This is a genomic window from Parvularcula marina (genome assembly GCF_003399445.1).
Lineage (GTDB): Bacteria > Pseudomonadota > Alphaproteobacteria > Caulobacterales > Parvularculaceae > Parvularcula > Parvularcula marina.
Window position 1 is genome coordinate 2736861 of sequence record NZ_QUQO01000001.1, and the last position, 57671, is coordinate 2794531.

A 57671-nucleotide genomic window follows, 5' to 3' on the forward strand; every position below is an offset into this window, starting at 1 on the left:
TTCCTCAGGTGCGATCACAGATCTTGCGCGCGGCTCCGTGCCGTTGACGGCCTCCGGTCTCATTCAGGTGACGGGGACTATCTATGCGCCGGACGGAATTGTCCTTGCGGCGCCTGAGATCAGCATTTTCGATGGCGGTGCCCTCTGGGCAGGCAGCCAGCTTTATGATTCAGGCTCCGGCGATTTCGGCAATGCCGCTTTTGAGGCGACCGTCCAGACAGCGGGCGGCATCTCGGTCGGCACGGCGCTGGTCGAGAATAATGGCGCCATCGAGATCGTTGCGTCCACAGAAGAAGAGTTCACCGGCAATCTTGGCTCGCTTGTCGCAGGTGAGCGGCCCGTGGCGGAATCCGTTATCTCCATCGATGGCGCGATCTGGGGCGACGGCATCAATGTGACGGCAACAGCGAAAGCCAGCTCGACCTTTGATCAGAGTGCGAACCTCCTGCCGGGCGTCAATCTTGCCGATTACCCCTTTGCCGCTGGCGTCGTTGAAGCAACCGCCATTGCCGATATCGTCATCGGCGCGAATGCCGACCTTCAGTCAACGGCGGATGTCGATCTTTCAGCCTCTACCGAAGCTGAAGCCACACTGATGACGGCGAACAGCAATTCGGATCTGCCATTCTCGATCGGCGTCAGTGTCGCAGACCTCGTCGCCAGTGCAGAAGTTGTGATCCAGGCCGGCGCCTCCGTGATGGCGGCGGATAAGCTTTCCGTTTCGGCAAAGAACAAGACCAAGCTTGATAATAATGCATCCTCGGCGGGCTCGACCATTCCGATCACGGCCGCCTTCAGCTTTGCCAATGTCGATGCGGCTGCCGTCATCGAGTCCGGCGCGAATATTGATGCGGACACGGTCAATGTCACCGCGCTGAACCAGAACTCCTTCAAGACCTCTGCCGAGGCGGAGACGGGCGATGACGGGACCGCCGCCATCGCGTTCGCCTTTGCGGATACCGAAAGCGACACGCTAGCTTTCGTCGGCGCTGACATTGGCAGCAATGGCAGCCCGATTTCCGCTGTCACGGTTGAAGCAAGCTCCATCACGACAGAGAACCGTATCTCCGCTTCTTCGACCCAGATGAGCGCGCCGAGCGCCATGGGCACGGATATGGATGCGGGCTCGGAAGCCGCGCTCAGCCAAGAAATTGCTGACATGTCCGACATGGCGGCGGGCATGAGTGATAGTGCAGGCAACCAGCTCGAAGGCGTCGGCGGCACGAACCTCAAGATCGGCGCGACGACCACGATCAATTTCTCCTCGCAAAGCTCGCGCGCCGTCATCGAGGGGGGCACCTACGCTTCCGCCGCGAATGGTACGGATGTCGGGACCATCACGACAGATCCCGCCAATGCGCCCATGATCTATGCGGATGATGTCGCGATCTATTCAGAGACGCTCGACAATCTGATCCGCAACTTTGCGATCTCCGATGGCAGTGCCGAGGTTGATAGTGGCGGCAGCTCGGTTGTCATTACGGCGGCGATTGCGCTCGGTTTCTATGATTATACGACTGAGGCGGAAGTCGGCGAGGATACGCAGATCACGGCCCAGCGGGTCGGGGTCGGCGCGTTCAGTGCCAAGAAATTCGGCTTTACCCTGATCGATAGCCTGACGCCGGGCAGTTCTATCGATGGCATCTACACCTATCTTGAAGATCTGAGCAGCCGCCTCAGCGCGAGCGATTTCGGCCTCGCCGAAGACCTCTTCACCAGCTACGCGGCGGCCTCATCATCGGCGTCTGGCGGGAATAGCGATACGGCGATTGCCGGGAATATCTCCTATCAGGAAATCCATCAGGATACGCGCGCCTGGGTCGACAGCGGGGCACGGATCACCGCGACGGGTTCCGCGGCGGGGCAGGCCTTCACGACCGACCTTTCCTCCATCGATGACGGAATGGGCGGGGAGACAGCGCGCAGTTTTGACTGGTGGCTGCCGTCCTCGGGCGAAGACCAGCCGGGCGTGGTCATCACCGCAAAATCCATGACCGAAGGCGTCCATGTGGCGGGCGCGATCAATTTCTTCGGCGCGTCTCTCTCCTCTGATGGCAATGCGATTGGCGGCTCGGTCAATATCGTTCAGCAAGAAACAAGCACCATTGCCGGTGTCGCTGATGGGGCGGTCATCACGACTGACCGTGCTCTGACGATCAAGGCGGAGACGAATAATTTCCTGATCGGTATCACGCCGACATCGGGCGAAGGCAGTGGCGTCACGGGCGTTGGTCTCGTCAGTGTCATTAATATCGAGAACACGACCATTGCGTCGGTCAGCAATCTGGCCCGCGTTGAAGCGCTCGCTGTCAATATCGACTCGAACCAGTTCATGACGGCTTGGAGTGTTGCGGCCGCCAAAGCGAGTGCGGAGGGAACCGCCATCGGCCTTGCCGGGGCGGTCAATATCATCGCGACGGACACGCAAGCCTTCATCGGTGACAACAGCGCCTATGATAAGGATCCAGGCACGCCGACCGGGCCGACGGGACCTTATCCTGGCAATAACAATCTGCCCAATAATCAGGTGATTGCCCAAAACCTGCGCGTCCGTGCCCGGACGAGTGGCGAGTCCGGCACGCTAGCCGTGGCCGGCAGCCAGTCGAGCCGAAATATGCCGATGGGCGGCGATGCCGGCATGATGGATATCAGCCGGAACACCATGTCCTCCGGCGATACGATGGATCTCATCGACAATATGGAGGATACGGAGGACCGCTCGCAGAGCAGTGTGGACAGCTCCGATCCGAATGAGCGGGATGTAACCGGTGTCCTTGATGATGCGACCGGTGATCTGACCGACCAGAGCGGCGATTCCCCGCTCAGCTCTGGCGGCGGCGGCTCACAGCAGCCAAGATTCGGTTTCGCGATTTCCGGCTCTGCATCGGTCAGCCTCAATGAGCTGATCACCAAAGCCTATGTTGACGGCGCCAATGTGACAGGCACGACGGGCGCCTCGCCGACCGGCCTCTTGGTCGAGGCGGTGACGGATACGGACCAGATCAGCCTCTCTGGCGCGGCAGCGCTCTCCTCATCATCGGGCAGTTCAGCATCCGGCGCGATTTCGGGTGCGGTGGCCTATCAGGTCAGTGAGAACCAGAACGACGCAGGCATTTATAACGCAACTGTTCTCGACATGAATGATGTCGATGTCCGTGCCCTGACGGGGGGGCTCAAAGTCGGCGCGGCTCTCGGGCTCTCGGCAGAGACTGGCAGCTCCCAGAACTCAGCGGCCGTTGCGGGTTCCTTCTCGATTGCGAGGGTTGCGGATTCGGCTGATGCGCGGATCAGGGGCTCGGTCTTCACCCTGACTAATTCGGCAGCCCAGACCGACATGGTCAATGTCGATGCCTATAACCGCAACACGATCGGGATCGGCGCGGGCAGTGTCGCCTATGGCGGGCGGGCATCTGCTGCGGGCGGGCTCACCTATGCCGAGATCGACAACCGGGATGGCGATGCGGCGGATGGCTCGGGCCTTGCTGCCTTTGCCGGCATTCTGGATACGGAAATTACCGACTATGATGATGTCTCTGTGGCGGCGATCAATGCGGCCCAGACAATCGGTGTCGGGGTGGTGGGGTCGGCCACGACCCAGAATTTTGCCATCGCAGGCGCAATCGTCATTAACCGGATTGATGCGGATGCGCTGGCGCGGATCGGCGAGGGCTCGGTCATCACGGTCGATGACGATTTGACCGTGGCCGCGGGTGGCGGCGAGATTGCGGCCTTTGATGCGATCATCGCCGGCGAGCGCATCGGCGGGCGCGAGGCCAATGAATATGATGTCGGCGTCAATGACCTTGTCTTTGACAGCAATGGCGACACGCCGGACAGCTTCGGCACGGGCGCGCGGGCCTTTGCGTTGGCAGGAGCGGTCTCTGTCGGCAAGACCTCCGCAGGCTTTGCCATCGCCATCAACGATATCGACAGTGACCGGACGGCTATTATCGATGGCGATACGACCTCGGTCACGGCGGGCGGCAATGTCGACGTCATTGCGGACAATGAGAGCGAGATCCTTGCCCTTTCCATCGCGACAGCAGCGGGCACGGATTCGGGGGCCTTCACCGGCTCGTTGACCGTCAACTTCATCGAAGATGAGACCATCGCCCGCATCGGGGACACGATCGATTCCGGCATGATGCAGACGACCGTCTCGGGCTCGACCGTCGATGTCATCGCGCGCGGCAATGCCCAGATCAATGCGCTATCAGGCGGTATCTCCATCTCGGCCGGAAATGCGGCGATTGGTGCTTCGATCTCGGTCAATGAGATCGGCGGCTCGATCGATGCCGGGATCATCGACACCGAGATCAATGACGCGAGCAGCCTCAATGTTATTGCGACGACATCGGATGAATCAGACCCCGGCGCCCCGGGCGCGGAGATCAACTCCATCGCCATTGCAGGTGGGGTCTCTTCGGGCGGGCTCGCGCTGTCGGGCTCGGCCACGGCCAATCTCATCGAAACCAATGTGATGGCGCGGATCGAGAATTCGACCACGGACAATGAGACGGGCCTCTTCGCCAATGTGGCGGCGGACCGCTATGCGCGGATCCAGTCGATTGCCGGGGCGCTCGGCGCATCAGGCGGTTCAGGGGTTGGCATCGGGGTCGGGGTCAACCGGATCAAGGGGACGGTTTCCTCCCGCGTCACTGGCGGCAGCCTCACGCTCAATACACTGACAGTCACGTCCGTTGCGCGCGATGTCATCCGCACCATCGGTGTTGGTCTCGGCGGCGGCGGCTCCATCGGGGCGGCAGGCTCGGTCGTCGTCAATCTGATGAGCACCGATGTCACAAGCGCGATCGGCGGCGGTGCTATTGTCATTACCCGGAATAATGTCGGCGTGAATGCGCTCGCTGACAGCGAGATCGAAGCCCTTGCCGGGGCGGCGGCCTTTGGCGGCTCGGGCGGTGTCGGCGTTGCCAGCGCGGTCAACATCATCGATGGCGAGACCACTGCCAAAATCACGGGCGCCTCAACGCAGGTGACGGCCAAGGCACTCGATCCCGCAGAGACACTGACAGTGCGTGACGGCACGCTTCTGAACCCCCTGACCTTCAACCAGGTCACCATCCCCGTCATCGATGTGACGATCCGTGCCAAGAGCGGTGCGGCCTTTGATGAAAATACCAAGCAGGTTCGCGGGCTTTCAGTGAACGCAACCGCGCTGCGTGAGACAGATGTGATCGCCACTGCCATCTCAATTGGCGGCTATGTCGGGGCCGCGCTCAATGCCGGGGTCAATGTCATCTCCGGCACGACAAGGGCGCAGATCACCGACGCGACGATCAACCCGATCGCGCAGGGCGATGCGACGGCACGCGCGGGCGATGTTGATGTGAAGGCCAGCACCCATGTCTATGGCGGTGCCTATTCCATCGGGGTCGCGGGCTCGGGTGGCGTCGGGGTGGCAGGCGCGGGGATCGGTGACAGCTATGAGACTGAGACCTTTGCCCTCATCGATGGCGCGACGGTCACGGCGGATGATGTCCTGATCAATTCGGTCAGTTCGTATACCACCGCGAATGTGATCGCGGCGGCAGGCGCCGGCATTGGCGGGGTTGCCGCTGGCGGGATCGTGACGATCTTTGATGCCACAACCGTGGGGCAGTTGATCGGCGGCACAACGACGTCGAACTCATTGGGCGTGAATGCCGAGATGGACGCCTTTGTCGGCGGCTTCGGTCTCGTGCTGGCCGGCGGGGGGCTGGCGGCTGCGGGCACCTTCAACGTCCTCGTCAATGAGAGTGACACAGAGGCACTGATCGGCAGACGGAACACCGCGACCGAACCGGCTGAGGTAACAACCGTTAATTCGGACGATGTCGATGTCACGGCGGACACAACGACGATTGTCGATACGACCGGGGCGTCGGGCGCCGTCGGCGGCGGGATCGGCATTGCGGGCACGGCTTCCGTCATCGTCAGTGAAACAAACACGCGCGCGCGGATCGAGAATGCGGCCGTCACGGGCGGTGCGGGCTCCAGCACGAATGTTCAGGCAACCGATAATTTCTCGACATCCGCTTCCACGGCCTCGGCCAGCTTCGGCGGCGTCGGGGCAGGGGGCGCCAGCGTCAATGTCGTCGTCGCCAAGTCCAAGACCAACGCGAGCGTCGATAATTCAACGATCACCACCGGCGCACTGACGGTCGATGCCGATGGCGTCACCGATATCGACACCAATACCTACGCGCTGGCCGTCGGCGGCTCTGCGGGGATCAGCGGCGCGATCTCGGTCATCAAGCTGGGCGGTAATCTCGATGCTGATGCTTCCAGTGAGATCAGCGGCACGCTGACGACGGCGGAAATGACCGCCAATGAAAGCTCGGATACCGGCGACAATAACGTACTCGACGCAAGCGAGCAGGCGATGTTGTCGAGCAATGGCTCTTATGATGTTGATGGCGAGACCCTTAATTCGGACACGCATCTTGTTGCCGCCAATGTGACAGGCTCGACCGTCAATGCGACGACCTTGTCGGTAACCTCTGACGCCATGACCGGCACCCATGCCATGCTGGGCGGGGCCGCTGCAGGTGGGCTCGCCGGGATTGGTGCGGCCATCGGCTTTACGACCATCGATACCGGCGTTTCGGCGGGGATTGATTCAGGCTCGACCATCAATGCGGGTGGAGCGGTCACCGTGACGGCGGAGTCGGGCGATAATGGCCGGGATGCAGCCGAGATCGACGCCATTGTCGGCGCCGCGGGACTCGGTGTCGGGCTAGGCGCGGCGGTGGCTAATGTCGAAGTCACCTCGGATGTGCTAGCTAATGTCAGTGGACGCATTAATGGCGCGAATGGCGGCGCGCTAACGGTCACGGCGCGCGATACCACCCATGCCGATGCGGATGCCTCCGGTGTCTCGCTGGGCCTGCTCGGCGCGGCAGGCGTCGTTGTGGCGCGGGCGGAGAAAATTGGCTCGGCCACAGCCACGATCGGTCATGCAACCAATGACATCACGGGCATGCTCGGCGCCAATGTCGGGGCTGAAGCTGCGGGTGGGGCCAGTGCAAATGCGCAAGGAGCGTCCGGCGGCATCGGTATCAGTGTTCAGGGGACGATCGCCACGGCAAGCGAAAGCACGGCAGTTACGGCCAGCGTCCGTGACGCGGCTACAATCGCGCTGATGGGCGCTCTTAATGTCAGTGCAAGCTCAAAGCCTGATGTCTATGCCAATGCCCGGGGCGTGTCGGTCGCGGGCGGCGCAGGGGTTGGCGTTTCGCTGGCCACAGCGCGGATTGGCTCTGCCGCCACCCCGTCCCTCGTTCAGGCCAGCATCGGCAACAACGTCAATCTGATGAATGTCCTTGGCGGCGTGAATGTGGATTCTTCCATGACACGCAGCGGACGCTCGGCAGAAGCCTATGCGACAGGCTCCGCAGGCGGATTGTTGCTCGGCGCGCAGGCCAGCAAGGCCAAAGTTGAGACCAATGCCAATGTCTATGCGCTGGTCGGCGATGGCGTGACCTTGCCGATTGGCGGGCTCTCCGTCATTGCGGGTAAATCAACCAGTCAGATTGCGGACAGCTCGGGCAAGTCTGGCGGCTTTGTCTCCGTCGGAGCGGCGGATAGTGAGGCCATTTCGCGCGGTGAGACCATTGCGCGTGTCGGCTCGGACTTTATCTACACTGACTTTGTGACCGGCAATGGCAATGACTATGCAATGCCGACCTTCAAGGTCAATTCAGGCACCAGCGAAGTCAATGAAGCGGTCTCGGAGTCAGGCAGCGGCGGGGTTATCGCGGGTGCGGCGACGACCTCAACCATCACGTCGACAGCGACGACCAAGACGCAAATCGGCCAGCCCGGCGGCAATGCGGGTTCAGATCGCATCAAGGCGCGCAATGTCGACATCCAGTCGCTTCATCTGTCGAACTTCCGTGAACTGGCGGATGCCTCATCCGCAGGCCTTGCGGGCAAGAGCGGTGCGTCGACCAATGTGAATATCGCGAACTCTTCCGTCATCGACATTGCCGATGGCTTCAAGATTTCCGGCGGCACGATCCGTATTCTTGCCAATTCGGAGACAACCCGCACGGGCGATCCGGTCAGCGTGAAGGGCGGGGCGGGCGGCCTTGGTGCCTTTGCCTCTGCGGATGGCAATGTGCGGATCAGCCAGCTCAGCGATGTCAGTATCGGAGATAATGCTGATATCAAGACGCTCGATATCTTCAATTTCAGTGCAGACAATAGCGATATCAAGATCGATGCAAGAAGCTCCATGAACGTCGATGACATCGTCGTTCAGCGCGCCTCGGGCGGTCTTGCCGTGCCGACCTCATCGATGGAGTTCGATGCGACGATCACGGACAGTGTCAGTATTGGTGATGGCGCCAGCCTCGATGCCGACGGCGGTATCTATATCGGCGTCTCGCCGAGCGCTGACATTAATGCGCGGGCGGCCTCGAAATCTTCTGCCGGGATCGGCGTCACCGATGCGCGCGCAACAGCGGGCAATATCCAGAACGACATCGTCATCAACCAGTCCATCACGGTCGGACAGAACGCAAAACTCAGTGCCGAGAGAGATGTGCGCCTCAATACGGGCGGCAACGGCTTTGGCGGCACCCCGGCGTCGATCGAAGTCGATATCACGAGTGACTCTTATAACTCTGCGCTGATCCCAGCCTCGACGTCGGCCTCTGCGGTGCTGAACTTCACGAACAATGCGGGTATCACCATCGATACCGGTGCCATTGTCGAGAGTATCCGTGATGTGATTATCACCGCCAGCCGCGGGGACATTGATCTATTTGCCGAGGCGGTTGCGACCTTCAAGATCAATCTTCTCCTTGGTGTCATTACGCAAACGGATCGGTCCGGCACGGTCGTTGATAATGGTGAAGGCACGGTCACGATCAACGGGACGGTGGAGGCAGGCTTCCTTGCCGAGCGTCGCTTTGACATTGACGTTAATGGCAATGTCACGGTCACGAATGAGGAAGAAGACCGCCCGCATGTCAGTACACGCAATGGCTTCAACCCGCTTGACGAAGTGAATGCCCGCATTGCAGCCCTGCAGGCTATGATCGATGCCGGAGACACAAGCGCGGCAGGTGAACTGGCAATTCTCCAGGAACTCGCCCGCTTCCTGCAAGGGGACACGGGCGGCTCGGTCGATCCGGATACATCGACCGGGACGGTGACGACGTCGATCCCGACCTTCGATGGCGATCCGAATGATCCCAATGTCAATCTAACGCGTCCGGATGATGTCAATGGCGCGATCGAGATCAGCGGCGTGACGGCGGCCTCTGGGAATGTCGAGATCTTTGCAGATGCCCTTAACGGCAATGGCGCCCTGACCGCTAATGGCGGGCCGATCATCGCGATCACGAACCAGTCCGGCCGTGATCTGATCGTTGGCGATCTTGATATCTTCGATGCTTCGATCGGGGAGGTGCGTCTGACAGGCATGGCGCAGTCCTTCGGCAATCTCTCGGTAACGGAGAACCGCAAGGGCGAACGCTCGGTCATCATCATCGATAACAGCCCGGCGAGTTTTGCTGTGGACAATACGTCCGACCTTTATATCACTGGCGATATCATCAATCTCTTCGGGCTCGTCGATATCGATGTGAAGAATGGCGATCTTCTGCAGACGGCGGTTGTCGGGGCAGGGGATTTGCGCATCGATGTGCCCAATGGCGGCTATTTTGCGATTCTGCCCGATGGCCTCATCCCGCTTGGGCCAGATCCACGCGCGCGGTTCGAGCAATACATCATTCTCGAAAACCTGCTCTTCCTGCGAGACAATACGGCCGCGTTCGATAATTTCGGCGACCCGAATTATGACCCGAATGTAGACAGCCTCGTGCGGCTGATCGCACAGATCCCCTTCCTGCTTGGAGAGGATACGACAGACGGCCTGCCGAACATCCGTGATGAGAATGATTTTGCGGCTTTCATGACGCATTATCTGGCCAATCCCTTGGGACTCACCGGAGATACGGCGCTCACAGATCTTCTGGCTTCTGGTCAGATCAACACGGATGGAGTCGATGACCGTCTGGGTAACCGTGGCGCGCCAATTGATACATTTCTCAATGGCACGACCTTCGAAGATGTGCCGACAGTGCTTGCGCTTTATTACTGGGAGACTTTTGGCGGATATCATGGTGACCTGCTCAACGGCGCACCATTCCGGACCGGGTTTGACGGAGATGTCGCGCTGACGACAGCTCCTCTGCAGCTCGACATGAACAGGTCCTTCCTGTTCGGAGACAATACGGTCATCAACAAGACGCGGGCACAGGTGGACGCCATTCTCGCCCGTCGTGGTGAATTCTCGACAGATCCGCGCTTCTCGAACCGTCTGCAGGATCTTGGAGGCGTCATCGATGTGGCCGGCGTGGTCGGGATTTCGGCGCAGTCGATCGATATCGGCGGCACGGTCGTCAGTGGCCGGAGCGGCAACCGGAACCTGCAGCTAACGGCGCAGGATGCGCAGACCCTGCAATTCTGGATCGACAACCCCGCCTCGCGGCCGCAGCCGGCAAATGGCGATCCGTCCCTGCCGCCAAACCTGATCGATATCTCCTCACTGATCGACACGATCGGCGGCGATCCACGCGAGAAGATCACGGCTGTTTATGATCTCAACAGCCAGCAGATCATTGTCGAGAATGTGAATGCCTCCGGCGGTGGTCACATCATCCTCAACGGCCAGATCCTGTCGACGACTGGCGATGGGCAATTGCTCGTCCGCAATGGCCGCGGTCAGGTGGTGATCGACAACCAGACCGGCTTTGATATTCAGATCAATGATATTGATGCCGGACGCGATACGCGCGGCATCATTCAGATTACGGACACGGCGAAAATCCAGCCCAATGGCAATGCGCTGACGACTTTCTATGTGCAGGAAGCCGGCAAGGATATCGAGGTCTACCAGACCGATCAGGTCGGGGCCGATTATACAACGCTGAGCCTGAGCCAGTCAGTTGCAGGCAATTTCAGCACCTATACGCCCAAAGAGGGCATAGCCTTCGAATATTTCGAAGAGCGTTTCCTGATGCGGGAGCTGACCAGTGTCGATGATCCGAATGACGATGAATTCGGCTTCCAGATTTTCGGCAGCGGTAACTGGGTATGGGCCGACAGCGATCCGCGCTTTGGTCAGCGGGTCACAACAGTTGCCTCGGATGCGCCATACTTCCAGCAAGCGCTGTCGGGAGAGATCGGCAATTCCTGGCGGATCAATTTCTATGAGAACGGGAACGCACGGTTCAGCCTGCTGGTCCCGCAGAGCTATCGCCTGCGCCGGACGCAGACGATCCGGGCAGATAATCCTGTCACGATTGGCTTCCAGGGCAGCGCGACGGGGTCCATCTCTGTTACCTCCGCGTCTGATATCTCGATTGCAGGGACACTGAACAACCCCACCGGCACAGTCCTCGTCAACTCGACCAACGGCTCCGTGCTTCAGGCAGGCAATGGCCGTATCCTAGCGACCATGGCCGATCTTCGCGCGACGGGCGCGATCGGCGATATTGCTGACCGCCTCGATCTCTTTATTTCGTCAGGCGGCGATGTTTCGGCGACGGGCGGTAGCGACATCGGCCTCCAGCTCTTTGGCGAAGACGAGATCGATATCGTCAATGTGAGTACCTCTGCTGGTGATATTGATGTCACGGCCAATTCGACGGCGCTGAATATCAGCTCGGTCATTTCGACCGGCGGAAATGTCTCTCTCGTCAATACAGGCCATCTATTCCAGCCGAACCCGGCCGGCACCGCCGTTTCAGGGCAGGACATCTCGCTGACGTCGCTCGGGGGACGGATCTTTGGTCTTGGCGATACACCCTTCCGGATCGATTCAAGCATTGGGGCGCCGGACGCAACGAATGCAGCTGTCACGCTCAGTGCCAATGGCGACATCATCGCCGAAGAAACGGTCGGCACGCTGCGCCTGTCAGAGGTGCGCTCGACGACCGGCGGCGTCACGCTGATCTCGCTGGATGGCGACATCACTAATGCCTTCAACTCGGCGGAGGTCGATGAGAATCAGGTCGAGCGGATCAATGCCGCGATCGATGCGCTCCTTCTGCGGACGGATGATGGTTCCGACAACATTCTCGGCTTTGAGAACCGGGTCGCCAACCAGTATGGCGTTCTTGCTCGCATCCGTGAGCGCGCCTCTGTAGATGGGGCAGGGATGGTGTCACTGTCGGCGGTGCAGGCCCAGCAATTTGCCGCACAATATGCGGCCAGTATCGGCGATCCGCTGCCCGGCGATCCTGTGGCCTATGCCGCAGCCAATTTCGCGGCGATCACAGCCTTCGTGCAGGCACAATATGATGAGGCCTTCACCTTCCTGACGACCGGTATCACTCAGCTCACTGATGTTGATGGTTCCATGCTCGATGCCTCGGGCGATATCCTGTTGACGGTCACGGGCACACGGCTTGTCGATGTGCTTGATGTCAACGGCATGGTCATCGGTCAGCAGACCCAAGTCACAACCCTGACGGATGTGACGCTGGCGCAGGCTCTCTCCGGTACGCTATTCCCCGATGGCATGCTGCAATCGGTGACGGCGGATGTCGTTGATGGCTCGGGCCTCAACATGCTTCTCATCGCTGGGGTCACTTTCACACAGTCAGAGCTTGATAACCAGATCCCGGCCTCGGCAGTTGCCGATGCGCTGGCGGGCATCAACCCCGGCGATACGCTGATCAGTACGCCGAGCACACAAGTCTTCAATCTCGACTCGACGATCTTTGCCGATACGGTCTCGCTGATCACCGGCGGTTCGGTTGGCGGTTCCTTCACGCCAATCGTCATCGAGTTCACGACCGGCACCAATCCCAACCTGGATCCCTTTACGCGGGCGCTGCTGGCCACCGCTTCGCCGGGTGATATCACGGTCGAGTTCGATGAGGGCGCCAATCTCACGCGCTTCATCATTTCGCCGGCCAACCCGCTGTTTGTGGACACGTCACGCGTTGATACGAATGCGGACGGAGATGTCTTTGTCGGCAGTAACACCTTCCTGACCATCGGCAGCATCATTGCCGGCATGAATGGTGACGCCCGAATCTACGGGCGCGACGGCATTCAGGCGGCAGCGGATGTGCCGGGCGGCACGCCCTCCATCACTGCCAATGACCTTCTGATCGAGTCAGCTGATGGCGCAATCGGCGCGGCAGACCGGCCGCTCGAGATTGCGCTTTCCGGCGCGCTCAGCCGGGCGGGTTCCAATCTTGGTGTCTATCTGCGGGAGCTGAATGGCGACTTTAATATCGGCAACATCTTCTCCAATGGCGATATTCATCTTTATGCGCCCTTTGGTGGCATCCTGTCCTCAATCGACAATGAGAATGTCCATATCGAAGGCCAGAACATTCGGTTTGAATCTTCCGAAGAAATCGGTGAGCTGGGCCGGGCCATCGGCATCCGTTCCAATAACGGCACGGTCATCGCGATTGCCGATGGCGGCGCGGTCAATCTGCGTTCACCGCTGACCGAGCTGATGCTCGACCGTGTTACCGCGACCGGCGATGTCGATATCGTCTCGGCGGGGGACCTCACCATTCTGGATACGGTTTCCGCTGGCGGCGCGCTTCTTCTAGGCGCAACGACGGGCGATGTCGTCGGCACGGCGGGCTCTGTGGTCGAAAGCACTGCAGGCTCGGGCAATATCGAAGGGGAGAATGTCCTCTTTGATGTCGCTAGCCTGCTCTCGATCTTCGGTGATCTGACGGTTACGGCAACAACTGGCCAGATCACGCTGGGCGAGGTCACGACAGTGGGTACGCTCAGCGGGTCCTCGGTCACCAGCACCCAGCTTCAGAATGATGTCACCGCGGGCAGCGACACGGTCTTCACGGCAGGCACACTGTTCAGCGTTGATCCGGCGGTGAATGTCTCCTCTGGTGGGCTCTTCTCTGCATCCGGCGAGGAAATCCTCCTCGAAGATGATGTCATGCTGATGGCGCAAGACCAGCTCGACCTCTCGGCCAGCAATGGCGATGTCACGCTTGGCAACAATGTTGTTGTACAGAGCAAAGCCGGTTCGAGCACCATCACAGGCAACAATCTGATTTTTGCGATGAACAGCCTCGTCGATATCTTTGGCGACCTCGTTCTCAGTGCGACGGCTGGGCAGACTGTGCTTGGTCAGGCGAGTGTCGGCGGCACGCTGACTTCGAACTCGTCAACAGACACGCTCTTCACCAATCTCGTGATGGTCGGCGGGGATGCGAGCTTCACGGCAGGCGGTAATTTCACCATGCAGCCGGGTACGTCGCTCATCTCTGATACAGGCATGATTGATGTCGAGGCGATGGCGATCATGATGGGGCAGGGCAGTCAGATGACAGCCGCTGGCCCGATTTCGCTCCAGTCTCTCACCGGTGATGTGATTATCAGTCAACTGACCAGCATGTTCGACGGTGAAGGTGCGATCGACATTATGTCCGCTGGCTCAATCCTGCCAGTCTTCCCTGGCGAGACGAATCTCACGGCAACAGCGCCGGGGGCATTGGTCCGGCTGATGGCCGAGGGCGATATTGGCTCGATTGATGAGGATCGTCCGATCGTTATCGATGTCACGTCCATCGAGGCGGTCAGCAATAATGGCGACATCTATTTCGTCGGCCTCAGCGATCTCAACGCCCCGCTGATCAGCGCCGCCAATGGCGCGATCAAACTCCGCATCAATGGCTCGCTCACCTTCGGCGAAATCATCGGCGAACCGGATATCGAGATCATGGGCTCCCTGACCGGGGACCGCATGGTCTTCCGCAATGGTGTGCTGGTTGCCTCCGAAGGGATCAATATCGGCCTTCTCGAGGTCGGTGAGTCGCTCACCCTTCGCGGCACGGATATCATGGCGAATATCCTGCACACGGAGGCGACGAGCGATCCGCTCAACCTCATCCTCACCGGGTTCGATCCGGATACGGAGGCAAGCACGGTCCTCCTCGACATCGATGCACCGTTGGGGCTCCTCAGCCCGACCTATTACGCGAGGAATTCGGTCATCACGACGACCGCCAACCGCGTGATGATCGAAGATGGTCTGGTGACAGGTGACCTTATCTTGAGAACGCCGAGCGTCGATCTTGTGCTCGATAACGCAAGCCAGGTGCCGCGCAACATGTTCGACATCCAGCTTTATAATATCCAACCACGCTTCTTCCTGATGCAGGATGGATTCTCGACGGTGACGGATGAATTTATCCTGTTCTACCTGCCGGGCTTCCTTGATACCCAGCAGACGCCGCTGGCCTTCGATGCGATCTCGATCCGCCGGAACCAGCAATTGGCACCGGGCAGTGCCCTCTGGGGCGACTCCTACCGCATGGTGATCCGCTATCGTGACGACACGCGGACGGAGCAGGAAAAGGCAGAAGAAGCCAAGCGCAGCAAGCCTGTGACGACACCGGATGATGGGTATACGGTGAATGTCTCGGCTGAATTCAACATGGTCGAGTAGGGGGCAGACATGGCTAAGAAAATGAACACCGGCCTTCGTGCTTCGACTTCCCGCCTTGTGATTTCGGCGGGGCTGTCGGCGATCTCCCTTGTCGGCATTGCTGGCGCGCAGGATCTGCCGCCCGGCTCTGATCCTGCACGGATTAATGAAGAGCTGCGCCGCCGGCAGGAACAGCTCCGCGAGACCCAGCCCGTCACCGAACGTGGCGAGGTCACCAACGCGCAGAGCTTTGAGTTTGATCCCCTGAAGGACACAGGCGTCAGCTTTGTTCTGAATGAGGTCCAGTTTGAAAGCTCCGCCTTCCTTACGCAGGCCCAGCTTGACGGAATTGCGGCGGAGTATACCGGCCGCGAGGTCACCTTCACCGATCTCAATGAGATGGTCGCCAAGGTGAATGCCCTTTATGACGCAGGCGGATATCTGACGGCACGGGCCGTCCTTGCGCCCCAACGGATCGAAGGCGGTGTCGTCAAGGTGACGCTGGTTGAGGGCGTTGTTGAGGATATGAGCGTCACCGGCAACACCTATTACGGTGCGGAATATGTCGCCGGCCGACTATTCGTCCCCAGCGGTACGGTGGTCGATCTGCCGGAGTTGGAGAAAGAACTCCTGCGGTTCAACCGGCTGAACAACGCCAAGGTCATGGCGGATATCAAGCCGGGCGGCGCGTTTGGCACGACCGACATCACCCTGATCATGCAGGAGCCTGACCGCAACCAACTCGATCTCTTTGTCGACAATAACGGCTTTGAGAGTACAGGCGAATTCGAGGGCGGGGCGATTGGTCGCCGTTATCGTCTGTTCAGGGATGATGACCAGCTAAGCGGCTTTATTGTCGGTGCGGGCGGTTCGGTCTCGGGCAGCGTTTCCTACAGCATGCCGTTGGGCAAGCGCGGGATGCGCGGCGGTCTCTCTTATGTCCGTGGCCAGACCGAAGTCATCAACGGGCCGTTCAAGGATCTCTCGGTTGAGGGCACGTCCGACACGATTGCGGCGACGGCTTCCATGCCGCTTCTCTTCCGTCAGGGCCGGTTCGTCGGGGCGGATCTGACGATCAGCCGTACGGCAGCAGAGACGACCGTTGACGGTATCCAGACGAGTGACACAGAGATCATCCAGGCTGAGGCGGGGCTGAGCGCCGACTTCGTGACGGAGAAGAATGTCATCGTACTGCGCACTTCCGGCCTGATGGCCAGCGCCGAAGAACAGCTTTTTGACGACACGCGCGACATTTCACTCCTGCGTGGCGCGGCCCTTTTCTCGCGTAGCATCACGCCTAAGACGCGCGGCTCGGTCGATCTGCAATGGCAATATGCGTTTGAGGATGACCTGCCGGGCACGCTTGAATTCCAGCTTGGCGGCGCAAACTCGATTCGGGCGTTTGATCCGGGCACGGTTGCAGGCGATTCAGGCTATTTCGCGAAGGTCCAGCTCGACCGCGAAGTCCATCGCGGTGAGCAATATGCGCTCGACATCTTCGGCTTCTACGATATGGGCGAGGTTCAGTCGCTATTCCCGACCGTCAATCTCAGCGCGGCGGGTCTAGGTGCACGGCTGTCGCGCGGCCAGCGGATCAATCTGTCGGGTTCTGTCGGCGTGCCGATCGAAGATGGCGATTTGCCTGAGCAATCGGATGTCCGAGCCTTCGTCACTCTGTCTGTCAAAGCTTATTGATAGCTCTAAGGCCGGGCGACTAGCCTTACGCGTTGCTCGCAACTGACAAGTGTTCTCGCTCGTCTTCATTTGATTGCGTCAAAAGATTAGAGAGAACCTGCCGCATGTGGTGGGTAATCCGTGTGCGGTCGAGCCCCGGGTTCCGGATGATCCGGATGGCAAGCCCAGTGAAGAGGGCGAACATGACCTCGACCCGCCCATGCGCGTCTTCAAGGTCCAGCCGCTCTTTCAGGGTATTGGCAAAATTGTCGCGCAATTCCTTGTCGACTTCCTGAACGATGGTCATGACCTTGGAGCTGCGGGCCGCCTCGGCAAGGATTTCGAGCATCAGGACGGAGTGGAAGGTGTCGGTATTGCTCTGCACCCCTTCCTCGACACAAGACATCAGATTGCTGATCAATTCACTGGGGGAGCATTCGCGGAACTGGTCGAAAAAGGCGCGTGCGTCGATTTCTTCCCGCCGCACGATGTCGGAGATGATCGCTTCTTTGCTCTCGAAATAGTGATAGATGTGTCCGGGGCTCATGCCGGCGGCCTTGGCGATGCGCGACATGCTGGCGCCATGAAACCCCTCCTCGACGAAACAGCGTGCCGCGGCCTGCAGCACCTGATCCTGCCGTGTCACCGGCTCGGCCGTCATCAAACTCGATTTGCCCATGATCCTCCGGGGTTTTCCTCAGTTATTTCCCAATTCCCGCTTTTCATCAAATTTGTGCACTGCAGCACATTGACAATCTTCAGGGAATGTTTAGATCGAACGTTCATTCTAACTGATATACGTTACCAGCCTCCAACTGCAAGCAGGAATTTTTTCATGACAGTCGATCACTCAACAGCACGGACTTCCGCGGTTTCGCGCCGGTTTGCTCCTCTCTTCCTGCTGTTCGCGCCTGTCGCGCTGGCCCTGACGGGCTGCGGCGCAGAGAGTGAGGAGGTCGGCGCTCATGGCGCGGCGGCGCCTGCAATGCAGGTGGCTACCGAAGCGGCCGAAGGCGAGAATATCGAGCTGACCGCCTCGCTACAGGGGCGGACCCGTCCTTTTGCCGTCTCGGAAGTTCGTCCACAGGTTTCAGGCCTCATTCAGAAGCGTCTCTTTGAAGAAGGCGAAGCGGTCGAGGAGGGCACGCCCCTTTATCAGATCGAGGACAGCGAATACCGCGCTGCGGTCGAAAGTGCTTCGGCCTCGCTGGCTCGCGCACGTGCCAATGCAAATGTTGCAGTTCAAAACGCCGAACGCCTCAAGGGACTTGTCGCCATCAAGGCGGTCAGCGACCAGCAATATGATGAGGCAGAAGCCGCGGCCGCACAGGCGCGGGCCGATGTCGCCATGGCAAACGCTGCGCTGACTCAAGCCAAGATCAATCTTGACCGCACGACTATCCGTGCCCCGATCAGCGGCAAGATTGGCCGCTCTTCAGTGACCCCCGGTGCGCTCGTCACTCAGAACCAGGCATCGACGCTTGCCACGATCCGCCAGCTTGATCCGCTCTATGTCGATCTGACGGCTGCCGCGACAGATGTCCTGCGCTGGAAGCGGGCAATGGCGAGCGATCTGACGAGTGCCGAGACCAAGGTGCCGGTGACTGTCACGCTTGAAGATGGCAGCACCTATGAGCATCAGGGCCAGCTGGCCTTCTCTGAGGTCAGTGTCGATGAGACTTCCGGTACGGTCGTCCTTCGCGCCATTGTGCCGAACCCTGACGGCTATTTGCTGCCAGGCATGTTCGTTCGAGCTAGCCTGCCTGTCGGTCAGCTTGAAGACGCTATCCTTGTCTCGCAAGCTGCTGTCATGCGTACCCCGACCGCTGAGCCTTATGTACTGGTGGTAGGGGAGAACGGCACCGCCGAGCAACGCATGCTGACCATCGCGCAGGCGCGGGCAGGCGACTGGGTCGTCACGGGCGGCCTCTCTGAGGGCAGCCAGGTCATCACATCCGGTCTTCAGATGCTGCGCCCCGGCGCGCCCGTCGCAGCGATGGAAAAGACACAAGACAATTCGTCCAGCAACGTTGCGAACGCTGCCGGCAACGCGGCGCTCTAGGCCCGCAACGAGGTTCACATGGCGAAGTATTTTATCGACCGGCCCGTCTTCGCATGGGTCGTAGCCATCATTCTCATGCTTGCGGGTGTCATGGCGCTACGCGTCCTGCCGGTTTCGCAGTACCCGGAGATTGCGCCGCCCAGCGTGACGGTCAGCGCGATCTATCCGGGGGCTTCTGCCAAAGCGGTGGAAGATTCCGTGACGCAGGTTCTGGAACGTCAGATGACCGGGCTCGACGGGCTCAAATATTTCTCATCAAGTTCCAGCTCTTCGGGCGCCAGCACCGTGACACTGACCTTCGAGGCCGGGACCGATCCCGACATCGCGCAGGTTCAGGTCCAGAACAAGCTTTCGCAGGCAACGCCGCTTCTGCCTGAACAGGTCCAGCGTCAGGGCGTGACGGTCAGTAAATCTGGCCAGAACTTTCTGCTTGTTGTCGGACTGGTCTCGCCCAACGGCACACACAACCAGACCGACCTTGCCGATTATGCGCAGTCCGTCATGATCGACCCTGTCAGCCGCGTAGACGGTGTCGGTAATGTGCAGATTTTCGGTGCGCAATACGCCATGCGGATCTGGATCAACCCTGACAAGCTCACGCAGTACAGCCTGACACCAAACGACGTGGTCAACGCGATCCGTGAGCAGAACACTCAAGTCTCCTCTGGCTCACTTGGCGGACTGCCAAATGCCGGTAACCAGGAGATTTCAGCGACCATCACGCTACAGTCGCTTCTGACTGATCCGTCCGAATTCGAGAACATTTTCCTCAAGACGACGCCGGATGGCGCGGCTGTTACCGTCGCCGATGTCGCACGGGTTGAGATGGGGGCGGAGAATTATGAATTCGTCTCTCGCTGGAACGGCAGTCCCTCCATGGGCTTTGCAATCCAGCTTGCCTCCGGCGCCAACGCGCTCGACACGGCAGAGGCAGTCCGTCACCGGGTCAATGAACTGGCAGCGACAACGCTGCCGGACGATGTTGAGGTCATCTACCCTTATGACGTGACGCCCTTCGTCGACAAATCCATTCACGAAGTGCAAAAAACGCTGATCGAGGCGATCTTCCTCGTCTTCATCGTGATGCTGGTTTTCCTGCAGAATTTACGGGCGACACTCGTACCCATGATCGCTGTGCCGGTCGTTCTCCTCGGGACCTTCGCTGTCCTTGCCGCCTTTGGCTATTCCATCAATGTGCTGACCATGTTCGCCATGGTGCTCGCCATTGGCCTGCTGGTCGATGACGCCATCGTCGTGGTCGAGAACGTCGAGCGGGTGATGAAAGAGGAGGGGCTTTCCCCACGTGAGGCCACGCGCAAGTCGATGGATCAGATCACCGGCGCCCTGATTGGTATTGCGACTGTCCTCTCCGCGGTCTTTGTGCCGATGGCGTTTTTTCCGGGCTCGACAGGCATTATCTACCGTCAGTTCTCGGTGACCATCGTCTCGGCAATGATTCTCTCCGTGGTCGTCGCGCTGGTCCTCTCGCCGGCACTCTGCGCCACCATGCTGAAATCAGCCACTCACGAAGCAAAGGGCCTGACGGGCCGGGCAAGCGCTGCCTTCAATCGCGGTTTTGCAAGAATGACCGACAGCTATGAGCGGATGGTTTCCCGGATACTCCGTCGTCGCCGGGTTTTCTTCGGCGTCTTTGTTGCACTGCTTCTTGGCGCCGGGCTGCTTTCAACTCGCATCCCGACCTCCTTCCTGCCGAATGAGGATCAGGGCATCGCTCTCGCGCTTGTTCAATTGCCGCCGCTGGCCAGCGTGTCGCGTACAGAAGAGATGATGGCCGATGTCCGCGACCACATCTTGACCGAAGAAGAGGCGTCAGTGCGCGGTATCTTCACCATTTCTGGCTTCTCCTTTGCCGGACAGGGTCAGAATATGGGTCTTGCCTTCATTCCGATGAAGGACTGGTCAGAGCGCGACAAGCCGGGCCTTGATGTCCAAAGCGTTGCTAACCGTTCAATGGGTGTTTTCTCTCAGTTTACGGACGGCATGGCGTTCACCATCGTGCCGCCGCCCATCCCGGAACTTGGGACATCGAGCGGTTTCGACCTCTTCCTCCAGGATCGTGGCGGGCTCGGTCATGAAGCGCTGATCAATGCGCGCAACCAGCTTCTCGGCACCGCTGGGCAAAGCCCGCTTCTGATGGGGGTGCGCCCGAACGGTCAGGACGATAACCCGCAATTCAACATCTCGATCGACTCGCAAAAGGCGCAAGCCCTTGGCCTCAGCATCGCCGATGTGAACAGCACGCTGTCAACCGCGCTGGGCGGACTTTACGTCAATGACTTCATTGACCGTGGCCGGATCAAACGCGTTTTCGTGCAGGCGGATGCGCCCTTCCGCATGATGCCCGAAGATATCGAGCAGATCCGTGTCAGGAATGCGCAAGGTGAGATGATCCCGCTGAGCGCGATCGCGACGATGGAGTGGGATTACGGCTCGCCGCAATTGCAACGCTATAATGGTGTCCCGGCCATCCAGCTTCAGGGGGCTGCCGCCCCCGGCTACAGCTCAGGCGATGCCATGGCGGAAATGGAACGCCTAATCGGGCAACTTCCTGAAGGGATCGGCTTTGAATGGACGGGTCTGAGTGAACAGGAGCAATCCTCCGGGGCACAGGCGCCTCTGCTTTATGCGCTCTCTGTGCTGATCGTCTTTCTTTGCCTTGCGGCACTTTATGAAAGCTGGACGGTGCCGGTCTCCGTGCTGCTTGTAATGCCGCTCGGCATTATCGGGGCGCTGGTCTCGGCCTATTTCCGCGGGCTCTCAAATGACATCTTCTTCCAGGTGGGTATGCTGACGACCATTGGTCTTGCGTCAAAGAACGCGATCCTGATTGTCGAATTTGCCAAGTCGCTGGAAGAGCAGGGCAAAGAGCTTATCGAGGCGACCAAGGAAGCAGTCCGCATGCGGCTACGGCCGATCCTGATGACATCGCTCGCCTTTGGTTTTGGCGTCATCCCGCTGGCCTTATCAAGCGGGGCAGGGGCGGCAGCGCGGATTGCCATTGGCTCTGCCGTTCTTGGCGGGGTGATCGCCGCGACGATTTTCGGTATCTTCTTTGCTCCACTCTTTTACGTCATGATACGGAAGATCACAGGCGCACGGCCTCTCAAACGGCCGGGCGAAGCTGACCTCAACCCGTCCATGCAACCGGCGGAATAGATCATCATGAAACATATTTTTGTCATGACGGCCGCAACGGCCTTCGCACTGACCGGCTGTGTCAGTATGGCGCCAGATTATGAGCGTCCCGATGCACCGATCGCCTCCTCCCTGCCGGCACAAACTTCAAATGTCGGCGTGGCGGCAGCAGGGCTCGGCTGGCGGCAATTTATTGCCGATCCGGCGCTCGAGGGGCTGATCGATACAGCGCTTACGAATAATCGTGACCTTCGAGTCGCGATCCTCAATGTGCAGGCGGCGCAAGCACAGTACGGCATCACCCGCTCCCAGCGCTTCCCCTCTATCGATGCGCAAGGCACGGTGACCGACCGTGGACTGTTTGAGGATGATGGGGCGAGCCAGAACCCCGCCCTTCAGGCGCAGAGCGTTGATCAGGCGACGGCGCAACTGGCCGTCACAGCCTATGAGCTTGATCTCTTCGGCCGGGTGACGAGCCTCAACCGGGCCGCGCAGCAGCACTACTTTGCGGCGGAAGAGAACGCCCGTGCGGCCCAGCTTTCGCTGATCGGCGCGGTGTCGAATGGCTGGCTTGGCCTTGTGACAAACACCCAGCTTCTCGCGCTGGCGCAGGAAACCGCGAGCAGTCAGGAAGAATCTCTCAACCTCACACGCGCGCGGTTAGAGGCAGGCATTGCAAGCGATCTTGATTATCAGCGTGCGGTCACAAGCGTTGAGCAAGCGCGGGCCGATACGGCCCGCTATGAGGCGGCTGTCCGCCAGAGCCTCAATGCGCTGGAGCTTCTCGTCGGTGGCCCCTTGCCGGAAGGGATCGCTGAGGCTGCGGCGGAAAGTGAGATGTCCGTCCGGCTCGATCTTTATGCCGATCAGTCATCTGACATTCTTCTCTCGCGGCCGGATGTTCAGGCAGCGGAGAATACGCTTCGGGCAGCGAATGCGGAGATCGGGGCGGCACGCGCGGCTTTCTTCCCGCAGATCAGCCTGACGGGCAGCGCAGGCTATGCCAGCACCGAGCTCGACAATCTCTTCTCCAGCGCTAATGGCGTTTGGAGTTATGGCCCGCAGGTCTCCCTGCCGATTTTCTCCGGCGGCCAAAACCGCGCCAATCTACGGCTCGCAAAAACGCAGCGCGAGATCGCTCTTGCCCAATATGAGGGCGCCATCCAGAGCGCCTTCCGCGAGACAGCCGATGCGCTGGCAGTCGCGGACACGATTGATGATCAGATTGCCGCGCTTGACCGGCTGGTTGCGGCGAGCGAGCGGGCGCAGTTCCTTTCGGAACAGCGCCTCAAAGACGGGGTTGATAATTACCTCTCCGTACTCGACGCACAGCGCGCGGTCTATCAAGCGCAGCAGGCCCTTATCTCGGCCCGGCTCGAACGCTCGCGAAATGCGGTTGCGCTCTATCTCGCTCTTGGTGGCGGGCAGGCGGGTTCAATCTAGGCTGACTGGTGACCCCGACTGGATTCGAACCAGTGGCCTACAGATTAGGAATACGCTGTCGGTGCCTAACTTGAGCTAATTCACCCCGCAGAAGCTTGAAATCATTTACTTCTGAGGGCCTCCGATATAACTCGAGTTACCGTTACAAAGGTTTCTCGGTTTCTCAAGGGGGTTTCTCGTGGCGGTCAAACGGATAACAGAAGCAGTGGCGCGGCAGGCTCAGTTGGGCCAGCCACAGGCGGTGTGGGACACGGAGCTGAAGGGATTCGGGCTCGTTGTTCGGAAGACCGGCAAGGTCTCGCTCCTTATTCAGAAAAACATCGGTGGCCGGAAGACCCGCCTTTCGCTGGGTCATTGGCCCACGTTGAAGATCGAAGAGGCTCGTCGGCTGGCTCGCGTCAAGCTGGCTGAGATTGAGTCCGGAGTGGTGGTCAAAGAAGAGCGGCAGGGAATGACGCTCCGCGAGGCCGCCGAGACACATATACAGGACATGATCAAGGACGCCCGTAGCAGCTACAAGGGGCTCTTGCCGGAGCTAGAGCGGTACATGGCCGACTGGCTGGACCGCCCGTTGTCGAGGATCTCGGCCGAGGAGGTGAAGCACCGTCACGGCCAGATGAAGGACAAGAAGGCGACAGCGAACCGCGTGTTCCGAATCTTCCGGGCCGTTTGGAACACCGCGCGCCCGATAGACGATCTGCCCGAATGCCCAACACGCGCGCTGCGCTGGTACTACGTGCCCGGAAAGACGTCGCGCATCGAAGACCTCGCCGATTGGCACAAGATGGTGGACGGCGTGCGTAATCTCGTTGTTCGCGACTGGCTTCTATTCACGTTGGGCTCGGGGCTCCGGGTCTCTGATGCCTTGTCCGTGAAGCTTTCGGAGGTGGACTGGGAGGAGGCTGTGCTGACACGCCCTCGGCCCAAGGGGGGCGAGCGCCGAGCTTTTCGCATCCCCATGAGCACGCAGTTGATGGAGATTTTGGAACGTCGGCGACAATGGGGCGGAGTCTGGGCGTTCCCGTCGTCTCGCAATGACGGTCACCTGACAAACCCCAAGAGATCGATGATCGCTGCGGGACTGCCCACGCAAACGCATGACATGCGGCGTACCTACTCGTCTGTGGCGCTGACACTTGGGGTGCCGCAGCCGATAATCTCCATTCTCATGAACCACGCGCCGCAGGGCATGACTGCGAGGTATCAGAACCTCACTCCAGAGGAGTTGCGTCCTTGGCAACAGAAGATCAGTGACGCTTTGTTCACGAGAGGCTGAATGGTGTTTGTTACAGCGAACGCTTGCGTTATAATTTGGACACGCATTGCGGTCAGGCCTTCGAAGACACCCACGCACAAGTGAACATCGGCCTGAAGAGCTGCCAGGGGCCTCCGGCGGGAGGCAGGCGGGTTAAGTCGGATACCCGCGTTCCCGAAAGGTGAGATGCAGCGCCGCCTCTATTTGCCCGATATGGGCAGGAGGCGGAGTGTGAGTCTAGAAGACCAAATCCGACAGATGGCCGTGGAAGCCATCGAACAAATCATCCCTGAAACGGTCGCGGTTCGTCAGGAATACCTGACGCCCAAACAAGCAGCCGATTATCTCGGCGTTGCTCAGCAGACTATGTATAACTGGCGCTCCCGTCGCGAGGGGCCGCCCGCTCTTCGAATGGGCGAGCGCTATCTTCGCTATAAGCGTAGCGATCTAGACCAGTGGGTCGCGGGGGGTGGGCGATGAGCAGTCCCCGTCGAGCGAGCCACGACCCGACGGAGACAAGTTCGCATACGGAGGTCCTCACGGACAAGGCGAAGGTAGCTCCGCGCGATTCCGAAGTAAATGAAGCTTGGTCCTTCCTGAGCCGTCTGCGGGCGGGCGGCCCATGGCTGCTCTGCCGCAAAGAACGAAGTGGTGGACTCAAGGGACATCTCATAAAGAGTCGAGAAAAGCTCGCAGAATGGCTGACCGCATGTCCCCACGACGACTGGTACGTCACAATCGGCGAACTCCATCGGGAAATCCACAAGAAGCCCAACAAAGAGGACATGGCTGGTGCTCGCTGGCTCTGGGTCGACATCGATCCGGTGGGCGAAGAGACGGTCGAAGACATCGTTGCCCGTCTCCTGTCGATGAAGCCGGACATCGTGGTCCGGTCGGGGCGAGGTGCATGGGGGCTATGGGAACTCGACGCTCTCGGCACGAAAGAAGAGGTCGAGGCGGCCAACCGTGTCCTTATAGGCAAGGCGGGTGGAGATGCTTGCCACAATATCGACCGCCTTATGCGTCTGCCCGGCTCAATAAACTCGAAGAACGGCCAACGCGCATCTTGGGAAGCGGTTCGCGATCCCGCTCCGCGAAGTCTCGCTGACTTTCCGAAGCTAGAGGAAGCGAGGTCAGTGGCGCCTGTGGCTGTGGAGACAGACTATCTAAATGTCGATCCCTCCGACATTCACGATCTGGACATCCCACCTAAGGCAAAGGAGGCGGCACTACAGGCACCGCAAGGTTCCCGCAACGAAGCGGCCAGAACATTCCTCACTTCCTGCGCGGCGGTGGGCGTGCCGGACGAGCTCGTCCTAGGCATCGCTTTGTCGGGCCTCCCTGTCACCGACTTCTTCGTCCGTGATAAGAACAACGGGCAGCGTTCGGACCCGGTGGCTTTCGCTGCGAAGCAACTGGCGAAGGCAAAGGAATGGGTCAAAGCGCGGCGCGCCGATGAGCCAAGCTGGCACGAGACATCTAAGGAGGGGCGACCCTTCGCCAGCTACCGCAACGCCCGCGAGGCTCTTGGCCACCTCGATCTCGACATTTGGCACGATGCCTTCAGCGCCGTAGATATGGTGGAGGGGCTCCCAGTGCAGACCTACAACGGACCTGTAGGCGACACGGCGCTCGCCGTCTTGCGCGACATGGTGATCGTCCGGCACGGCTTCGATCCGAAGAAGGAGCACCTGCGAGATGCGTTTGCCTCGCTCGCCATCGAGCATCGGCGAGACCCGATTGTCGACTATCTGGAAGAGCTGACCTGGGATGGGCAGGAGCGGCTCGCAACGTGGATGGTCCGCGCATATGGTGCGCCGGACACGCCCTATGTGCGGGCGGTAGGTCGTCTAATGCTCCGGGCCATGTGCCGGAGGGCGCGAGAACCGGGGGTCAAGTATGACCACATGGTGATCCTCGAAGGGCCGCAAGGCGTTGGCAAATCATTGTCGCTGTCGATACTAGCTAGCGAGCGATTTTCCGATGCGAGCCTATTTACTCGAGACGCCGGGCGAGATCGCGCAGAACTCCTACAAGGAAACTGGATCAACGAGGTTGCCGAGTTGGAAGGTCTAACCAAGCGAGACATGACCGACGTGAAGGCGTTCATTACCCAGACAGTCGACGAATACCGTCCCGCCTATGGCTACCACAAGAAACGCTTCCCGAGGCGCGGCATACTTGTAGGCACCACGAACGAGCAGGACTGGAATCGCGACCCGACTGGCGCAAGACGGTTCCTTCCGGTGTGGTGCGAGAAGGTCGATGTGGAATGGCTGCGTGCGAATCGCGACCAGCTCTTCGCCGAGGCGGATGCCGCAGGGGATGGCCCACTGGTCTTGCCAGCAGACGTGATCGGTGACGCACAGACGGAGCAGGCCGCAAGGGCCGAGGCCCATGCGTGGGACGACGTTCTCGAACGCATGGCGCCGGAGGCACGGTTCGCGGGTACCGACCGGGTCAGCTCTGAGTATGTAATGCGGAAGATTTTGGCGCTTTCTGCGACCGACATGGCAAGGCGCGAGACACCCCGCACCTTAAGGCGACGGATGAATGAGCTGGGTTGGGATGGGCCGAAGACGGTTGTCCTAGAGGATAGCGAACGCGCGAAGGGTTATACACGGCCCACGCCGCCAAACGTACAGCAAGAAATACCGTTCTAGTAACCCCATCGTAACTGCTCGGTAACCGGAGGATTACGTCTTAAGTTCCCGCAAACACTACAGGTAACCGTAGTAACCCTAGGAACAGGGAAAATCTCGGAAGGAGGAGTGGGGCGAGGCTGGCGCTGCTGTGGGCGGAATTCCAGAACAATGATTTTAAGCGGTTACTCCGGTTACCGGTTACCTTCTCACGATCTCGTTTTGCTCGGGTATGAAATCCGAAGACGAGTTATCGTTGCGGAGATTCGGCGGATTGCTCCCGGCAAAAAGGCCAGCAGCTTTTTAGGCTCCTGTCCGATATCGGAACTCTCCGCCATTGCAGTCACTTGCGAGGCCGACATTGCGACGGGAAACCGAGGCGAAACCTGAGACTCCGAAATCAGCGGATGATGTGGTTGTGCGGAACGAAGGCGGCCACACGCGGCGCGTCGGCGCGCGCGGCGTCTCTGTGGTCGAGGACATGGCGAGGAATGGCTGTTCAGAAACCAGCATTGCCAAGAAGCTTCGCGTCGCAACGAGCACCTTCCGTGAGATAAAGAGACGTCAACCGGAAGTCTTGGAAGCGCTGGAGCGTGGCTATAGCGCGATGGAGGACGAGCTTGTCGACCTCCTCATGAGACGCGCGCGCGACCCGAGTCACAAGGGCGGCGTGACCGCAGCCATCTTTCTGCTCAAGGCGCGACGTGGCTACGAGGGAACGAAGACGCCAGCTCACATCACCATCAACAACGACAATCGTCAGCAGACGATGTTGCTGCCATCAGCGGATGAGATGGATGTCTACCTAAGCCGCGCGAGGGAGATGGCATGAAGACCTCTCACCCCTTTCGGGACAAGGTCGTCCGGCTGCGGTGGATCACCCTGTACCTCCGCCGCCAGGCGAAACGTCGAGAAGCAAAGAAGAAGGAGCAGGTCTAAATGGCTCAGATGTCACCCTTCCAGCTCTCGGTATTAAAGACGCCAGAGACCGCCAATCTGGCTCTCTTGGGCGCGAGGGGCGGAGGAAAGACTACAGCCGCCGTCCTGTTGGCGCTGCGTCACGTGCAGCAGTACGGCGAGGACGCAAGTGTTCTAATTGTCCGCCGCACCTTCCGCTCTCTTTCTCAGTTCGAGGATGAGATGTTGTCCCTCTTGGGTGCTGTGAGTGGCGGAGCGCACAGCTTCAACCGAGCCGAGCACATTGCACGATTCAATGGAGCGACCATCGAGCTGTCCGCCATAGAGGATCAGCGCGGATATGACCGCCTTCAGGGCAAGAGCTACACCCTCATCATCGTCGACGAGGTCACTCAGTACCCGTCTGAGAGACTGCTGCGCCTGCTGCGGTCCAACCTGCGCGGGCCCGGCCACGTGCCCACGCGCGTGGTCTACTGTGGCAACCCCGGCGGCCCCCTTCATGGGCGAATCTACGAACGCCATGTCAGGGGACGCCGAAGCCATGTCCCATACGAACTCGAGCTGGCTGACAGCGACGAGACGGAGACATGGATCACGATCAATTCTGGTCCGGCTGACAACCCCTTCATCGACACGCAGGCATACATTCGTCGTCTGCGCGAGGCCTGCCACGGCGACCCAGTGAGACTGCAACAATGGCTCTTCGGATCTTGGGAGCAGGGCTCCGGCCTAATGTGGCCCATGTTTGACTCATCCGTCCACGTTATATCATGGGACGCTCCCGTGGACCCGGACCAGTTCGTGCCCCGTGTGGGCATTGACTTCGGCCTCTCCGCGCCGTCCTGCGCCCATCTCGGCATCCGCGCCAAGCGTGACCTGACCTTCCCCGATGGGAGGAGGCTGCCCCGTGACAGCGTCATCGTCGTTGACGAGGTGTCCGACGTCATCTGGCAGGACGACAACCTCAACACCTCCTCGGAGTGGGGCCCTGATCGTCTAGCAGAGAGGGTCGCCTCGATGTGTGCCAATCATGGTGTTCATCGTCCCTCTGGCGTGGTCGACAATTACAGGGGCATTCAGGGTGACGATGTCATCAACGTCATGCGCCAGACAGGGCAGTTCTGGAACTTGACTCTGCCCAAGAAGGGCCGCCGCGCGGAGCGCTGGGCGCTCATGGGCTCGATGTTGACCGCCGCCACCGAGCAGAACCCAAGTCGTCCGCATCTCTTCGTCAGCGAGCGCTGCAAATTTCTCATTCACGCCATAGGCAACTCGGTCCGGGATGAGAAGGACCCGGACGACGTGGCCGACACGCCTCATTGCCCGGATCACCCGTTAGATTCGTGCACGTACATGCTGGCCGAGCAACGCGTGCAACGTGTCACATCCAGCCGACTGGTCGGCGTCTACTGAGGAAAACTGATATGACAACCATCGACGATGTATTGCGAAACCGTCCACGAGCGAGACAACCGTATCCGGACCCGGCACGACAGGCTGCCATGCGCGCCCGACGCTTGGACCCCCCGCCCATCGACTTCAATGTGCGAGGCGAGAGCATGGCCGCTATGTCCGCCCGCCACGGACTTGAGACTCTCTTGGGCGCGTGGCGTCAGATCAGCGAGTTGGCTTGCAATCCGCACACGCCGCTGCGAGAACTTGGCGAGCGAGGCTGGAACGCCATGCAGCGGGGCCTCGCCGCGACTGATCGGGCACGGAACACCGTGGAGGCGAACATCAAGGCACTGGACAAGACCATCGCTGAGAAGACCATGCCTCCCATTTCAGATGCAATGGCCGGGGAGCTTCGTTCTCTGGTCCGACAGGACCCCTCGCGTGCATTCGACCTCGTGCGGGAAGACGTGCGCTTCTCATCAGCGCTATTGCGCGCACCGGCGGCGCTGTCCGGCCTAAGGCCCGACCAGCACGACAAGGTGCGAGAAATGGCAGAGCTTACTCACGCTCCCCGCGAGGTCGCCTTGCGCGGGGAGGCGACCGCCGCTCGCGAGGTGCTGGACAAGGCGGGGGAGCGGGCCATGGGTGTCGTCGCGGCCAAGCTGAGCGAGTGGCAGGAGGCCACGCCCGACATGGGGGCGCTCGATGGGTGACCGCGGACCGAGCCGCCCGCCTGTGACACGCGGAGAAGGGCCGGATCGTGGCTTTCGAACATCTACAGTCACCGAGTTGCGCGAACGTGAGCAGCGCGAGGCGGTCAAGGCATTACAAGAGAAGTATTTGAGCGATGGGTCGTTTCAACACCGAAATTCCTGATGTGCTCATCGCTCAGGCAATGCACCATCTCAGCCACGAGCAGCTCGCGGTGATCCGGGGCTTGGCGCGGGCGCAAATCGAGACGGGACGGCGGTTCTCGCAGCCTTCGATCCGAGCGTTCTGCGACGAGCACGGGATTCCGGGAGACCCTGTGCTACGCGCACTTGGCTGGGGGCCGGGAGACCACGACATGGTCCTTGGTCGCATCACCAGTGTCGTGGAGGACATGGCCTGCACCTCCGGGGCGGCACTGTGCGCGTTGGCGAAGTGTTCGGACTGCTGACGACGTAGAACTCTCGCTGACGCGACCACGCTCGATGGGTGGCGCGTGCCTCTTCTCTTGCTCATACCAGACTCATACGCCGACCCTGCCGCAGAGCGCTAACGTCCGTTTACCGATCTTTTGGGTTTACTTCTGGCTCGGGTTCGCCCTATGAAAGGTTCATGTTTTGTTCTGTTTCAATCCCATTCCTCGTCAGCGCGTGCGCCGTGCTCGACTATCACGGGCCAGAAATGGAGACCCAGTATGCCCACAACGTCCAAGTCGAAGACCTCCGCCCGCCGGGCGAGGCAGGAAGAGCCGTCCTTGCGGCTCTGCGTGAGCGAGAATCCGAAGAAGCCCGGCTCCGCTGCCCATGCGCGCTTCGCAGCCATGATGACCGCCGCGACCGATGGCGTCGTCTCAATCGAGGCGGCCCTGTCTGCGGGCTACACCCGCGCCGACCTCGCCCATGACAGGGGCAAAGGATTCATCGCACTCAAAACGCGAATCAGTGAGTGAGTTTTTTATGATGGGATTGGTACGTACCCTCAAAGAATCGCATTGCATCCGAGAATCGCTTAAACGCATCCTTCTTACCCTTAAGGATGCAGTTAGATGGGCGAACTTGCCGCTTCCATGGATCAAATCATAATCCCGCGGCAGGAATTGTCAGATTGGGGTACCGCATGGCTGGGCACTGTTAACGCGACTAATGGGAAAACTAAGTCGGCAAGCGCGTTTGATCGCCAACAATCAGTAAACTTCGCAAGTTTTATTGACATGGAGGTCGGAAAAGCGCTCGCTAAATTCCTTGGTGGAATCAACGTGGTTACGCCTCATCCTTACGCTTTGCTTCCACCCGAACCTGACTGTGTCGAAGTAGGGCCCGCGCGCATAATCGGGGGCATCCGGCCGCAGAACTTTGATGTTGCGTATCGACCCGATGGGCCGCGTATCGTTTTCGATAGCAAGTCGCTCAATGATCAAAAGTCCATCGGTAAGAACTGGCAGAACATGGTCAACGACCTCGGCACAGAAGCCGCAACTGTTCACACAAGATTCCCGTACGCGATTGTTGCGTTTATGGTGGTTCTACCCAAGCCGGCAGTAGCAAAGAAACAAGAAGCAGACCTGGTTCGCACTCTAGAACGACTGGGAAATCGCAAAGATGTGCTCGATCAAGCTCATCTTGCTGAGGCACTTTCGCTGATACTTTGGGATCCCCAAACTGGTGATGTTTGTCCGGATTCGCCTCCGCAGAACTCTTCACTGAGACTCGAAAACTTCTCTAGAGCTTTGGCACCCCACTACATTGATAGATACAAAGGGCTTCCGCCCCACGAGTAGAATATGCAAAGACCAATATTTAAGAATAAACCTGTTGCAGATGAGAAAAAACTTCGGGGGGGATACTACACTCCTGTTGAGTTGGCGGAGTACCTAACTGCTTGGGCAATTAGAACAGGTGCTGAATCTATCCTTGAGCCGTCGTGTGGCGACGGAAATTTTTTGGTCGCTGCACTGAGTAGACTCAATCAATTGTACGGCGCGGAACCCAAGCAGTCGCCACATTTGGTTGCTGTAGAAGTTCTTGAATCGGAAATTGAAAGAGCGCAGTCCCGCTGTTCTGCTCAAGTTTTCCCTGGTCTGACGACTGAATGGATATGTGACGACTTTTTCGCTTCGTACGGGGATCAACTAAAGCACTCCTCTTTTGATGTGATCATCGGCAATCCGCCGTTTATTCGGTTTCAATACTTTGACCCAGAGGTGCGCGATATTGCATTCAACCATCTCAGGGACGCATCCTATCGTCCAACAAAATTGGCGAATGCCTGGGCGGCCTTCGTTCAACTGTCGGTCGAGCTGCTGAAACCCGGTGGACGTTTGGCGATGGTAGTGCCAGCAGAACTGCTTCAAGTGGGTTACGCCTCCGAATTACGCGACCGACTTTCTAGGGGCTTCGAAGACATCGGGCTGATCGGGTTTCGGCAGCTAGTTTTTCCACAGATCCAACAGGAAGTAGTTTTATTGCTTGCCGAGGGAAAAACAGAGAGGCCGAATAATTCTGCCAGAATACACACAGTGGAATACATCAACGGGCAAGATCTTCCGAGTAAACACGACTTCTTGGATGCTGTGCAGCATGCGCCAGAAAAATACACACGCTCCGGCATGAAATGGACGTCCTTGTTTCTAGATGACAGAGAATTTGATGCACTGAGTGCAGCACAAAGTCACAATGGACTTGTCTCCTTAGGAGATCTAGCGCGTGTCGAAGTGGGTGTTGTCACGGGCCGAAATAGTTTCTTCGTGCTCGATCAAGAATCTGTGAAATCAGCAAAAGCAGCCAGGTTTGTAACGAAAGTGGTTGGTAGAACGAACGCCTTGAGATCGATTGAGTTTTCCGCAGATGACTTCGGTCAGTATGCGGCACGTTCGCCAGCATATTTATTGGACTTGAGCAGGGTTACAGACAAGAAGTTCACGAAGGGGCTTCAAGAATACATTCAGGCTGGTGAAGATGCAGGAGTAAACACTGGTTACAAGTGCCGGATTAGAAAGCGTTGGTATGATGTGCCGTCCATCTATGTTCCAGATGGATTTATGTTTCGTCAAATACATCAGTTCCCTCTGTTGGTATCGAATGAAGCTGGTGCCACATCGACTGACACGATTCACAGGGTGCGAATAAAAGGCGATACTGACATTAAGCAGCTAGCATTTCGCGCATTCAATTCCCTCACCTTTGCTTGGTCAGAGGTGTGTGGCCGTAGCTATGGCGGCGGAGTTCTGGAACTTGAACCTCGTGAGGCGCAGGAACTTCCCATCCCCGATGTCGAGATAGATCAACAGGATGTACGAAAGCTCGACAATATGTTGCGAAATGCGCGCATCACCGAGGCGTTGGATTTCGCCGATGAAGTCCTTCTGCGCAGAGGGTTGGGCTTTGGCGTTGCCGACGTCAAGCTGCTAAGAAGCAGTTGGGAGACGCTCCGTGATCGTCGTATCGGTCGGAGATGAGCGATGGCGACCCCGGCGCGATTCGAACGCGCGACCTCCGGATTAGGAATCCGATGCTCTATCCTGCTGAGCTACGGGGTCTCAGTTGATGAATAGCCTGTCGCGTGCGAAGAGACAAACCTAGGGCAGGCTATCGGGGAGGGAGTCGTGGACCATGAATTCAACTATACCGTCGATACGAGAGCTGAGTACCGTCCCTATCTCCCGCAAACCTACAAGGAACCTTTCAGAGTCGCTCAAGGCGAGGCGTTTGCCTTCCTGATCGACGAGCCAGTCCGCTTATCGAATGGCAACGAGTTTGTATATTCGTACTCAATGAAGCGCGAGCGTCGCCGGGCGTTCTCGACTTGGCACCGGACCTGGCCCTTTCGTCGTCAGAAACATCTATCCAAGGTAGGGAAAGCAACCGGCGATCCTCTTCGAGAAGTTCGAAATCAGTTCGCTCGAACGGTCGACGATGATAACGAAGAGATGATCACTCGGCGTGTTCCGGAATATCCTCAGATCGACATGGTGGTATTTGTCGATGACGCGTATGACTGCGAGCAGGCCTTTCATAGCTCAATTCGATCATTTCAGTACCTGGGCGGCGCTGGATATGAGTTCTTTGACACCAACGGCGATGAGCTTCTGCGCTTCTGCAAGATTTGGATGAAGAACCGTCAGCGTGCGAAGCGCATTGCGCGCAAGGGCGAGGAGCTGGCTGCTCGTCGAAGTTTCTCGTGAGTTTCCCGTGCCTACCAGCGTGTCGCTGAACTCGCTGTATATGCTGGCTTTTTGCCCTCGCGACCTACAGATTAGGAATCTGTTGCTCTATCCTGCTGAGCTACGGGGCCGTCATGCCCGCAATAGCGGCTTCTGAAGGGGCGGACAACCAACCGGTTGCCGCCACCTGAAAGGCGTTCTTAGAAGAACCGCTCCGGCACGAAGATGACATCGCCATCCTGCACGGCGGCCTCCAGATCACCGACCGAGCGTTCCTGCCCGCCGCGATAGAGCTTGAGGCCGCGTTCTGAGCCTGCATTGCTCGGGCCACCGCCAAATGCCAGCGCCTGACGCAGGGTCATTTTCTCGGTGATCGCATAGCTGCCCGGTGACTGGACCTGCCCATAGATAAAGAAACGCCGCGGGGCGGGGACATGGATCACATCACCCGGCTGCACGACCGGATCGGCGACGCCGGACGCGACGTCAGACATGCTCAGCGTCCGGACGGCTTCACCGGGGCGGCGCAGGACAACGATTTCGTGCCCGGCGCGGACGCCGCCTGCCTTGGCAAGAAGACGCGACAATGGCTCTGGCCCGATGATCGGTTGCAGGCCCGGCTTTTCGACCGCGCCAAGAACGGTTGCCGCCTTGCTCTGATAGGAGAGCACTTCGACATTGACGATCGGGTCTTTCAGATACCCGCCGGCCTTCATCTTCTGGGCAACGCGCTCGGCAAATTGCAGTGGCGACTGGCCATCGGCCTCGACCGCGCCAATCAGCGGCAGGGTCACCGTGCCGCGCTCGGTCACGCGAAGGGCAAGCGGCTCTTCGGTCTGGCCATAGATCATGACCTCGATCTGGTCATTCGGGCCCAGCTCATAGCCTTGGGTCTGCGCCTGCGCGGCGCTGCCGAGGAATAGGGCGAGGGCGGAAAGAAGGAACGTTCTCATCTGGTCACTCCGAGTGAGACGAAAATCTGGGTCGAATCATAGGTGCCGCGCGGGCCATCGGTCTCGCGCTCAAGATGCTCCACGCCAGCGGTGACTTTAAGCTGTTTGCGCAGGCGGTAATGGATGGCGCCGCGTACGGCATCGGTCTCATCATAGGACCGGACGAGCGGGCGGAAATTGAGGTTGGAGTAGAAATCCCGTTCGATTCGGCGGGCGGAGATCTCGGCGCCGATGATCGGAGTTACCTCGAAATTGGCGGCGACCGCGATTCGGTCACGCAGGAAGAAATCGGCGCTCACATCGCTCGAATAGCCAATACCGCGATTATAGGCGGAGCTGACTGAGAGGCGGCTCGACGGGTTGAGCTCTGCCGCAAGATGGCCGGTCGCGCCCGCAAAATCCGGGGTGAGGGGGCCATTACCCGGCTCGGCGTCACTATGGCCGAGTGCTGCGTCGAGTTTTAGCGAATTGCCGAAACGCCGCTTTGCGGTGGCTTCGATCACGACGATGTCGACCGTCGGTGCGCCAAGATTCGGGTAGTCGATATCGGTATCGCTATAGGAGAGGCCATATGTGCTGGTCTCATTCGGGCTATATTCGAGCTTTCCGCCGAATCGGAATGCTTCGAGGTCGTCGGTCCGCTGGGCGCCGTTCGAATTCGAGCTCTCGATATAGTCAGCACCGCCTTCGGCGTACCAGTTGGACCGCAGATAACAGCCAGCAGTCCCGGTATACGTCTCGGTCTCACGGGTATTGTCGACCACGGCATCTAGATCGGCGAGGTCCGTCTGACGGCGCTCGACCCGGGCGGAAAGAATGCCGCCGCAGCGTGAGGTGAGGCCCCAGTCGAGCCCGGCGGTCAGGTCGATCTTCTCATTATCGAGAAAAGTATTGTCCCGATGCCAGACATAACCGGCAGTACCTTCGAGAAAGACCCGTTGAAGCCCTGATTTATAAGACAGATCCAGACTCGCCTCGGCGGAGGTGATCAGGTCATCCTCACTGCCGCCCGGCGGCGGGGCGACGCCTTCTTCGAGGCGCAAACGGTTGGTGTCATAGACACTGCCCAGAGACAGCGAGATGTCCGCGCCATTCACCTCATCCGCATTCTGGGCGGCAAGGGTGCCCGTGGCGCTCAGCGCCATCGCGGCTGTGGTGCAAAGGGCAAGTCTTTTCATGAGCTTCTGGCCTTCCTTGAGAGAGAGTGCTCCGCAAGGCACATGCCAGAAAACGGCTGGTTTCGCCAATCGGTCTTGTTGAAGGCCGCGTTGCGCCGCCGCCGCTAGGAGACGGGCACGCATGACATCCTACTCCGCCCCTCGCCGCAACAGGACGGTGGGGATGGTCCGAAGGATGATCGACATATCAAGCGCGATCGAGCGGCGCTTGGCATAGACCGTATCGATAGCGACGCGCCGGCGATAGGTCGTGTTGTTCCGCCCGCTGACTTGCCACAGGCCGGAAATGCCCGGCGTGCATTGCAGGTAGAATTTGGCGCGTGACCCGTAACGGGAAAGTTCATGCGCCGTGATCGGGCGCGGGCCGATGAGGCTCATATCGCCGCGGAAGACGTTGATCAGCTGCGGCAGCTCATCAAGGCTCCATAATCTCAGCGTGCGGCCGATCTTGGTGATTCGCACATCGTTCTTGAGCTTCTGGCGCTCGGCCCATTCGCGGCGCGCTTCCGGATCAGCAGCCAGATGCTTGCGCAGGGCTTCCTGCGAATCAACGCGCATGGAGCGGAATTTGAGGCATTTGAAGCTCTTGCCGTCACGGCCGACGCGCTCATGGGCGAACATGGCCGGGCCGCCATCGCGGCGAACGAGCAGGGCAAGGGTGATAAAGAGAGGGGCAATGAAAAGAAGCAACGTACCCGAAACAAGGATGTCGCCAAGCCGCTTGATTTGGTCAGAGAACGTCGTCTGACGCTCGATCTGGAAGTCATCTACAGTCTCGACCGGAGCAAAATCCAAATCGAGTACGGGACCAGGTTCAAAGGCCCGGTCCTTTAACGCCGCACGCATACTAAATTCTCCCCCCAGCCTAACCGAAACGCAACTGACACGCCGGACTGGCCGACGCTCTCCCAGATAATTCGTTACCATGGGGTGTTCCCCTCAGCAAGCTTACTCTTCTGATTTATCTAGCAATTGTCGGGCCAAGAGTGCCGCCGAATGTGGGAAATTCACCCCAAATAGGTGCATTACAAGGGGAACCTGCCTTGCCAGAGGAAGTGCTATGCAGCCGCCTCGTCATTGCCCGATTTTCGGTGCAGTGCCCTTTTGTAGACGAAACGGCCAAGCGACGCCGGGATGAGGCGTGCTGGTGTTCTGACGGCCAGATTCTTCATGGCATCAAAACGAGACATCAGCCCTTCATCTATGATCTGCTCGAAGAAGGTTATCTCCTTCTTTACATAGGCAAACCCGCGCCGCCGCTCGATCATGGCCGGGCCACCGCGGAAATCCATCTGTACACTATCAATCGCCTCGATCGGCCACCCGCGTTTGGAGAATCGCAAGGACAACCACCAGTCCTCGAAGGGCAGTCTCGTATCGGGATAATCTTCGCGCTCCTGCGTCAGGGCAGAGGCGCGGATGATCGTGCAGCTATGGTTTATCGGTGTCCGCCAGCGTGAATAATCGCGCAGATCGATTCCCGCCGGCAGATAACGTGAGCCGACAGGGTTCTCCGGCGTGCCTTCAAAGATCGAGACCTGGCCGCTGGCCATGCCCACTTCGGGACGTTGCTCCATGAATTCAATCTGCTCGGCGAGCCGGTAGGGCCGCGAGATGTCATCGGCGTCATGCCGGATAACGTAGGTCACATCTTCGGGAATCGCCTGCAGTCCGACATTGAGCGCAAGGCTGAGGCCGCCATTCTCAGACAGCGGCATCACGGTAAACGGGCAGGGTGACTTATCCTTATAGGTGTCGAGGACACCGTTCAGCTCCGGTCCGACGGGGCCGTCGATCACGATCATCGCACCATCAGGAGTGCGCGTCTGATTAATCAGAATGCTTTTCAGCGCGTCATCAAGCGCGGCGGCGTCGTCTCCGCGATAGACAGTCATCAGCACCCAGGCCGTGACGGGCGTATTCTCCCCGTTCTTATTCATTGGTGACTTTCATCATAGCAGGGTGTGACCCGGAAATCCGGTCTATTTGGATGGAGCTGAGTGAATGTCCACAAACCATAGGTCACATCACAAAATTACGGGTGTTCGGAAAGGCGATCATCGGAAGTGAAAGCATCAGGAACAGGACTGCCAGCAGCAAGAAGCGTTCCCAGCGGCCAAATCGGCCGAAACTTTCGACGAGGTCGGGGATCATCAGGATCAGAAAGATCATTGCGGTCCGCTCTGCGGGCGCATCAGCGAAAAAGGCAATCATGCCCGGCGTAATGAAAAGAGCCGAGAAACAGGCCGGGCTCGCATTGGCGGCCCGGACGACATTGCCTTTCTCCGCATAAAGAAAATATACGAAGAAGACGATGAAGAGCGCAAGATAGACCAGCGACATGTCTAGTCCGGTGGTCGCGTTCGATTTCGACAGCGCGCTCACTGCCCCGCTGGAGATCAGGCCAAGGCCAAGCACGGCCGAAATTGTGACACCGAAGAAAATCAGGAACACCAGCGGTGCGTCCTTGAAGAATTTGGTCCGCAGAAAGATCGCAGGAGCCGTCAGAGCCGCGCTGTTGTGACTGAAGATCCCGAGCAGGAAAGATAAGGACGGCAGAACAACCCGCCCCGGCGCGGCATGGTAGGCGAGCATGATGAAGCCGATACCGATATGCTGGCGGTAGAAATTCTGGAACCCCATCAGGACGGGGAATGACATCAGAATGATCGCAAAGGCCGCATATTGAAGGTTGGATTTACCGAACCGCATCCTCAAGGAGATCGCGGCAAGTAAGATCCAGCCTGCATCCATCAAGAGAAAGGCGAGACGTTCATCCTTGGTCAGAAGATAGGCGCCGTGAGAGAGGGTGAAATAGACCATCTCGCGCAACGCAAAGAAGCCGGAGAAATCGCGCTTCATCCATTCGGCGAATTTCGCGACATCAGTGTCAAAGCCTGAATAGCGCGAGACGACGATATAAGCGGCAAAGACCGGGATCGCGACCAGCCAGAAAAGCCGCCTGCCGGGGAATGCCACCGGCAGGAACAGGACGCATAGGGCAATGAGATAGACCTCAAACTCGCCCATGATGCTCCGTTCCCGTCTCTTTGCTCACTTGGTGGTGAAAGGCTCAGCTGGCCCGGCCAAGGAAGCCCTTGGGCAGGATCCCCCGGGTCAGAAGGCCGTGAGTGTAGACCTCGTGGCGGCGCTCATCGACATCGAAAAGGACGACGCCTTCGAGTTTTGCGCGGTCCTCACCCAAATGGTGCAGGGCGCTGACGATCGCATCGCGCGGGGTCAGCTCCCAGCGCACCGACAGAAGGATGTCGTCTGCAGCCTTGTAGATCGGTCCGGTCCGGCGGCCCGACAGAAGCGGCGGCGCCTTGACGATGACATTGTCATATTCGCCGGCGAGCTTTTCCATCAGCGCGGCGACGCCCTCGGCGGCGGTGGCTGCATCGATCATCACCTCACGGAGGTTTGCGATGATGTGGAGCGGTGAGGCCAGATCCTTGATCGTAATCGAGGGCAGAGCGGCCTTACCTTCGAGGTAATCACCGAGCGACGGGCCTTCATGTTTCAGTTCGGACGGGCGCGGCACGGTCGGGTGCAGCACATCCGCATCGACCAGCACCGTCTTGCGGCCATCCTCGGCAAGCGCGCGGCCAGCTGAGAGCGAAAGCGCTGTTGCGCCTTCTGAGGGCAGGGTGGAGGTGATCGCAACGACCCGGCGGTTGCCGTCGGTCGGGCGTTTCAGGAGGGCCGCGACATCGCGGATCGCTGCACTATGCGGCGAACGCGGATTATCGATGACCCGGCGGGACATAACGAGGACTGCCGTCTCGCGATTCTTGTTCAGCTCGCGCAAGGACGGCACGGTTGCCAGCACCGGCACGCCGAGATGGCGGCTGATAGCCATATCAGAGCGGAATCCGCTCCCGGTCAGGATCTCAATAGCGAGCGCGACGCCATAACCTGCTGCGAGTCCAAATGGGATCATGAAAGCGAGCAGGACGAGCTTTGAGGTCGAGGCTGGCGCGGTAGGTGGCACAGCGGCGGAGAGGATCCGTGCATCGGGCGCCAGACCGTCATTACCCGGCGCGCTCTGGCCAAGGCGTGAGAGGGTGGCGAGATAAATCTCCTGCCGGGTCTGCACATTGCGCTCAAGCTCGCGCAGCTGGATGCGCTTCTCGCTTTGCTCTTCGAACGTACCCTGAATACCGGCAAGCTGTTCCTCAAGTGTCGAGACGCGAGCTTGGGCAACATCAACATCATTCTGGAGTTGCTGAATGAAGCGGCCTATCTGCTGGTTGATACTGCTGCGCAATTCGCGCTGTTCTGCCGCCATTTCGATGACGTCCGGGTGGTTCGGGCCGAGCCGTTCGCGAAGCTGAGCGGCCTCACGGTTCAGATCCGTCTGGCGCTGACGCAATTGGGAGATCAGGGGCGAGGCAAGAACATCGGACAGGGTCTCTAGGCTGGCACCGGACTGGCGAAGCTGGCGCGCCTGATTGACCTTGGCAGTGGCTGCGGTCAGCGAGCTACGGGCTGCGGCCAGCTCACGGTTGAGATCGGCAAGCTGAAGCCCGGTCAGCGACTGGTTGCCTGCGACATCCGTCAGATCATTCTCGACCTGGAATGTGTTCAGCGCTTCTTCGGCCTCACGCACATCTTCAGCGAGTTCGGCAACCCGGACGGCCAGCTGTTCGGACGTGCTTTGCTCAAGGGACTGACGATATTCGGATTGAACAGCGAGATAGGCGTCAGCCAGCTCATTGGCGATATTCGCGGACAGCTCGGCGTTCGGTGTGCGAGCGATAATAGTGATGACGCCTGAGCCTTCCTGGAAACGGATCCGGGTACGGCGCTGCAGACGGTCGATCATCTCGTCCATGTCGCCGCCTTCTTTGACGAGCGACAGCTCCTCGGCAACGCGTTGCAGGACCGGACGCGACTGCAGGATCTCAACCTGATTGCGCATCATCATTTCGGTTTCCGCGCGGCCTCTTGCGGCGCTTTCCGCGGCGAGCAGGCCACTTGTCTGCGGCTCAACGATGATCGTTGTGTCAGCGCGATAGACCGTGCTGCGGGTCAGAACGTAACCGGCGCCGATCACGAGAACAGCGGCGGCAACAGCCAGCATCAACGGGAAGCGTGCAGCAGCAATGACGATCAAATCCCGTAATGATACAGAATCGACACCTTTCGGATCTGATGGGTACAGGCCTGCACCCTGATCATAATGGGAACCGGGAACGCTCATAGTCTCTCTCCGAAAGGGCATACTGCGCAGATACGCTCATGCCCCATCCTCTCTCCTGAAAGGCTGAACTGCATTTGTCGTGGAATTTCAAGTGCAAGCTGCGGGCCGCACCGAAGCGGCGCTTTATCATGCCCGCAAAAAAATAAATCCCGTCCCGGTGATTGCGAGGGAATGGTTCTTGCGAGATAGCGCGCGAGAGAATGTGCGTGGCCGTCGCGGTTTTGGCGGCCTGGGGGATGAGTTGAGAGTAGAGACGATGCCGAAGACGGTCAGTTTCCGTCACTTCCTGCGCGATATATTCAAGGTCTCGGTCATTACCTTTTTCACCCGGGCGCTTGGCTTCGCGCGCGAATTTTTCGTCGCGGCGTTCATTGGAGTCGGTCCGGTTGCGGATGCTTTTGCGCTCGCGCTGCGCGCGCAGATCCTGTTCCGCCAGAGCCTTGTCGAGCGTGCGCTGCCCATCGCATTCGTGCCGCGCCACAGTGAGGCAGAGGCGATAAGCGAGGAGGCAGCTGAAGCCTTCCGGCAAAAATCCGTGGACGCCATGGCGGCGCTCGCCATGCTGACCAGCGTCTTCCTCCTCGTCGGCACACCGCTGATCGTGCATCTGCTGGCGCCGGGCTTCATCGGCGAGCCGGCCCGCGTCTACCGCGCCTATTTCCTCGTCGCCGCCGTTACCGCCGCGATCCAGTTCTACATGCTGGGGGGAATGCTTCTCGCTTTCCTTCAGGCGAAGAAGAAGTTCATCGATTCGAACCTGACCCTGATGGTCATGAATGTCGTCATCGTCCTCGCGGTCCTTCTGACGGCAGTTGAAGATTGCTGGGTGCCGCTCGGCTTTATCGATACGACGGGCATTCTGGCGCTCGGGCTTTTTGGGGCAGGGCTGATCCAGCTCACCGTTGCGATCCTTCTGACCCGCCGGGCAGGGCTATTTCCCAAGCCCCAGATCAAGGGCCTCGGGCTCATCCCGGCCTTCAGGCTCCTTGGCACCATCGCGCCGGTCTCTCTTGTTTCTTTCTCCCTGACCGGGCCGATCCTTCTTGCCACCCGATTTGTCTCGGATGTGGAAGGCGCGGTCGCCATTCTTTTTTATGCGGAGCGTTTCGTGCTCATCGCGCCTTATTTTGTGGGCTTTGCCATCGCCAATGTGCTCTTGCCCAATCTCTCAGGGCTGATTGCGCAAGGCGCGATCGCCGAAGCGCGGCGGCTCCTGATCCGTACCCTGTTCATGGCGGGCGGCCTCGGCCTTGTCCTCTGGGCCGGTCTCATCGTTGCGGGGCACCCCGCGCTCAGCCTTGTCTTCTCGCGCACCCAGCTTGGGCAGGACGGGGTCGATGCTGTCTGGCACGCGCTCCTGTGGCTCTCGCCGCTGGTGCCGATCCGCTTCTGCCTCCAGCCGGTCATGCAGTTCGTCTTTGCCCGGAAGGCCATGCGCGTAGCTTTTGCCGCAGGCTTCGGCGGCACGCTGGTCACGGCCATTGCCTTCTTCGCGCTGCGCAGCCTCCTGCCTGATATCATCGCGACGGCTTGCGCCGCTGTCGTCATCGGCCAGTTCTTCCAGCTTCTCCTGCCATTCCTCTGGATGGTTGCGGATCGGGGCGAGACTGATAACGGGGACACAGATCACGCAATGGAAAGGGAGAGCCTGTGATATCAAGAGTGCTCAAATGGCATGCGCAGGCGGCTTTGCTGAATATCTACGGCACCGGCATCCGCGCGCGGGCGCTTTTTGATCCATCGCTCCGGTCTCGCGAGGATGTGAGCTGGCTCCTGGTAGCAACCCTGCCGAACAGCGGCTCGACCGCCGTCTCGAAACTCCTGCAGGGCTCTTCACGCTCCCTCGCTGTAACACCGAGCGGGGAGGGCCAGTGGCTGCTGCCCGCCATGTCCGCCCCCGGAAAAAGATGGGAGCCCTCGCGCTCCGTCGATTACGAACAGATGCGCCGCGTCTGGCTCTCGCGCGTGCCGAAAGGGGACGCGCCGGTCGTCGTCATCGACAAATCCCCATCTAACCTCGTTCGCCTCGCAGAGGTCGCCCACGCCCTATCTTCCATGCCGGTCAAGCTGATCAGCGTGACCCGCGATCCTTATGCGACCGTTGCCAGCTGGGCCAAGCGATACCCCCCGGCGCGGGTGATCCGCGACTGGAGACCGTCACTGAAAGGCCAGCTCGGCACCGATGACGCATTCTTTGAGGCGCTCGGCAATATCTGGGGAGAGTGGGCAGCCATGCTGCTCAAGCTCCGGGAGCGCGCCGACTATTCGACCTCTTATGAGACGCTGGTTGCTGCCCCGGCGGATTTTGTGACCGCCATTACCGGGCTTTACCCCGAACTTTCCGATATCGACCCGTCCGCCAACGTGTCGGTCAAGGATTACGAGGCACAGCCCTTGCGCAACATGAATGACGAGCAGATCGCGTCCTTAACCCCAGCGCAGCTTGGCGCTGTTACGAAAGGACTCGCGCCGCATGAGGGAATCGTGCGCGCTCTGGGATACGAACTAAGGGGATAAAAGGAAGAGAATGGAGCTCGCCACCAAACAGATGCTGCGCCGCTGGTATGAACGGGCCACCTTCAAGGTGAACGTGCCCCAGCCCTGCATCCATCGTGGCTGCCTCTTCGTGCATATCCCGCGCGCAGCCGGCAGCTCGCTCTGCCTTGCCATGTTCGGTGTGCAGGTCGGCCACCGTAAGCTGAAGGAATACCAGCTTGGCCGCGACCGGCAGATGAACCAGCTGCTCAAATTCACGGTCTGCCGGAACCCCATCGACCGCGCCTATTCCGGCTACAGATTTCTGACTGTCGGTGGGCTCACCCGCTCGGATGAGGAATGGGCCAATAAGCACGATGTGGGGAAAATGAGCTTTGACGGCTTTGTGCGGGATGTTCTGGTGAAGGAACGTAACCGCCCGCATGTGCATTTCATTCCGCAGCATGAATTTGTCGAACGCTATACCTATGGCCCCGTGGGGGTCGATGTGATCTGCCGCTATGAGAATCTGGCCGAGGATGTCGGCGCGGTGGCAAAGAAGCTTGGCATGGAGCTCGATCTCACCCATGTGAATGCGAGCCCCGCCGCAAAGGAAGAGCATGATCCCGAGACGATCGTCATGCTCAAACGCCTTTATGCGAAGGATTTCTACGTTTTCGGATACAGCCTGTGAGTGAGGTGATGACGAACCCGACCCCCACACGGCTGATGCGCCAGGCAACCCGGCTGCGGCTGCGGCGTGAATATCCCGTGCGGGTGCCGGACCTAGGCATTGCCTATGTCGCCGCCCCAAAAAATGCGTGTACGACGCTGAAGATGACGCTCTATCGCCTGCGCTTTGGCGAGGAGTTCGACATCGTCAATGTGCGCGGGCGCGATGTCTTTCATGTCCATCACGTTTTCCCGTCACAGGAATTCGATGCGCGCGGGCTGGAGGGGACGAAGGTCGAGGACCGGTTCTGCGTGATCCGCGATCCGATCGACCGGTTCGTCTCCTTTTACTGCAACCGCATTCTGTATCATGATGATCTGGCAAAATCCGGCCCGCTGCTGACCGCGCAGGGCCTCAAGACCCAGCCCGATATCAATGAGCTGGTCGCCGATCTCGACAAATACATGAAAGCCGCGCGGCTCGTCCGGCACCATGTCCTGCCGCAGAGCTATTTTCTTGGCACCGACCCTTCGCTTTACGGCCTTGTTGCCGATGTGTCGGAGCTCGATCAGGTCCGCGCCTTCCTCTCCGACCGCGTCGGCGAGGATACAGGGGCCTTTCCGCGCTATCAGGAAGGCGGCAATGACCGGAAGGATGAGGTCCACGCGGCGCTCTCGCCGGAATCCCGTGCCGCCCTTGAAGAGTTCTACGCCGACGATCTGCGCATCTGGCGGTAGGTGATGACGCGCGCGCCTCTTTCGTGTAGGCGCCGCCGATGGTCCTCAAAGTTGCTATTATCGGTCGCCCCAATGTGGGCAAATCCACGCTGTTCAACCGCCTTGCGGGCAAGAAGCTCGCGCTGGTCGATGACCAGCCGGGGGTGACGCGCGACCGCCGCGAATATGACATCAAATTCGGCGATCTCGACATCCGCCTGATCGACACGGCGGGGCTCGAGAACGCCTCTGACGGCTCGCTTCAGGCGCGGATGCGCGAGGGCACCGAAAAAGCCATCGCGCTCGCCGATGTCACGCTTTTCCTCGTCGATGCGCGATCCGGCCTCACCTCGCATGACGAAGAGCTGGCCGAGATGCTGCGCCGCGCAGGCCGGCCGGTTGTTCTTGTGGCGAACAAGACAGAGGGCCGCGGTGAAGCCGGCGCTTACGAGGCCTATAATCTCGGGCTCGGCGATCCCGTCGCGATCTCCGCCGAGCATGGCGAGGGCATGGCCGACCTTTATCAGGCGATCCGCGCCCATGTCCCCGAAGACGGGATGGACGACGAGGAAGATGCCGAGACCCTTGAATGGGACGATCCGCTAAAACCCTTGCGGCTCGCCATTGTCGGGCGCCCCAATGCGGGCAAGTCGACCCTTGTGAACCGCCTTCTTGACGAAGACCGTGTACTGACGGGGCCGGAAGCAGGCATTACTCGTGATACGATTTCGGTCGAATGGTCATGGGAGGGATCAGAGCGCTCCTGGCCGGTCAAACTCTTTGACACCGCCGGGCTTCGCAAGCGTGCCAAGGTGCAGGACCGCTTGGAGAAAATGTCGACCGGCGACACGATCCGCGCCATCCAGTTCGCCGAGGTCGTGGCCGTCATCATCGATGCGACCATGCCGTTTGAGAAACAGGATCTTCAGATTGCGGATCTTGCCGCGCGCGAAGGGCGCGGTGTCGTCATCGTCGCGAACAAGTGGGACCTGATCGAGGACAAGGACGAAACCGCAAAGGCGTTGCGCGAAGCGGCTGCGCGTCTATTGCCGCAGATCCCGAATGTGCCCGTCATCCTGATGTCCGCGCTGACGGGGCGGGGGATCGACCGGCTGATGCCATGGGTCACGCGCGTCTATCGCGACTGGAACGCGAAGGTGAAAACCTCCGACCTCAACAAATGGCTGGAGGCGGCAACCCAGAAACACCCGCCGCCCGCTGTCGGCGGCCGCCGTATCAAGATCCGCTATATCACGCAGGTGAATACGCGTCCCCCCACCTTCATGGCACATTGTCAGCGGGCAGATCACCTACCTGACAGCTATAAGCGATATCTCGTCAACGGTATCCGCGAGAGCTTCAGCATCGAAGCTGTCCCGATCCGCCTGTTCCTCCGTAAGGGAACCAACCCCTATGAGGGGAAGAAGTAGCGGCTGCGCCCCCTCCATCCGCCCATCCCCGCGAAGGCGGGGATCTGCTTCTGAGGCGTCGGCCTCTCATCTTCAGAGTTCATGAAGATGAACTCTGACTATCCTACAGAAGGCCAGATGCCCGCCGGAGCTTAGCCCGGACTTGATCCGGGCCGGGCATGATCGGAGTAGGGCGGATCAAATGCCCAGGAGCCTATTCGTCAAATGAGGCGGAGAGTTCTTCTTCGGCGACAGCGACGCGGAACGCCTGACGGAAGAAAATCCCGCCAACGACAATGGCCGTCACCATACCGAACATCATAGCTGCCCACGCCCAGACGAGGGGCGCAAGGAAAGGCGACAGGCCAAGCCAGACGACCGTGAACCCCGCAATGGAGGCTTCGGATGCGACAAGAATGGTAGAGGGAAGGATATCGAAAATGATATGTTTCACGGAGGTTCTCCCGTTGTAAGATGGAAGATGCGCCTGCGGGAAACCGGCGGGAAGGCCAAAACTTCATTACGGAAATAATTTAATGTTCGAGACCGAAGGGACGTTCGCGCTCTTCATGATGATCGGCTTTGTGGCCCAGCTTATCGATGGGGCGCTGGGCATGGCGTATGGCATCTCCGCCACGACGGCGCTGATCGCGCTAGGGCTGCCCCCGGCGCTGGCGAGCGCCAATGTGCATACAGCGGAAGTCTTCACCAGCGCCGCCTCTGGCGCCTCCCATATGGCAGCGAAGAATATCGACTGGCGTCTGGTTCGCCGTCTTGCGCCCGCCGGTGTCTTGGGCGGGATCCTTGGTACCCTACTGGTCAGCCACCTTGATACCCATACGGCACGCCCCCTGATCGCGGCCTACCTCTTCTATATGGGGCTCGTCGTTCTGAAAAAGGCGATCCGCCCAACTCATGCCAAGGCTAAGTCGCTGCGCGTGCGGGTGCTCGGTTTTGCGGGGGGATTGTGTGACGCCGTGGGCGGCGGCGGGTGGGGACCGGTCGTTGCCTCCCGCCTGCTGGCGAATGGGGAGGAGCCCGCCAAAACTGTGGGCAGCACGAACCTTGCTGAGTTTTTCATGACGGCGGCGGTTTCAGTCACCTTCCTTTTTACGCTGGGACCGAGTTTCGGGCAGGCCGCATTGGGGCTGGTGCTCGGCGGCGTGATCGCGGCTCCCATCGCGGCTTTTGGGGCACGCCGCCTGCCGCGAAGGGGGCTGATGGGAATGGTCGGGGTCCTGATCTGTCTAGTCAGTGCCTTCAACATCGTGACGGCGCTGATGTGAAGGCGACGCCTTGTCCTTCCCATGCTGAATTTATTTTCAGCTGACGCGGTGGAGGGACTTGCGCTTCTGGGTTTTCTGTCCAATTTTATAGTTGCGCACGGGATGCTGACAAAAAACGGCACACCCGGCGCCGTCATCCGAAAAGAAATATGTGACGGTGGGTTGGGTTCCGGCTGACTGAAGGTGGACAGGAGGGGTATTCCTGTCCTTTACGCAGGCGCACGGGTCATCAGGCCGTCAGTATGCCGATCGGTATACGCCCGTTCACCCTTGCCGCAGGGCTGGTGAGGGAGGCACCCGGAATGGTGCGGCCTCGCCAACCTGCAAACTCACATTCTCAGGAATAGACAGATGAAACTTCATTCCCTTACCGCTCTTCTTCTGATCTCCAGCTCAACGGCGCTCGCTGCCTGCGACGAGACCGAAGCTTCCGTTGCTGACGACACTGTTGTCATCGAGGAAACCGTTGCTGCAACCGATACGGTTGCTGTCATTGATGAGCCGGACTTTATCGGCCTCACCGTGACTGACGCTGACGACGTCAATATCGGCATTGTCGACGACGTCATTGCCACGGCGGACCATGGCGAGCTCCTCGTAATCCGGATCGACCTGGCCGATGGCCCGACTTTCCGCGCGCTCAACGTTGATGAGTTCGAAATCGGTGGTGCCGACGAAGGCCTCGTCATCAGCCATCTGACGAAAGAAGAAGTCATTAGCCTGCCGGAATTCTTCCCGTCGGCTGATGTACACGAAGATGAGGACAGCCTCGGCTATAACGGCTGAACTGTTCCATAGGTGACGGACCCGCAGCCGGGCCCGTCACTGGCCTGTCCGGAGTTCCGAGCGGTCTACTTGTAAGTGTAAAGTCGGAATTTCTGGATTGCGAAAGCGTCAGGGGTCAGGCGGATATGCCGCCCCTGATGGGTCTGATCGCCATTGAGCGTGCGGCCCGCTTCCCATTCACCCCGACGGCCAAAACGGCCTTCCTCCGCCATTGCGATCCCGGCGCGCGCCGGGCCCTCGGCATCAAAAGTGAAGGTGACGCCCTTGCCAGCGACAAGGAATTCGTCATCTGAGAGGGCAATGATCAGCGCGCCGTGCCCTGCCATGTCCTGCGCGTCGCGCGGTGTCCACGGATCAATCATGGTCGCAGTGAACTGGTAATTCTCGAGCGTGAACGTCTGGGGCGCAAGATCGATCTCTCCATCATAGTCGATGGGTGCGCGTAAGCCGCGCATCGTGCCATTGCCCTGATTGGCTGTGATCAGATGGCTGATATTATCAAGGATGTCATAGGCATTGCCGAGGGGGTGGCTCTCTCCATCTTCGATGTCCTCGATTGAGAATGGGCTGTAGCCGATGGAGTCTAGCTCCCCAAATGACCAGAAGGCATCCGCGCCAACTTCCGATCGCCCTGTGCGGTTCGCTTCTGGAATGAAGACGGCATTTCCGTCAACGTCATATTCTGCGATCCGGGTGACGAAGTCGTTGAAATAAATATCCGGCGCCAGGAAATCGAGCGAGGGCGCTGCTGCCTGCCAGACTGCAAAGAGATGGGGCAGGGGCCCGCCGCTGGGGTAACCGCCGGGCGAGGTGTCTGGCCTTGCGAGTGCGGCATTGACATAGACCGGCAGGTCATAGGCATCGAGGCCCGCAGCCGTCACATGTTCAACAAAACGGCCAAGATGCCAGGCGGTGAATATCTCTTCCGCTTCCGGAGAATTACCGAACACTTCTTGCCAGCTTCCGCTCTCTGCGCTGCCTGTCGCCTGCCAAAGTGACATTAGGTGCTCCCCGGCATCGCCTGCTTCAAGACGCGCCATCAATTCGGCAGGAACATCTGCCTGCCAGTCCTCTTCCGCCGGCGCGGAATGATCGCGGGCTTCGGGGATCATGCCGACCTCGTTCTCGACCTGCACCATGATGACGGTCCGCTGGCGCCGATCCGTCTCAGCGAGATGCGCCATCAGCGCCCGGAAGGCGTGGGCATCGGCATCGCGGATCGCCTCATCATGCGGGCTAAAAATATCCTGGGGTGTGCCGTCTTTCGTGCGAACACGGAAAAAGCGGCCGTCATCCTGCTTGCCCCATTCGGGCACATAGGTGGACATCGAGTTCTTCCACGTTCCGAACCACAGAAGGACCAGCCTTATATCCTCACGCCGCGCCCGCGTGATCAGCTGGTCGAGGACGGTGAAATCATAAACCCCTTCTTCAGGTTCGATCAGTTCCCAATAGACCGGCGCAAGGATCGTATTGATGTGGAGCGCGTCGAACGTCTCCCAATGCGGCTCGAGATAGGAAAGGTCAGAGGCGGAGGAATTCCCCAGCTCCCCGCCGAGCATCAGGTAAGGCTCGCCATCCACCATGAACTGAACGGCGTCTCCCTGTGAGCGAAGCGATGGGGCAGGCGTTTGCGCAAGCGCCCCTGTCATCAAGGGGAGGAGGCAAAGGAGGGCGGTCATCAGGCTGGTTTTCATGACGGCTTGTTAGCGCAATCACTAACGGACGGCCATGGCTCACGGGGCGCTTGACGGCGGCTCATAAATGTAGCAATGTAACTACATGACTACTAATGAAGCCATGGATCTTGTTTTTCACGCGCTCGCCCATGAAACGCGGCGCGAGATGCTGGACCATGTCAAAACCGCCCCTGGCCAGACGGTCGGCAAACTCGCGGCCCATTTCGATGTCAGCCGCATCACCATCCTCAACCACCTCAAAGTACTGGAGGAGGCGGGTCTGATCATCAGTGAAAAAGACGGCCGGTCGCGTCGGCTCTATCTCAATCTAGTGCCCATACAGATGATTTATGACCGCTGGACGGATGAATATAGCGGATATTGGGCGGGGCGACTGACATCCATCAAATATGCGGCGGAAAAGGCCGCCAAGGAGAGAGACTGAAAATGAGCGGCAATAATGAGGCTGAAAAGGCCGTCTACAAAGTGTTGATCAATGCACCGATCGACAAGGTGTGGTCGGAGCTGGTGAAGACGGACGAAGTGCTTCCGTTCTTCTTCGGGGCGGTGTGTCGGACAGAAGAGGGCCTGACCGTGGGGCAGCCGATGGCGATGGAAACGCCGAACGGGAAATACCGCAGTGTCGTTGGCAAGGTGCTCGAATTCACCCCGCCGCATCGCTATTCGCACACGCTGAAATTCACCAATTTCGAGGATGCGCCGTGTACGATTGTCTATGACCTCAAAGAAGTTGAGGGCGGGGTTGAATTCACGCTTACGACCCTTGGGGCCATTCCTGGATCGAAAACGGCAAAGAGCATGGCGCAGGGCGGCAAGTTCATTGTCGAGACGTTCAAGTCAGTCGTCGAGACGGGCAAGCCCTCCTTCGGCACACGCATGATGCTCGGCATGATGGGAATGATGGGGCCGTTCACGCCCAAGGTTTGCCTGACCGAGAACTGGACCTTCGATAACATCTCAAAGCTTTGATCATCAGGAGAGGGACAAATGGCAACACCGGAAGAACAACTTGCAACCATGCTCAAGAACCTGCCGGAGAAAACCGGCAAGAAGCTGGAGGAGTGGAAGAAACTCCTTGCAGGGAAGGGGTTTGAGAAACATGGCGAGATCGTCAAATACCTCAAATCCGAGCACGATGTCGGGCATGGCTTTGCCAATCTGATTGCCGCCAAAACCCTTGAGGGAGAGAGCAGCGGGGGAGGGGACGCTGATCTCGTCGAAGCGCAATATGCCGGGCCAAAGGCGGCGCTCCGTCCGCTCCATGACGAGATCGTCAAATTCGCAAAAAGCCTTGGCGGGGATGTCGAGATCGCACCGAAGAAGACTTCCGTCAGCCTGCGGCGTAAAAAGCAGTTCGCGCTGATCACTCCGGCAACGAAAACGCGAATCGACCTCGGGCTGGCGCTGAAAGGGGACGACCCGACAGACCGGCTGGAAACCTATAACGCGATGTGCAGTCACCGCGTCCGGCTCGAAAGCGCGGCTGACTTCGATGAGGAAGTGAAGGCCTGGATGAAGGAAGCTTATTCCCGCGCGGGCTAGATCCGTCCCCGGATGAGGTCCGCGGCCCGCTCGGCGATCATGATCGTCGGCGCATTGGTGTTTCCGCCGACGATGCGCGGCATGACGGAGGCATCAATGACGCGTAAGCCCTCGACGCCGCGCACCTTCAAGTCAGGCGTCAGAACGGCATCAGGATTGTCCTTCGCCCCCATCCGGCAAGTGCCGACAGGGTGATAGACGGTCTCGGACGTCTCCATGATCAGGGCGTCAAGTTCGTCCGGTTTCGATGGGTCGGGTTCTGACTGTTTCAGTTTTGGCCCGTGTTTCTGTAAGGACGGTGCGGCGTTGATCCTGAGACAGTGCTTCACCCCTTCGCGCATTCTGGGCAGGTCTTCAGGCGCGGAGAGGTATTGCGGGTCTATAAGGGGCGGCGCCCCCGGATCGGGCGAGACGAGGCGGAGGCTGCCGCGGCTATCCGGATAGAGAAGGCAGACATGATAGGTGTAGCCATGACCGAAGGCGAATTTTCGTCCGTGATCGACGAGAATTCCCGGCAGGAAATGGATCTGCAGATCCGGCGGGTGCGTATAGGCCGATGATTTCAGGAAGCCGCCGCCCTCAGCAATATTGGTGGACAGCATGCCTCGCCGCCCGAAAAGATAGCGGAACGGTTCCGGGATAGAGCGCGCGGCGAAGCCGAATGACAGCCCGTAGGAGGTCGTGCTTTTCGTCTCATAGGTCAGGTGCGCATCAAGATGGTCCTGCAGATTGGCGCCGACACCGGAAAGGTCCGCATGGACATCAATCCCCATCTCCTGAAGATGCGCACCGGGCCCGATGCCTGAGAGCATGAGGATCTGCGGAGAGCCGATCGTCCCGGCGCAGAGCAGGATTTCCGCTTCCGCCCGCGCGCTGAATGCGCTGCCGTCTTTGAGATACTCAACCGCGACCGCCCGGCCTTCCTCGATCCGCAGGCGCTGGACGGCGGCGCCGGTGATGATTTCCAGATTTGGCCGCGCCCGCACTTCGTCAGAGAGATAGCCTTTTGCGGTACTGCATCGCTGCCCGCCGCGCTGGGTCACCTGATAAAGACCCAGCCCTTCACGGGATGGCCCGTTGAAATCATCCGTATGGGGCAACTGGCTTTCCCGTCCCGCCTGAAGGTAATCCTTCGTCAGCGGATTAACGTGGCGCAGCTCAGAAACGCCCAAGGGTCCGCCGGTGCCGTGCCATACATCCTCGCCGCGTTCATTATCCTCGCCGCGTTTGAAATAGGGCAGGCAGTCATCCCACGACCAGCCGGCCGCGCCCATCTCGGCCCAGCCGTCATAATCCTCAGCCGCCCCGCGGATATAACACATGGCATTGACCGAGCTTGAGCCGCCAAGCGTCTTCCCCCTCGGCCAGAAGAGGGATCGACCGCCGAGCCCGGCCTGCGGTGCGGTGTAATACTCCGCCATGATCTTCTTCTGCCGGGCAAGCAGCGCCAGTCCGAAGGGAATATGGATCAACGGATTTTTGTCCGGCGGACCCGCCTCGAGCAGCAGGACTTTCGTCTGCGCATCTTCAGTCAGGCGGCTGGCAAGAACGGCGCCTGCCGACCCGCCACCGACAATCACATAACTCACGGTCATGGAATGGATGCTAGGCTGCGTTCATGATCAGTAAAAGGCCTGTCCGCACGGTGCCGGCCAGTCTCGATTTTTGATCCGGCGTGTTGTGCCACCACACTTGCCGAAACAGCATAATCCGATAAGGGACACGTCCCGAAACGGGGGAGTTTCATTTCCATGACATCACCGGGATTTGTCAGACTGGCGATCATCCTCGGCCTGCTCTGTCTGATCGGGCCGTTCTCGATCGACATGTATCTGCCGGCATTCCCGGCCATCGTTGCGGACCTCGGGGTGTCGGACAAGACCGCCCAGATCACGCTGATGTCCTATTTTCTCTCCTTCGGGGTCTGCCAGATGATCTATGGCCCGGCCGCGGATATGTATGGGCGAAGGCCGCCCATGTTTGTGGGCTTGGGGATTTTCATTGTCGCTTCGATCGGCTGCGCATTGGCGCCGAATGTCGAAACGCTGATCGCCTTCCGCGCGCTGCAGGGGGCAGGGGCGGCGGCCGTGATGGTCATCCCTCGGGCGATCATCCGTGACCTTTATACGGGGACGGCCGCGACACGTCTGATGTCGCTCATCATGCTGGTGATCTCGGTCTCGCCCATGCTCGCGCCTCTCGCTGGGTCAGCTCTGATCATCCCCTTTGGTTGGCGCTCGGTCTTCTATGCCGTGATCGTGGCGAGCGGGCTCAGCCTGTTCCTGATCAAGACCCAGCTGCCCGAAACTCTGCCGCCGGAAAAGCGGATGCGGATTGCCATCGGGCCGATGCTTGAGGGCTACGGTACGCTGATGAAGGACTGGATCTTTCTTGGCCTCACGGCGATTGGCGGCTTTGGCATGTCGAGCTTCTTTGCCTTTCTATCGGGCGCAAGCTTTGTCTATCAGGAGCATTACGGGATGAACTCGACCCAGTTCAGCCTCGCTTTTGCGTTCAATGCCTTTGGCTTCTTTGCGATGTCACAGCTCGCGGGCCGGATCGGCGAGCGCTATGGCCTGATCCGTATGGTGACGGTCTCAACCGCCGGGTACAGCGCGGTGATGATCCTGCTGACGCTGCTCGTCGTGATCGGCATCGACAGCCTGCCGGTCGTGATGGGGCTTCTCTTTGTCTCGTTTGCCTTCCTCGGCCTTGTCCTGCCGACCTCGATGGTTCTGGCGCTGGAGACCAAGGCGGAGCTGGCGGGCAGTGCCTCGGCGCTCGGTGGAACACTGCAGATGCTGCTGGGGGTTGCCTCCATGGCGGCGGTCGCGATCTTCTTTGACGGGACGATCCGGCCGATGGTGGTCGGCATGGGCGTCTGTGCCGCGCTCGCCATGCTCGCAGCGCTCCTCACTTTGCCGAAAGTCGCAGAGCCTGCGCACAATCTTGAGGAAACCGGGCCCGCCCCGGCGGCATGATCAGCCCTCAATCCAGCGCTGATCCGCAATCGGCTGGAGCGGCCCGAAGATCTCGCCAAAGGAAGCGATGAGGGCGTCATCGACCTCATCCATGGTCACGGGCAGGCCAAGATCGACAAGGCTCGTCACCCCGAATTGCGGATCATCGATCCCGCAAGGGGTGATGCCGCTGAAATGTTCAAGCGTCGGTTCGACATTGAGCGCAATGCCGTGAAACGTGACCCAGCGGCGGATGCGTACGCCGATCGCGGCAATCTTGTCTTCTCGCGGGGCGCCGGGCCTTGTTCTGTCGACCCACACACCGACTCGGCCGTCGCGGATCGCGCCCTCGACATTGAAGCGGAAGAGGGCGCCGATGATCCAGGCCTCAAGATCGGCGACATAGCGGCGGACATCCTGCTGGCGGCGCTTGAGGTCGAGCATGACATAGGCAACCCGCTGGCCGGGGCCATGATAGGTGTACTGACCGCCGCGCGGGGTCTTGAAAACCTCGAACCGCTCCGGCTCGCGCAGATCCGCCTCCTTCGCCGTCGTCCCGGCGGTATAGAGCGGCGGATGCTCAAGGAACCAGACGCGCTCAGGCCCTGACCCTGTGAGGATGTCCTCAACCGCCCGGTCCATCGCTACCATGGCCTGCGGATAGGGAATGGGCGCTGTCGTGACCGTCAGGGCCACGGGTTCATCAAGGTAATTGACGCCGCGAGGCGCGAGAATCTCTGTCATCAGGGGCAAATAGGGGAGAAGGACGATTTCACCAAGATTTTCGCTTCACAAGCCGGGTGGGGACTGCTATTCGCCCCCGCTCCGGCGCGGAAATCCTCGCGCATCAACGGAAAATCACGTGCGGTCGTGGCGGAACTGGTAGACGCGCAGCGTTGAGGTCGCTGTGGAGCAATCCGTGGAGGTTCGAGTCCTCTCGACCGCACCATTTTCTCTCCAAACTTATCTCCCCTCAGATCTGATGCTTTAAGCTTGCCTTACTGGCGAGTGTTCGGGCGACTTGTGGAGAGCCCTTTTGATAGCGCTCTCATTCTGGCAAAAGACCGGAAACAAGAAACAGATCAGAGGAGAGGACATGCCAGATCGTATCGGCACGAACCGGGTTTCCCGCGGAACTGGGGCTATTCGCGGGCTCATTATGGCGGTGTTCCTGCTGCTCAATTTCGTCGGCATGGGCGCGCGCGCCGAGGACGGCTACTGGCTGTGGCTGCGCTATGATGAGCTGCCGCAGGAGATGCGCTCGCAATATCGCGGCCAGTTACGGCAAATCGTTCTGGAGACGGAAGAGACACCAACTGTTTCCGTCGCGGCCCGTGAGTTGTCCGATGGCCTGTCCGGCCTGCTTGGCCGCAATGTGCCGGTGTCAGATGAAGGCGCGCGCGGCGCTATCCTGCTGGTCACAGGGGAGGCGGCTTCTCTTTATGATCTTGATCTGAGCGATTTGGGAGAAGACGGCTATCTTCTTCGTACCCTGACCGATGGCCGCCGCAAGCTGACGGTCATCGCTGCAAATGAGGATGACGGGCTTCTTTACGGGGTGTTTCATCTGTTGCGGCTGGTCCAGACCGGTGAGGATATTAGTGATCTGAATATCACCTCCGTGCCGCGGATCGATATCCGGGTGCTCAATCACTGGGACAATCTCGACCGCACGGTGGAGCGCGGCTATGCGGGTCAATCGATCTGGGACTGGCATAAGCTGCCAGATTACATTGATCCGCGTTACACGGATTATGCGCGGGCCAATGCCTCAATCGGCATCAACGGCACGGTGCTCACCAATGTGAATGCCAATGCGACGGTCCTGACGCCGCCCTATATCGAAAAGGTGGCTGCCGTTGCGGACACGATGCGGCCTTACGGCATTCAGGTCTACCTCACTGCTCGGTTCTCCGCACCAATCGAGATTGGGGGGCTG

Annotated in this window: 39 protein-coding genes and 2 tRNA genes (2 of these 41 cut by a window edge); 29 read left to right on the top strand and 12 right to left on the bottom strand. The window is 59.4% G+C overall.

Annotation, left to right across the window (positions count from 1 at the left end; translation table 11 throughout):
* Both DX908_RS13155 and DX908_RS13160 read left to right on the top strand, forming a co-directional pair.
* On the top strand, positions 1 to 15457 hold the 3' portion of the coding sequence (locus tag DX908_RS13155) for a leukotoxin LktA family filamentous adhesin (RefSeq protein ID WP_158548774.1). It extends 587 nt beyond the left edge of the window; only the last 15457 of its 16044 coding nucleotides appear in the window; its start codon lies off the left edge, out of view; the stop codon is at positions 15455 to 15457.
* A gap of 9 nt (positions 15458 to 15466) precedes the next feature.
* Positions 15467 to 17131: a ShlB/FhaC/HecB family hemolysin secretion/activation protein gene (locus DX908_RS13160; RefSeq protein WP_116392765.1), complete on the top strand. Its 1665-nt coding sequence runs from the start codon at positions 15467 to 15469 to the stop codon at positions 17129 to 17131.
* Positions 17132 to 17156: 25 nt separating this feature from the next.
* On the opposite strand, the gene DX908_RS13165 is transcribed toward DX908_RS13160, so the two are convergent.
* A complete protein-coding gene (locus tag DX908_RS13165) occupies positions 17157 to 17789 on the bottom strand; it encodes a TetR/AcrR family transcriptional regulator (RefSeq protein WP_116392766.1) in 633 nt (210 codons plus the stop codon).
* Between the two features lie 156 nt (positions 17790 to 17945).
* On the opposite strand from DX908_RS13165, the gene DX908_RS13170 reads away from it, so the two are divergent.
* The 13 genes from DX908_RS13170 (at position 17946) to DX908_RS13230 (ending at position 34143) form a co-directional block, all read left to right on the top strand.
* On the top strand, positions 17946 to 19172 hold the full coding sequence (locus DX908_RS13170; protein ID WP_116392767.1) for an efflux RND transporter periplasmic adaptor subunit: 1227 nt from the start codon (positions 17946 to 17948) through the stop codon (positions 19170 to 19172).
* 18 nt (positions 19173 to 19190) lie between these two features.
* Entirely contained in the window at positions 19191 to 22349 is a 3159-nt protein-coding gene (locus DX908_RS13175; protein WP_116392768.1) for an efflux RND transporter permease subunit, read from the top strand.
* 6 nt (positions 22350 to 22355) lie between these two features.
* Entirely contained in the window at positions 22356 to 23771 is a 1416-nt protein-coding gene (locus DX908_RS13180; protein ID WP_116392769.1) for an efflux transporter outer membrane subunit, read from the top strand.
* A gap of 178 nt (positions 23772 to 23949) precedes the next feature.
* Entirely contained in the window at positions 23950 to 25047 is a 1098-nt protein-coding gene (locus tag DX908_RS13185) for a site-specific integrase (protein WP_116392770.1), read from the top strand.
* A gap of 210 nt (positions 25048 to 25257) precedes the next feature.
* Positions 25258 to 25506 carry a helix-turn-helix transcriptional regulator gene (locus DX908_RS13190; RefSeq protein ID WP_199564713.1) on the top strand — a complete coding sequence of 83 codons (249 nt, stop codon included), beginning with the start codon at positions 25258 to 25260 and terminating at the stop codon, positions 25504 to 25506.
* Entirely contained in the window at positions 25503 to 27689 is a 2187-nt protein-coding gene (locus tag DX908_RS13195) for a virulence-associated E family protein (protein ID WP_116392771.1), read from the top strand. The genes DX908_RS13190 and DX908_RS13195 overlap by 4 nt, the downstream gene beginning before the upstream one ends.
* Positions 27690 to 28086: 397 nt before the next feature.
* Positions 28087 to 28500, top strand: a complete 414-nt coding sequence (locus DX908_RS13200; RefSeq protein WP_147303801.1) for a hypothetical protein — start codon at positions 28087 to 28089, stop codon at positions 28498 to 28500.
* A gap of 107 nt (positions 28501 to 28607) precedes the next feature.
* The gene (locus DX908_RS13205; RefSeq protein WP_116392773.1) at positions 28608 to 29999 is read left to right on the top strand and encodes a terminase large subunit domain-containing protein; all 1392 of its coding nucleotides are present in this window, start codon (positions 28608 to 28610) and stop codon (positions 29997 to 29999) included.
* A 146-nt stretch (positions 30000 to 30145) separates the two neighbouring features.
* Positions 30146 to 30694: a hypothetical protein gene (locus DX908_RS13210; RefSeq protein WP_147303802.1), complete on the top strand. Its 549-nt coding sequence runs from the start codon at positions 30146 to 30148 to the stop codon at positions 30692 to 30694.
* 134 nt (positions 30695 to 30828) lie between these two features.
* Positions 30829 to 31140, top strand: a complete 312-nt coding sequence (locus DX908_RS13215; protein WP_116392775.1) for a hypothetical protein — start codon at positions 30829 to 30831, stop codon at positions 31138 to 31140.
* 243 nt (positions 31141 to 31383) lie between these two features.
* A complete protein-coding gene (locus DX908_RS13220) occupies positions 31384 to 31638 on the top strand; it encodes a hypothetical protein (RefSeq protein WP_116392776.1) in 255 nt (84 codons plus the stop codon).
* A gap of 96 nt (positions 31639 to 31734) precedes the next feature.
* Positions 31735 to 32466: a hypothetical protein gene (locus tag DX908_RS13225; protein ID WP_199564714.1), complete on the top strand. Its 732-nt coding sequence runs from the start codon at positions 31735 to 31737 to the stop codon at positions 32464 to 32466.
* Positions 32467 to 32469: 3 nt separating this feature from the next.
* Positions 32470 to 34143, top strand: coding sequence for an N-6 DNA methylase (locus tag DX908_RS13230; RefSeq protein WP_116392777.1), 1674 nt, complete (start codon positions 32470 to 32472; stop codon positions 34141 to 34143).
* 4 nt (positions 34144 to 34147) lie between these two features.
* Here DX908_RS13230 and DX908_RS13235 read toward each other — a convergent pair.
* A tRNA-Arg gene (locus DX908_RS13235) sits at positions 34148 to 34224 on the bottom strand.
* Positions 34225 to 34290: 66 nt separating this feature from the next.
* On the opposite strand from DX908_RS13235, the gene DX908_RS13240 reads away from it, so the two are divergent.
* Positions 34291 to 34869: a hypothetical protein gene (locus DX908_RS13240; RefSeq protein WP_116392778.1), complete on the top strand. Its 579-nt coding sequence runs from the start codon at positions 34291 to 34293 to the stop codon at positions 34867 to 34869.
* A 179-nt stretch (positions 34870 to 35048) separates the two neighbouring features.
* Here DX908_RS13240 and DX908_RS13245 read toward each other — a convergent pair whose 3' ends face one another.
* The 6 genes from DX908_RS13245 to DX908_RS13270 all read right to left on the bottom strand — a co-directional run bounded on the left by DX908_RS13245 (position 35049) and on the right by DX908_RS13270 (position 42185).
* A complete protein-coding gene (locus DX908_RS13245; protein ID WP_116392779.1) occupies positions 35049 to 35801 on the bottom strand; it encodes a polysaccharide biosynthesis/export family protein in 753 nt (250 codons plus the stop codon).
* Positions 35798 to 36979 carry a hypothetical protein gene (locus DX908_RS13250; RefSeq protein WP_147303803.1) on the bottom strand — a complete coding sequence of 394 codons (1182 nt, stop codon included), beginning with the start codon at positions 36977 to 36979 and terminating at the stop codon, positions 35798 to 35800. Before DX908_RS13250 ends, DX908_RS13245 begins: the two co-directional genes overlap by 4 nt.
* 129 nt (positions 36980 to 37108) lie before the next feature.
* Positions 37109 to 37825, bottom strand: a complete 717-nt coding sequence (locus DX908_RS13255) for a sugar transferase (protein ID WP_199564715.1) — start codon at positions 37823 to 37825, stop codon at positions 37109 to 37111.
* A gap of 212 nt (positions 37826 to 38037) precedes the next feature.
* Positions 38038 to 38919: a glycosyltransferase gene (locus DX908_RS13260; protein WP_116392782.1), complete on the bottom strand. Its 882-nt coding sequence runs from the start codon at positions 38917 to 38919 to the stop codon at positions 38038 to 38040.
* Between the two features lie 82 nt (positions 38920 to 39001).
* Complete coding sequence (locus DX908_RS13265; RefSeq protein ID WP_116392783.1) at positions 39002 to 40009, bottom strand: hypothetical protein; 1008 nt, start codon at positions 40007 to 40009, stop codon at positions 39002 to 39004.
* A gap of 43 nt (positions 40010 to 40052) precedes the next feature.
* Positions 40053 to 42185, bottom strand: coding sequence for a GumC family protein (locus tag DX908_RS13270; protein ID WP_158548778.1), 2133 nt, complete (start codon positions 42183 to 42185; stop codon positions 40053 to 40055).
* 79 nt (positions 42186 to 42264) lie between these two features.
* Here DX908_RS13270 and murJ point away from each other — a divergent pair, with 79 nt between their 5' ends.
* The 5 genes from murJ to der are packed head-to-tail and all read left to right on the top strand — an operon-like array spanning position 42265 to position 47479.
* Positions 42265 to 43839 carry a murein biosynthesis integral membrane protein MurJ gene (gene murJ, locus DX908_RS13275; protein WP_116392785.1) on the top strand — a complete coding sequence of 525 codons (1575 nt, stop codon included), beginning with the start codon at positions 42265 to 42267 and terminating at the stop codon, positions 43837 to 43839.
* Positions 43836 to 44702 (top strand): sulfotransferase family protein, encoded by an 867-nt coding sequence (locus DX908_RS13280; protein ID WP_147303805.1) that lies wholly within the window; start codon positions 43836 to 43838, stop codon positions 44700 to 44702. The genes murJ and DX908_RS13280 overlap by 4 nt, the downstream gene beginning before the upstream one ends.
* A 10-nt stretch (positions 44703 to 44712) precedes the next feature.
* On the top strand, positions 44713 to 45354 hold the full coding sequence (locus tag DX908_RS13285; protein ID WP_116392787.1) for a sulfotransferase family 2 domain-containing protein: 642 nt from the start codon (positions 44713 to 44715) through the stop codon (positions 45352 to 45354).
* An 8-nt stretch (positions 45355 to 45362) separates the two neighbouring features.
* Complete coding sequence (locus tag DX908_RS13290) at positions 45363 to 46070, top strand: sulfotransferase family 2 domain-containing protein (RefSeq protein WP_147303806.1); 708 nt, start codon at positions 45363 to 45365, stop codon at positions 46068 to 46070.
* A gap of 38 nt (positions 46071 to 46108) precedes the next feature.
* Positions 46109 to 47479 carry a ribosome biogenesis GTPase Der gene (der, locus tag DX908_RS13295; RefSeq protein WP_116392789.1) on the top strand — a complete coding sequence of 457 codons (1371 nt, stop codon included), beginning with the start codon at positions 46109 to 46111 and terminating at the stop codon, positions 47477 to 47479.
* Positions 47480 to 47672: 193 nt separating this feature from the next.
* Here the strand turns inward: der and DX908_RS13300 are convergent, their stop codons facing one another.
* Entirely contained in the window at positions 47673 to 47912 is a 240-nt protein-coding gene (locus DX908_RS13300) for a hypothetical protein (protein WP_116392790.1), read from the bottom strand.
* 82 nt (positions 47913 to 47994) lie between these two features.
* On the opposite strand from DX908_RS13300, the gene DX908_RS13305 reads away from it, so the two are divergent.
* Together DX908_RS13305 and DX908_RS13310 are read left to right on the top strand one after the other, a co-directional pair.
* Complete coding sequence (locus DX908_RS13305; RefSeq protein ID WP_116392791.1) at positions 47995 to 48744, top strand: sulfite exporter TauE/SafE family protein; 750 nt, start codon at positions 47995 to 47997, stop codon at positions 48742 to 48744.
* Positions 48745 to 49095: 351 nt separating this feature from the next.
* Positions 49096 to 49530: a PRC-barrel domain-containing protein gene (locus DX908_RS13310; protein WP_116392792.1), complete on the top strand. Its 435-nt coding sequence runs from the start codon at positions 49096 to 49098 to the stop codon at positions 49528 to 49530.
* A gap of 65 nt (positions 49531 to 49595) precedes the next feature.
* Here the strand turns inward: DX908_RS13310 and DX908_RS13315 are convergent, their stop codons facing one another.
* On the bottom strand, positions 49596 to 51227 hold the full coding sequence (locus DX908_RS13315) for a GH35 family beta-galactosidase (protein WP_116392793.1): 1632 nt from the start codon (positions 51225 to 51227) through the stop codon (positions 49596 to 49598).
* Positions 51228 to 51312: 85 nt separating this feature from the next.
* On the opposite strand from DX908_RS13315, the gene DX908_RS13320 reads away from it, so the two are divergent.
* From DX908_RS13320 to DX908_RS13330, 3 genes are read left to right on the top strand one after another with little or no spacing between them, the layout of a single operon-like run.
* Positions 51313 to 51654, top strand: a complete 342-nt coding sequence (locus tag DX908_RS13320; RefSeq protein WP_116392794.1) for an ArsR/SmtB family transcription factor — start codon at positions 51313 to 51315, stop codon at positions 51652 to 51654.
* Between the two features lie 2 nt (positions 51655 to 51656).
* On the top strand, positions 51657 to 52199 hold the full coding sequence (locus DX908_RS13325; RefSeq protein WP_116392795.1) for an SRPBCC domain-containing protein: 543 nt from the start codon (positions 51657 to 51659) through the stop codon (positions 52197 to 52199).
* Positions 52200 to 52217: 18 nt separating this feature from the next.
* Positions 52218 to 52772, top strand: coding sequence for a DUF4287 domain-containing protein (locus DX908_RS13330; protein WP_116392796.1), 555 nt, complete (start codon positions 52218 to 52220; stop codon positions 52770 to 52772).
* Here the strand turns inward: DX908_RS13330 and DX908_RS13335 are convergent.
* On the bottom strand, positions 52769 to 54367 hold the full coding sequence (locus DX908_RS13335) for a GMC family oxidoreductase (RefSeq protein ID WP_116392797.1): 1599 nt from the start codon (positions 54365 to 54367) through the stop codon (positions 52769 to 52771). The two genes, DX908_RS13330 and DX908_RS13335, sit on opposite strands and share 4 nt — an antisense overlap.
* 156 nt (positions 54368 to 54523) lie before the next feature.
* Here DX908_RS13335 and DX908_RS13340 point away from each other — a divergent pair, with 156 nt between their 5' ends.
* Complete coding sequence (locus tag DX908_RS13340) at positions 54524 to 55753, top strand: multidrug effflux MFS transporter (protein WP_116392798.1); 1230 nt, start codon at positions 54524 to 54526, stop codon at positions 55751 to 55753.
* Here DX908_RS13340 and lipB read toward each other — a convergent pair whose 3' ends face one another.
* Positions 55754 to 56476 carry a lipoyl(octanoyl) transferase LipB gene (gene lipB / locus DX908_RS13345; RefSeq protein ID WP_116392799.1) on the bottom strand — a complete coding sequence of 241 codons (723 nt, stop codon included), beginning with the start codon at positions 56474 to 56476 and terminating at the stop codon, positions 55754 to 55756.
* Between the two features lie 120 nt (positions 56477 to 56596).
* Between lipB and DX908_RS13350 the strand changes: the two genes are divergently transcribed.
* A tRNA-Leu gene (locus DX908_RS13350) sits at positions 56597 to 56681 on the top strand.
* Positions 56682 to 56828: 147 nt separating this feature from the next.
* A protein-coding gene (locus DX908_RS13355; RefSeq protein ID WP_199564716.1) for an alpha-glucuronidase family glycosyl hydrolase crosses the window boundary here: on the top strand, positions 56829 to 57671 show its 5' portion. It continues 1344 nt past the right edge of the window; 843 of the gene's 2187 nt are visible here — the first part of the coding sequence; it begins with the start codon at positions 56829 to 56831; its stop codon lies beyond the right edge, outside the window.

What these genes read in the sequence shown, in the direction of transcription:
- DX908_RS13160 (WP_116392765.1), top strand. Translation starts at nt 15,467, where the DNA reads ATGGCTAAGAAAATGAACACCGGCCTTCGTGCTTCGACTTCCCGCCTT.
- DX908_RS13165 (WP_116392766.1), bottom strand. Translation starts at nt 17,789, where the DNA reads ATGGGCAAATCGAGTTTGATGACGGCCGAGCCGGTGACACGGCAGGAT.
- DX908_RS13170 (WP_116392767.1), top strand. Translation starts at nt 17,946, where the DNA reads ATGACAGTCGATCACTCAACAGCACGGACTTCCGCGGTTTCGCGCCGG.
- DX908_RS13175 (WP_116392768.1), top strand. Translation starts at nt 19,191, where the DNA reads ATGGCGAAGTATTTTATCGACCGGCCCGTCTTCGCATGGGTCGTAGCC.
- DX908_RS13180 (WP_116392769.1), top strand. Translation starts at nt 22,356, where the DNA reads ATGAAACATATTTTTGTCATGACGGCCGCAACGGCCTTCGCACTGACC.
- DX908_RS13195 (WP_116392771.1), top strand. Translation starts at nt 25,503, where the DNA reads ATGAGCAGTCCCCGTCGAGCGAGCCACGACCCGACGGAGACAAGTTCG.
- DX908_RS13205 (WP_116392773.1), top strand. Translation starts at nt 28,608, where the DNA reads ATGGCTCAGATGTCACCCTTCCAGCTCTCGGTATTAAAGACGCCAGAG.
- DX908_RS13210 (WP_147303802.1), top strand. Translation starts at nt 30,146, where the DNA reads ATGGCCGCTATGTCCGCCCGCCACGGACTTGAGACTCTCTTGGGCGCG.
- DX908_RS13215 (WP_116392775.1), top strand. Translation starts at nt 30,829, where the DNA reads ATGGGTCGTTTCAACACCGAAATTCCTGATGTGCTCATCGCTCAGGCA.
- DX908_RS13220 (WP_116392776.1), top strand. Translation starts at nt 31,384, where the DNA reads ATGCCCACAACGTCCAAGTCGAAGACCTCCGCCCGCCGGGCGAGGCAG.
- DX908_RS13225 (WP_199564714.1), top strand. Translation starts at nt 31,735, where the DNA reads ATGGGCGAACTTGCCGCTTCCATGGATCAAATCATAATCCCGCGGCAG.
- DX908_RS13230 (WP_116392777.1), top strand. Translation starts at nt 32,470, where the DNA reads ATGCAAAGACCAATATTTAAGAATAAACCTGTTGCAGATGAGAAAAAA.
- DX908_RS13245 (WP_116392779.1), bottom strand. Translation starts at nt 35,801, where the DNA reads ATGAGAACGTTCCTTCTTTCCGCCCTCGCCCTATTCCTCGGCAGCGCC.
- DX908_RS13250 (WP_147303803.1), bottom strand. Translation starts at nt 36,979, where the DNA reads ATGAAAAGACTTGCCCTTTGCACCACAGCCGCGATGGCGCTGAGCGCC.
- DX908_RS13255 (WP_199564715.1), bottom strand. Translation starts at nt 37,825, where the DNA reads ATGCGTGCGGCGTTAAAGGACCGGGCCTTTGAACCTGGTCCCGTACTC.
- DX908_RS13260 (WP_116392782.1), bottom strand. Translation starts at nt 38,919, where the DNA reads ATGAATAAGAACGGGGAGAATACGCCCGTCACGGCCTGGGTGCTGATG.
- DX908_RS13265 (WP_116392783.1), bottom strand. Translation starts at nt 40,009, where the DNA reads ATGGGCGAGTTTGAGGTCTATCTCATTGCCCTATGCGTCCTGTTCCTG.
- DX908_RS13270 (WP_158548778.1), bottom strand. Translation starts at nt 42,185, where the DNA reads ATGAGCGTTCCCGGTTCCCATTATGATCAGGGTGCAGGCCTGTACCCA.
- DX908_RS13285 (WP_116392787.1), top strand. Translation starts at nt 44,713, where the DNA reads ATGGAGCTCGCCACCAAACAGATGCTGCGCCGCTGGTATGAACGGGCC.
- DX908_RS13290 (WP_147303806.1), top strand. Translation starts at nt 45,363, where the DNA reads ATGACGAACCCGACCCCCACACGGCTGATGCGCCAGGCAACCCGGCTG.
- der (WP_116392789.1), top strand. Translation starts at nt 46,109, where the DNA reads ATGGTCCTCAAAGTTGCTATTATCGGTCGCCCCAATGTGGGCAAATCC.
- DX908_RS13305 (WP_116392791.1), top strand. Translation starts at nt 47,995, where the DNA reads ATGTTCGAGACCGAAGGGACGTTCGCGCTCTTCATGATGATCGGCTTT.
- DX908_RS13310 (WP_116392792.1), top strand. Translation starts at nt 49,096, where the DNA reads ATGAAACTTCATTCCCTTACCGCTCTTCTTCTGATCTCCAGCTCAACG.
- DX908_RS13315 (WP_116392793.1), bottom strand. Translation starts at nt 51,227, where the DNA reads ATGAAAACCAGCCTGATGACCGCCCTCCTTTGCCTCCTCCCCTTGATG.
- DX908_RS13320 (WP_116392794.1), top strand. Translation starts at nt 51,313, where the DNA reads ATGACTACTAATGAAGCCATGGATCTTGTTTTTCACGCGCTCGCCCAT.
- DX908_RS13325 (WP_116392795.1), top strand. Translation starts at nt 51,657, where the DNA reads ATGAGCGGCAATAATGAGGCTGAAAAGGCCGTCTACAAAGTGTTGATC.
- DX908_RS13330 (WP_116392796.1), top strand. Translation starts at nt 52,218, where the DNA reads ATGGCAACACCGGAAGAACAACTTGCAACCATGCTCAAGAACCTGCCG.
- DX908_RS13335 (WP_116392797.1), bottom strand. Translation starts at nt 54,367, where the DNA reads ATGACCGTGAGTTATGTGATTGTCGGTGGCGGGTCGGCAGGCGCCGTT.
- DX908_RS13340 (WP_116392798.1), top strand. Translation starts at nt 54,524, where the DNA reads ATGACATCACCGGGATTTGTCAGACTGGCGATCATCCTCGGCCTGCTC.
- lipB (WP_116392799.1), bottom strand. Translation starts at nt 56,476, where the DNA reads ATGACAGAGATTCTCGCGCCTCGCGGCGTCAATTACCTTGATGAACCC.